General features: G+C 53.2%; 50 protein-coding genes, 2 tRNA genes and 1 riboswitch (1 of these 53 running past the window's edge). Of the genes, 17 read left to right on the plus strand and 35 right to left on the minus strand.

The genetic code is table 11. The features are described from left to right. The 4 genes in view from QWY27_RS01400 to QWY27_RS01415 are tightly spaced (at most 47 nt apart) and all read right to left on the minus strand, a layout consistent with a single transcriptional unit that may run on beyond the window. Positions 1-594, minus strand: partial view of an amino acid ABC transporter ATP-binding protein gene (locus QWY27_RS01400; RefSeq protein ID WP_290193971.1) — the 5' portion only. 147 nt of this gene lie to the left of the window's left edge; the window shows 594 of its 741 coding nt (coding positions 1-594); it begins with the start codon at positions 592-594; its stop codon lies off the left edge, out of view. 47 nt (positions 595-641) lie between these two features. Then, a complete protein-coding gene (locus QWY27_RS01405; RefSeq protein WP_290193972.1) occupies positions 642-1,739 on the minus strand; it encodes an amino acid ABC transporter permease in 1,098 nt (365 codons plus the stop codon). Between the two features lies 1 nt (position 1,740). Next, positions 1,741-2,931 carry an amino acid ABC transporter permease gene (locus QWY27_RS01410; RefSeq protein WP_290193973.1) on the minus strand — a complete coding sequence of 397 codons (1,191 nt, stop codon included), beginning with the start codon at positions 2,929-2,931 and terminating at the stop codon, positions 1,741-1,743. Positions 2,932-2,977: 46 nt separating this feature from the next. After that, positions 2,978-3,994: an amino acid ABC transporter substrate-binding protein gene (locus tag QWY27_RS01415; RefSeq protein WP_290193974.1), complete on the minus strand. Its 1,017-nt coding sequence runs from the start codon at positions 3,992-3,994 to the stop codon at positions 2,978-2,980. Between the two features lie 199 nt (positions 3,995-4,193). On the opposite strand from QWY27_RS01415, the gene QWY27_RS01420 reads away from it, so the two are divergent. The 3 genes from QWY27_RS01420 to mutY are packed head-to-tail and all read left to right on the plus strand — an operon-like array spanning position 4,194 to position 6,942. Further along, complete coding sequence (locus tag QWY27_RS01420; RefSeq protein WP_290193976.1) at positions 4,194-4,946, plus strand: cell division ATP-binding protein FtsE; 753 nt, start codon at positions 4,194-4,196, stop codon at positions 4,944-4,946. Beyond that, on the plus strand, positions 4,943-5,851 hold the full coding sequence (locus QWY27_RS01425) for a cell division protein FtsX (RefSeq protein WP_290193977.1): 909 nt from the start codon (positions 4,943-4,945) through the stop codon (positions 5,849-5,851). The genes QWY27_RS01420 and QWY27_RS01425 overlap by 4 nt, the downstream gene beginning before the upstream one ends. 17 nt (positions 5,852-5,868) lie before the next feature. Beyond that, positions 5,869-6,942, plus strand: a complete 1,074-nt coding sequence (gene mutY, locus QWY27_RS01430) for an A/G-specific adenine glycosylase (RefSeq protein WP_290194099.1) — start codon at positions 5,869-5,871, stop codon at positions 6,940-6,942. A 35-nt stretch (positions 6,943-6,977) separates the two neighbouring features. Here mutY and rodA read toward each other — a convergent pair whose 3' ends face one another. Genes rodA through QWY27_RS01455 form a run of 5 tightly spaced genes read right to left on the minus strand, consistent with a single transcriptional unit; the run spans position 6,978 to position 12,540 of the window. Beyond that, complete coding sequence (rodA, locus tag QWY27_RS01435) at positions 6,978-8,117, minus strand: rod shape-determining protein RodA (protein ID WP_290194101.1); 1,140 nt, start codon at positions 8,115-8,117, stop codon at positions 6,978-6,980. Then, entirely contained in the window at positions 8,114-9,985 is a 1,872-nt protein-coding gene (gene mrdA, locus QWY27_RS01440; RefSeq protein WP_290193979.1) for a penicillin-binding protein 2, read from the minus strand. Before mrdA ends, rodA begins: the two co-directional genes overlap by 4 nt. Positions 9,986-9,997: 12 nt before the next feature. Further along, the gene (gene mreD / locus QWY27_RS01445) at positions 9,998-10,522 is read right to left on the minus strand and encodes a rod shape-determining protein MreD (RefSeq protein ID WP_435433431.1); all 525 of its coding nucleotides are present in this window, start codon (positions 10,520-10,522) and stop codon (positions 9,998-10,000) included. A 10-nt stretch (positions 10,523-10,532) separates the two neighbouring features. Then, on the minus strand, positions 10,533-11,450 hold the full coding sequence (gene mreC / locus QWY27_RS01450; protein ID WP_290193983.1) for a rod shape-determining protein MreC: 918 nt from the start codon (positions 11,448-11,450) through the stop codon (positions 10,533-10,535). A 46-nt stretch (positions 11,451-11,496) separates the two neighbouring features. Further along, positions 11,497-12,540, minus strand: a complete 1,044-nt coding sequence (locus tag QWY27_RS01455) for a rod shape-determining protein (protein ID WP_028816863.1) — start codon at positions 12,538-12,540, stop codon at positions 11,497-11,499. Between the two features lie 151 nt (positions 12,541-12,691). Between QWY27_RS01455 and gatC the strand changes: the two genes are divergently transcribed. Genes gatC through gatB form a run of 3 tightly spaced genes read left to right on the plus strand, consistent with a single transcriptional unit; the run spans position 12,692 to position 15,991 of the window. Next, on the plus strand, positions 12,692-13,000 hold the full coding sequence (gene gatC / locus QWY27_RS01460; protein WP_290193988.1) for an Asp-tRNA(Asn)/Glu-tRNA(Gln) amidotransferase subunit GatC: 309 nt from the start codon (positions 12,692-12,694) through the stop codon (positions 12,998-13,000). Between the two features lies 1 nt (position 13,001). Continuing rightward, positions 13,002-14,534: an Asp-tRNA(Asn)/Glu-tRNA(Gln) amidotransferase subunit GatA gene (gatA, locus tag QWY27_RS01465; RefSeq protein WP_290193990.1), complete on the plus strand. Its 1,533-nt coding sequence runs from the start codon at positions 13,002-13,004 to the stop codon at positions 14,532-14,534. Further along, a complete protein-coding gene (gatB, locus tag QWY27_RS01470) occupies positions 14,534-15,991 on the plus strand; it encodes an Asp-tRNA(Asn)/Glu-tRNA(Gln) amidotransferase subunit GatB (RefSeq protein ID WP_290193992.1) in 1,458 nt (485 codons plus the stop codon). The genes gatA and gatB overlap by 1 nt, the downstream gene beginning before the upstream one ends. 1 nt (position 15,992) lies before the next feature. Here gatB and pyrE read toward each other — a convergent pair whose 3' ends face one another. After that, positions 15,993-16,664: an orotate phosphoribosyltransferase gene (pyrE, locus tag QWY27_RS01475; protein ID WP_290193994.1), complete on the minus strand. Its 672-nt coding sequence runs from the start codon at positions 16,662-16,664 to the stop codon at positions 15,993-15,995. A gap of 67 nt (positions 16,665-16,731) precedes the next feature. Between pyrE and QWY27_RS01480 the strand changes: the two genes are divergently transcribed. After that, positions 16,732-17,526, plus strand: coding sequence for an exodeoxyribonuclease III (locus tag QWY27_RS01480; RefSeq protein ID WP_290193996.1), 795 nt, complete (start codon positions 16,732-16,734; stop codon positions 17,524-17,526). A gap of 31 nt (positions 17,527-17,557) precedes the next feature. Here QWY27_RS01480 and QWY27_RS01485 read toward each other — a convergent pair whose 3' ends face one another. The 3 genes from QWY27_RS01485 to metX form a co-directional block, all read right to left on the minus strand. Beyond that, on the minus strand, positions 17,558-18,844 hold the full coding sequence (locus tag QWY27_RS01485; RefSeq protein ID WP_290193998.1) for a muropeptide transporter: 1,287 nt from the start codon (positions 18,842-18,844) through the stop codon (positions 17,558-17,560). Then, positions 18,841-19,473, minus strand: a complete 633-nt coding sequence (gene metW, locus QWY27_RS01490) for a methionine biosynthesis protein MetW (protein ID WP_290194000.1) — start codon at positions 19,471-19,473, stop codon at positions 18,841-18,843. The genes QWY27_RS01485 and metW overlap by 4 nt, the downstream gene beginning before the upstream one ends. Next, entirely contained in the window at positions 19,470-20,711 is a 1,242-nt protein-coding gene (metX, locus tag QWY27_RS01495; RefSeq protein ID WP_290194002.1) for a homoserine O-succinyltransferase MetX, read from the minus strand. Before metX ends, metW begins: the two co-directional genes overlap by 4 nt. Further along, positions 20,701-20,780, minus strand: a riboswitch (SAM riboswitch). It overlaps the preceding gene by 11 nt. 211 nt (positions 20,781-20,991) lie before the next feature. On the opposite strand from metX, the gene QWY27_RS01500 reads away from it, so the two are divergent. Next, on the plus strand, positions 20,992-21,282 hold the full coding sequence (locus QWY27_RS01500) for a helix-turn-helix domain-containing protein (protein ID WP_290194004.1): 291 nt from the start codon (positions 20,992-20,994) through the stop codon (positions 21,280-21,282). Here QWY27_RS01500 and QWY27_RS01505 read toward each other — a convergent pair. Next, a complete protein-coding gene (locus QWY27_RS01505; protein ID WP_290194006.1) occupies positions 21,201-21,707 on the minus strand; it encodes a hypothetical protein in 507 nt (168 codons plus the stop codon). The two genes, QWY27_RS01500 and QWY27_RS01505, sit on opposite strands and share 82 nt — an antisense overlap. Positions 21,708-21,839: 132 nt before the next feature. Here QWY27_RS01505 and gshA point away from each other — a divergent pair, with 132 nt between their 5' ends. Then, positions 21,840-23,405, plus strand: coding sequence for a glutamate--cysteine ligase (gshA, locus tag QWY27_RS01510; RefSeq protein ID WP_290194008.1), 1,566 nt, complete (start codon positions 21,840-21,842; stop codon positions 23,403-23,405). Between the two features lie 11 nt (positions 23,406-23,416). Here gshA and QWY27_RS01515 read toward each other — a convergent pair. After that, positions 23,417-23,491 (minus strand) — tRNA-Arg (locus QWY27_RS01515). A gap of 210 nt (positions 23,492-23,701) precedes the next feature. On the opposite strand from QWY27_RS01515, the gene QWY27_RS01520 reads away from it, so the two are divergent. Next, positions 23,702-24,592 carry a c-type cytochrome gene (locus QWY27_RS01520; RefSeq protein WP_290194010.1) on the plus strand — a complete coding sequence of 297 codons (891 nt, stop codon included), beginning with the start codon at positions 23,702-23,704 and terminating at the stop codon, positions 24,590-24,592. Positions 24,593-24,694: 102 nt separating this feature from the next. Here the strand turns inward: QWY27_RS01520 and QWY27_RS01525 are convergent, their stop codons facing one another. After that, positions 24,695-26,209, minus strand: coding sequence for a 3-hydroxyacyl-CoA dehydrogenase (locus QWY27_RS01525; RefSeq protein ID WP_290194012.1), 1,515 nt, complete (start codon positions 26,207-26,209; stop codon positions 24,695-24,697). Between the two features lie 120 nt (positions 26,210-26,329). On the opposite strand from QWY27_RS01525, the gene QWY27_RS01530 reads away from it, so the two are divergent. Further along, a complete protein-coding gene (locus QWY27_RS01530) occupies positions 26,330-27,208 on the plus strand; it encodes an NAD(P)H-hydrate dehydratase (protein WP_290194014.1) in 879 nt (292 codons plus the stop codon). A 21-nt stretch (positions 27,209-27,229) separates the two neighbouring features. Then, positions 27,230-28,393: a M20 family metallopeptidase gene (locus tag QWY27_RS01535; RefSeq protein ID WP_290194015.1), complete on the plus strand. Its 1,164-nt coding sequence runs from the start codon at positions 27,230-27,232 to the stop codon at positions 28,391-28,393. On the opposite strand, the gene QWY27_RS01540 is transcribed toward QWY27_RS01535, so the two are convergent. From QWY27_RS01540 to QWY27_RS01605, 14 genes are all read right to left on the minus strand, one after another. Continuing rightward, positions 28,390-30,444 (minus strand): UvrD-helicase domain-containing protein, encoded by a 2,055-nt coding sequence (locus QWY27_RS01540; RefSeq protein WP_290194017.1) that lies wholly within the window; start codon positions 30,442-30,444, stop codon positions 28,390-28,392. The two genes, QWY27_RS01535 and QWY27_RS01540, sit on opposite strands and share 4 nt — an antisense overlap. A gap of 9 nt (positions 30,445-30,453) precedes the next feature. Further along, the gene (locus QWY27_RS01545; RefSeq protein ID WP_290194019.1) at positions 30,454-32,547 is read right to left on the minus strand and encodes a primosomal protein N'; all 2,094 of its coding nucleotides are present in this window, start codon (positions 32,545-32,547) and stop codon (positions 30,454-30,456) included. Positions 32,548-32,882: 335 nt separating this feature from the next. After that, positions 32,883-33,953, minus strand: coding sequence for a uroporphyrinogen decarboxylase (gene hemE, locus QWY27_RS01550; protein ID WP_290194021.1), 1,071 nt, complete (start codon positions 33,951-33,953; stop codon positions 32,883-32,885). Between the two features lie 66 nt (positions 33,954-34,019). Further along, positions 34,020-35,015 carry a hypothetical protein gene (locus QWY27_RS01555; protein ID WP_290194023.1) on the minus strand — a complete coding sequence of 332 codons (996 nt, stop codon included), beginning with the start codon at positions 35,013-35,015 and terminating at the stop codon, positions 34,020-34,022. 203 nt (positions 35,016-35,218) lie between these two features. Continuing rightward, positions 35,219-35,644, minus strand: coding sequence for a F0F1 ATP synthase subunit epsilon (locus QWY27_RS01560; protein WP_290194024.1), 426 nt, complete (start codon positions 35,642-35,644; stop codon positions 35,219-35,221). A 9-nt stretch (positions 35,645-35,653) separates the two neighbouring features. Further along, entirely contained in the window at positions 35,654-37,054 is a 1,401-nt protein-coding gene (atpD, locus tag QWY27_RS01565; RefSeq protein WP_290194026.1) for a F0F1 ATP synthase subunit beta, read from the minus strand. Between the two features lie 52 nt (positions 37,055-37,106). Next, positions 37,107-38,015 carry a F0F1 ATP synthase subunit gamma gene (gene atpG / locus QWY27_RS01570; protein WP_290194028.1) on the minus strand — a complete coding sequence of 303 codons (909 nt, stop codon included), beginning with the start codon at positions 38,013-38,015 and terminating at the stop codon, positions 37,107-37,109. A gap of 94 nt (positions 38,016-38,109) precedes the next feature. Further along, complete coding sequence (gene atpA / locus QWY27_RS01575; protein ID WP_290194030.1) at positions 38,110-39,651, minus strand: F0F1 ATP synthase subunit alpha; 1,542 nt, start codon at positions 39,649-39,651, stop codon at positions 38,110-38,112. 29 nt (positions 39,652-39,680) lie between these two features. Then, on the minus strand, positions 39,681-40,220 hold the full coding sequence (locus QWY27_RS01580; protein ID WP_290194032.1) for a F0F1 ATP synthase subunit delta: 540 nt from the start codon (positions 40,218-40,220) through the stop codon (positions 39,681-39,683). Positions 40,221-40,234: 14 nt separating this feature from the next. Continuing rightward, positions 40,235-40,705 (minus strand): F0F1 ATP synthase subunit B, encoded by a 471-nt coding sequence (locus tag QWY27_RS01585; RefSeq protein ID WP_290194033.1) that lies wholly within the window; start codon positions 40,703-40,705, stop codon positions 40,235-40,237. Positions 40,706-40,836: 131 nt separating this feature from the next. Then, positions 40,837-41,076 (minus strand): F0F1 ATP synthase subunit C, encoded by a 240-nt coding sequence (gene atpE / locus QWY27_RS01590; protein WP_028816839.1) that lies wholly within the window; start codon positions 41,074-41,076, stop codon positions 40,837-40,839. Positions 41,077-41,192: 116 nt separating this feature from the next. Next, positions 41,193-42,074 (minus strand): F0F1 ATP synthase subunit A, encoded by an 882-nt coding sequence (atpB, locus tag QWY27_RS01595; RefSeq protein WP_290194037.1) that lies wholly within the window; start codon positions 42,072-42,074, stop codon positions 41,193-41,195. 26 nt (positions 42,075-42,100) lie between these two features. Continuing rightward, the gene (locus QWY27_RS01600) at positions 42,101-42,580 is read right to left on the minus strand and encodes an ATP synthase subunit I (RefSeq protein WP_290194038.1); all 480 of its coding nucleotides are present in this window, start codon (positions 42,578-42,580) and stop codon (positions 42,101-42,103) included. A 214-nt stretch (positions 42,581-42,794) separates the two neighbouring features. Continuing rightward, positions 42,795-43,571: an enoyl-CoA hydratase gene (locus tag QWY27_RS01605; protein ID WP_290194040.1), complete on the minus strand. Its 777-nt coding sequence runs from the start codon at positions 43,569-43,571 to the stop codon at positions 42,795-42,797. Between the two features lie 37 nt (positions 43,572-43,608). Here QWY27_RS01605 and QWY27_RS01610 point away from each other — a divergent pair, with 37 nt between their 5' ends. Genes QWY27_RS01610 through ttcA form a run of 3 tightly spaced genes read left to right on the plus strand, consistent with a single transcriptional unit; the run spans position 43,609 to position 47,416 of the window. Further along, the gene (locus QWY27_RS01610) at positions 43,609-45,399 is read left to right on the plus strand and encodes a M61 family metallopeptidase (protein ID WP_290194042.1); all 1,791 of its coding nucleotides are present in this window, start codon (positions 43,609-43,611) and stop codon (positions 45,397-45,399) included. A 2-nt stretch (positions 45,400-45,401) separates the two neighbouring features. After that, the gene (gene mnmH, locus QWY27_RS01615; protein WP_290194103.1) at positions 45,402-46,496 is read left to right on the plus strand and encodes a tRNA 2-selenouridine(34) synthase MnmH; all 1,095 of its coding nucleotides are present in this window, start codon (positions 45,402-45,404) and stop codon (positions 46,494-46,496) included. Between the two features lie 2 nt (positions 46,497-46,498). After that, a complete protein-coding gene (gene ttcA / locus QWY27_RS01620; RefSeq protein WP_290194044.1) occupies positions 46,499-47,416 on the plus strand; it encodes a tRNA 2-thiocytidine(32) synthetase TtcA in 918 nt (305 codons plus the stop codon). Here ttcA and QWY27_RS01625 read toward each other — a convergent pair. The 5 genes from QWY27_RS01625 to hemA all read right to left on the minus strand — a co-directional run bounded on the left by QWY27_RS01625 (position 47,366) and on the right by hemA (position 51,601). Next, positions 47,366-47,941, minus strand: coding sequence for a UbiX family flavin prenyltransferase (locus QWY27_RS01625; protein WP_290194045.1), 576 nt, complete (start codon positions 47,939-47,941; stop codon positions 47,366-47,368). The two genes, ttcA and QWY27_RS01625, sit on opposite strands and share 51 nt — an antisense overlap. Further along, positions 47,938-48,264, minus strand: coding sequence for a Grx4 family monothiol glutaredoxin (grxD, locus tag QWY27_RS01630; RefSeq protein ID WP_290194047.1), 327 nt, complete (start codon positions 48,262-48,264; stop codon positions 47,938-47,940). The genes QWY27_RS01625 and grxD overlap by 4 nt, the downstream gene beginning before the upstream one ends. Before the next feature lie 87 nt (positions 48,265-48,351). Next, positions 48,352-49,167: a peptide chain release factor N(5)-glutamine methyltransferase gene (gene prmC, locus QWY27_RS01635; protein ID WP_290194049.1), complete on the minus strand. Its 816-nt coding sequence runs from the start codon at positions 49,165-49,167 to the stop codon at positions 48,352-48,354. Next, a complete protein-coding gene (gene prfA / locus QWY27_RS01640; RefSeq protein WP_290194051.1) occupies positions 49,167-50,249 on the minus strand; it encodes a peptide chain release factor 1 in 1,083 nt (360 codons plus the stop codon). The genes prmC and prfA overlap by 1 nt, the downstream gene beginning before the upstream one ends. Positions 50,250-50,326: 77 nt before the next feature. Then, the gene (gene hemA, locus QWY27_RS01645; RefSeq protein ID WP_290194053.1) at positions 50,327-51,601 is read right to left on the minus strand and encodes a glutamyl-tRNA reductase; all 1,275 of its coding nucleotides are present in this window, start codon (positions 51,599-51,601) and stop codon (positions 50,327-50,329) included. A 133-nt stretch (positions 51,602-51,734) separates the two neighbouring features. Between hemA and QWY27_RS01650 the strand changes: the two genes are divergently transcribed. Together QWY27_RS01650 and QWY27_RS01655 are read left to right on the plus strand one after the other, a co-directional pair. Next, positions 51,735-52,715, plus strand: coding sequence for a Bug family tripartite tricarboxylate transporter substrate binding protein (locus tag QWY27_RS01650; RefSeq protein ID WP_290194054.1), 981 nt, complete (start codon positions 51,735-51,737; stop codon positions 52,713-52,715). Between the two features lie 41 nt (positions 52,716-52,756). Further along, positions 52,757-52,832: transfer RNA gene (locus QWY27_RS01655), tRNA-Phe, on the plus strand. The last annotated feature ends 196 nt before the right edge of the window (positions 52,833-53,028 follow it).

Consider the following 53,028-nt stretch of genomic DNA (forward strand, 5'->3'; position numbering starts at 1 on the left):
CGTGACGCACAACATCGTCATGCCAGACTCTTCGGCAAGACCGATCATCACATCCAGCACTTCTTTAACCATTTCGGGGTCAAGCGCCGAGGTTGGCTCATCAAAAAGCATAATTTTAGGATCCATGCAGAGCGAACGCGCGATCGCCACCCGCTGCTGCTGGCCACCAGACAACTGGCCGGGAAACTTCAATGCCTGCTCGCTGATGCGCACGCGCTCCAGATACTTCATGGCACGCGCTTCCGCTTCGGCTTTCGGGGTTTTAAGTACCCAGATCGGGCCAAGCGTCAGATTTTCCAAAACCGTCAAATGGGGAAACAAATTGAAGTGCTGAAACACCATGCCGACTTCACGACGAATCGCCTCGACATCACGCAAGTCGTTGGTGATCTCGGTGCCATCGACAACGATCTGGCCCTTCTGATGCTCTTCCAGACGGTTGATACAACGAATCAGCGTTGACTTGCCGGAGCCAGATGGTCCGCAAACCACAATGCGCTCACCTTGTGCAACGTCAAGGTTGATGTTGCGCAGCACGTGGAACTTGCCGTACCACTTATTGACATCTTTCATGCGAATGATGGCGTCAGCCATACATATTCTCCAGAGATCGGGCGCGCCCAGAAAGTGGCGCGCAGCCCCTAACGCTCGTGACCGGTGGCCAGACGCTTTTCGAGCGACTGACTGTATTTGGACATCGAGTAGCAAAATACGAAATAAATCGCGGAAATAAAGATATAGACCTCAACGCTGAAGCCACGCCACGCCTGATCCGTCAGCGCAACCTTTGCCGCCTGTGTCAAGTCGAAAATACCGATAATCACCACCAGAGAGGTATCTTTGAACAGTGCAATGAACAAGCCCACCAGAGGCGGAATCACGATCTTCAGTGCCTGGGGCAAAACAATCAGGCGCATTTGCTGCCAATAACTCAATCCGAGTGATTCGGCGCCCTCGAACTGCCCCTTGGGTATCGCCTGCAGGCCCCCGCGAATCGTCTCAGCCATGTACGCAGCGGCGAACAAAATAATCGCAAGCTGGGCGCGCAATAACTTGTCAATACTCATGCCTTCGGGCAAAAACAATGGCAACATCACAGCGGACATGAAAAGCAAGCTGATCAGTGGAACGCCCCGGATGAGCTCGATGTACACCACGCATATCGACTTGATGGCGGGCATGTTTGAGCGACGCCCCAAGGCCAGCACAATCCCCAACGGAAAGGCCAGCGCGATACCGAAGGTAGACAAAATCAAAGTCAGTGGCAGACCGCCCCACTGACTGTTTTCGACGTAGGTCAGCCCAAAAACACCGCCCCACATCAAAATTCCCACAGAGACCAGAGAAACGGTCCATATGGCGAGCAACCACATGTTCCAGAGTTTTCTCCAGCCACTCAGGATGATGGTTCCGACCAAAATACCTGTCGCGATCAACGGCCGCCACTGTTCATCGTAAGGATACAAACCAAACAAGATGATGCGATGCTTTTCGACAATCATGGCCCAGCATGCGCCTGACGATTCTCGGCACTGATCCGCCGTCGTTGCGGTGGCGTTGGCATTGATGAAAAACCAATCCACCATCGCAGGAATGGTCGCCAGCAACAGCCAGACTGAAAGAATCGTCAACAGGCTATTGATGGGGGAAGAAAATAACTGAGACCGCATCCAGGAAAATACGCTCACGCCCCCGGTGGGTGCTTTTTCTGTCGAAACAGTCGAAGTTGGTGTGCTCATCTCAACGCTCCACCAACGCAATGCGTTTGTTATACCAGTTCATGAATACCGAAATGGACAGGCTCACCGTCAAGTAGGCCGCCATGATCATCATGATGCCCTCGATCGCTTGACCCGTTTGGTTCAAGGTCGTATTGATGACCGAGACGATATCGGGATAGCCGATCGCGACAGCAAGCGAGCTATTCTTGGTGATGTTCAGATACTGGCTGGTCATGGGAGGAATGATGACCCGCAAGGCCTGAGGCAAAACTATCAAACGCAGCACCTGCCCACGCTTGAGTCCAAGCGCCTCGGCCGCCTCCCACTGACCACGTCCCACCGACTGAATGCCGGAACGAACCACCTCGGCAATAAACGCCGCGGTGTAGATCACCAACCCAATCAGCAAAGCCGCAAACTCTGGCGAGAGCGTCATGCCACCCGCAAAGTTGAAACCTTTGAGTTCGGGGACATCAAGCGTCATCGAGGTGCCGCTAAAAAGCCAGACAAGCACCGGGACGAAGATTAACAATCCGAAAGACCAGCGACCCGTCGGGAAAATCTGACCTGTTTTTTCCTGATTTTTGCGCGCCCATTTATACATCGCAAAGATCAAGACCAAGGCCAATAATAGGCCCGCGAACAACCAGAACAAACCATCGCCATGCACCGAAGGCATTTGCACGCCTCGATTGGAAACAAAAACGCCTGGCAAGGGATGGATGGCCTGACGCGGACCAGGCAGCGTTTCAGAAATAATGGCGTACCAGAAAAACAATTGCAGCAACAAAGGGACATTGCGCATGACTTCAACATAAATGCTTGAAATCTTGCGGATTAACCAATTACTGGACAAACGGGCAATCCCGATGATGGTACCCAGAATCGTGGCCAGCACAATCCCGATCAGCGCGACACGTAAGGTATTAAGCAGACCAACAGTAATGGCCCGTCCATACGTACTTGCAGGACTGTAGGCGATAGGTGTCTCGCCAATGGCAAAGCCAGCCTCTTTACTTAGAAAATCGAAGCCGGTTGAAATATTTCGTGCTGAAAGATTACTCAGCGTGTTGTGCACCAAAAACCACGCAACACCGCCCACAGCGAGCAGCGCAAGGATTTGATAAATGATTGAGCGCGTGCCAGGATCATTCCAAGACAGACGTCTTCGAGGAGGGGGCGCGACTTGTGATTCTTTAAGCTTCGTCATAACTTAGGGCGACCGCAATGCGGTCGCCCCTATGTATCAAGAAAAATTAGCGGATGGGCCAGGCGTACATCAGGCCGCCTTTGGTCCATTGTGCATTGAGGCCACGCTCAAGTTTGAGCGGTGTGTTCACACCGACGTTGCGCTCAAAACTCTCACCGTAGTTGCCCACTTGCTTGATGATGTCATAGGCCCACTTTTCAGATACACCCAGGTTCTTGCCCATTCCTGGTGTGACACCCAAAATACGCTGCACGTTAGGATTGGTGCTCTTGAGCATTTCATCGACATTCTTTTGTGTGATGCCATACTCTTCTGCTTCAATCATTGCGTAGAGTGCCCAGCGAACAACGTTCAGCCACTGCTCGTCACCTTGGCGAACCTGTGGACCGAGGGGCTCTTTCGAAAGATCCTCAGGCAAGATGATGTTGTTTGCAGGATTCTTCAGTGTGGTGCGCGAAGCAGCCAAGCCTGACTTGTCAGTCGTGTAGGCGTCGCAACGACCGGAGTCATAGGCGCGGACCACCTCGTCGACTTTCTCGATCACCACTGGCTTGAAAGTCAGCTTGTTCGCACGGAACCAGTCCGCGAGGTTGAGTTCAGTGGTCGTGCCGGGCTGAACGCAAATCGTGGCGCCGTTGAGTTCCTTGGCGCTTTTGATGTTCAAGTCTTTACGAACCATCAAACCTTGGCTGTCGTAAAAGTTGACGCCCGCACCGAGCAGACCCAACGAGGTGTCGCGAGTCATCGTCTGGGTGGTGTTACGGGTCAGCACATCGATTTCACCAGACTGCAGGGCTGTGAAGCGCTGCTGGGCAGTCAGCGGAGTGAATTTGACTTTCGAAGCGTCGCCGAACATCACCGCGGCAATGGCACGGCACATGTCGATATCCAGACCGGCCCAAACGCCTTTGCTATCTGGGGCCGAAAAGCCTGCGAGGCCTGTGTTCGTGCCGCACTGTACAAAGCCTTTCTTTTTGACGTTGTCGAACGTTGGACCTGCTTGCGCGACGGTGTTAGCCGCGAGCATCGCTGCGCCGACTACTGCTAATTTTAAGAATTTCATCACTCGATCTCCGAAATACTGAAAGGTACGGCTGCCAACCGGGCTCACCGCAGGTCTGATTGTGCAAGGCACCAATGGTAGCCCTATACACACTCGGAATGTATGGGGGAAATCCCTCGCAGTCAATGATTCTTGACTCATATGCTTATTAAATTCTCTGCGAGCAGGGTTATTATTAGGGAATAACCTATGTGATGTCATGATCGAATTCCAGCATGTTTTTAAATCTTACGGTCAAGGACGCAATATCCTTGCCGACATTACTTTTCGCGTCGCCGCTGGAGAGTTTGTCTATGTCGCCGGTCCGTCCGGGGCTGGCAAATCCACTCTCCTGAAGCTCATTGGGGGCTTGGAAGCACCGAGCCGCGGCTCCATTCAAGTCAATGGCCAGCGCCTGGAGCAACTTTCCGCGCGGGCCAGACCCTATTTAAGGCGTTCGGTAGGCGTCATTTTGCAAGACACCCATCTGCTTTATGACCGAAGCGCGATAGAAAATGTACTGCTCCCCCTCACAGTGACAGGTCTAGCAACAGAGGTGGCTAGAGCCCGCGCGCGGGCCGCGCTAGATAAAGTTGGTTTGAGCAGCAAGGAAAACACACCTCCCATCGAGCTCTCTGGCGGCGAGCAACAAAGACTCGCGATCGCGCGCGCAATCGTCAATCGGCCCGCCATTTTGATCGCTGACGAGCCAACCGCAAGTCTCGATCGTGACACCGCGCGTCGCATCATGTCTGTTTTTAAAGATTTCAATCGAGTGGGGGTCACCACGTTGATTGCCTCACATGATGACGGGTTGATGGCCGAGTACGCCACGCGCGCCTTCAAGATCGAACCCGGCAAGTTTGCAGACTCGGCCGCTTTCCGCACGGCCCAGTCCCACATGCCAGCGGCTGCCTCGGGAAATATTGAACCGCATATCGGTGACGCACATCCGGGCGGAGCGACACGATGAAAAGCCTGCTCAGACAACATCGTTACGCCCTGACTGTTACGGTCAGGAGGCTTCTTGCTCAACCGATCTCCTCGCTCACCAATCTCTTGGTCATTGCACTGGCGCTGGCCCTCCCCCTGCTTGGCGCCTCATTTCTTCTATCGATCGAGCCTGTCGCCAAACAAGTTTCCGTCACTCCTGAGCTCACCCTCTTTCTCAATACCGATGCGGCGCCTGGCCTTGCCGACAAGTTGGCAAAACGCATTCGCGATGAACACTCTGATCAAATCGTCAACGTCCGCGTCATTCCCAAACAGCGCGCCCTCGAAGACCTACGCGCCAATCCCGCTTGGGAGCAGGCGCTCAAAGTGCTCCCCGTCAACCCCCTGCCCGACGCAATTGTGGTCGAGCTTGCCTCGACCGAGGACCTTTCCAAACGCGCCGATCTCATGGCTGCAAGCTGGCGTAAATGGCAAGGGGTCGATCTTGTTCAACTTGACAGCGCCTGGGTTCAGAGACTCGAAGCGCTTTTGCGCTTCGGACGTATTGGCTTATTGCTCCTTGCACTCAGTGTGATGCTGGTTGTACTCGCTACTGTATTCAACACTGTGCGCATGCAAGCGCTGTCCCAACGCGAAGAAATCGGTGTGGCACGACTCGTTGGCGCGACCGAGTCCTTTGTCAGGCGTCCATTTTTGTATCTCGGCGCGCTCACCTGCACCTTGGCGGCACTCGTCAGCCTGGGCATCGCACGACTCACCCTCACCCTGCTCAATGATGCGCTCGCAACACTGGCCCGCACTTACGATGCAGAGTTCGCGCTGACCTTACCCTCGCCTGCGATACTGGGGCTTTGCGTATTAATCGTGGCAGCACTTGGCGCGCTATCAGCGAGATGGTCTGTCCAGCGCAACACGCGGTTCTGACACGCAACGGTCACAAGATGAGACTGGCCAACCGGATTATCGCGTGGCAACGAACCCACGGACGCCACGACTTGCCTTGGCAAAACACGCGCGATCCTTATCGCGTCTGGCTCTCTGAAATCATGTTGCAACAGACACAAGTCAGCGCCGTGATCGAGTACTACCAGCGCTTTCTGGAAAAATTCCCTGACGTGGCACACCTTGCGCGCGCCTCCTCAGAGTCAGTGATGGCGCAGTGGGCGGGACTTGGTTATTACGCGCGCGCACGCAACCTGCATGCCTGTGCCAAACGGGTCATGCAAGACTGGCATGGCGTCTTTCCAAAAGATGCCGCCGGTCTGGCCACCCTACCCGGCATTGGTCCTTCAACTGCGGCGGCGATTGCCGCATTTTGTTATGGCGAGCGCGCCGCCATATTAGATGGCAATGTAAAAAGAGTATTGACCCGGTATTTCGCTGTGGAGGGTGATCCCACTCACCGAGCCATTGAATCGCAACTATGGCAACTGGCCCGAGCAGAACTACCCTCGCTTAAAACCTGCTCCAACGACCCGGAGTCAATGGCGCGATATACACAAGGTCAAATGGATCTTGGTGCCACACTTTGCACACGCAGCCGTCCACGATGTCACGATTGTCCCTTGAAAAAGGACTGCCAAGCTCGGCTGACAGGGCGTACAGAGGAGTTGCCCTGGCCGCGTCAACGCAAGGTCTTGCCGGAACGCACCACCGGCATGTTGGTTGCGTATTGCGACCAACATATCTTGCTTGAGCAACGACCCGAGTCAGGTATTTGGGGAGGCCTCTGGAGCTTGCCGGAATTTGATGCATCTCATTCACCAGAACAAGCTTGCGGAAAACTCGGCATCATCCCTAAACATGTTCAAACACTTACACCTTTTTTACATGTTTTTACACACTATCGACTCACAATTTCGCCTTTACTTGCGCAAGCCTTAGTCGACGTGTCCGAACCCCGCCCTTTAACCCATCAACGCTGGATTGATTACAGCCGGCTCTCTTCTTTGGGACTACCCGCCCCTGTTCGCAAACTGCTCGACGGCTTGATGGCTGATCAGCTGTTGAAGTGATCGGCTATTGAAATAAAGATTGATGGTAAATCCCGTCACGTTTCGCTAGTTGGCTGATAGTGGCTGATACTCATCATAATCCCGCACGCGATCCCTATCGTCACGAGCGCAGTACCTCCGTAACTCAGTAGAGGCAAGGGTACGCCGACCACAGGCAGCATCCCTGTGACCATGCCAATATTGACAAACACATAGATGAATAACACCATCGTGAGCGCGCCCGCCAACAGCCGGCTTGCATGTGTCGGCGCTCGAATCGCGATTGATAAGCCTCTGAAAACCAAAAGCAGGTAAAGAATCAGCAAAGTAACTCCGCCGTAGAGACCGAACTCCTCGGCGAATACGGCGAAAATAAAGTCAGTCGTGCGCTCAGGGATAAAGTCCAGATGCGATTGGGTGCCGCTCATATAACCCTTGCCATACACGCCACCCGATCCCACTGCGATCGTTGACTGGATCGTGTGAAAGCCCTTACCAAGGGGATCATTATTTGGATCAAGTAAGGTGCAAACGCGATTTTTTTGATACGTATGTAAAACCACCCAGTCCGTTTCTTCTTTGCACAAATCCTCTTGATAGACGATGATGCCGCCGATTCCGATCACTGCGGCAAGCACGATAGGCACCAGTAATTTAAAAGACAATCCTGCGAAGTAAATCACACAAAAGCCGGCGCCAAACACCAGCAAGGCTGTGCCGAGATCCGGCTGCTTCACAATCAACAAAAAGGGTACAGCCAGCAACGCGCCCGCGACAAAGAAGTCATAGAATTTTAACGAGCTCTCCCGCTTGTTAAAGTACCAGGCAAGCATGAGAGGCACGGCGATTTTCAACATTTCGGAAGGTTGAATCCGTATAAAACCCAGATTGAGCCAGCGCGTCGCGCCTTTGCTCGTGTGGCCGAAAAACTCCACGCCCAACAACAGCAACACGCCAACAACATAAAAAGGCACGGCGAATTTCAATATGTATTGAAACGGCACCATGGCCACAACCCACATGACAGCGAGTCCGATCAGCAGATTGCGTAAATGGTCCGCATATCGCCAATCCGTGCCACCCACGGCTGAATGCATCACCAAAAGACCGGTCGCTCCGAGCAACAACAGAACAATCATCAGCGGCCAATCAAAGGCTGTCACGACACGCGCGAGAAACTTGAAAAACATTTTCATCGCGTCACGACCTTGCTTGGCTTGGGTTGCCGCAGCAGCCACTCATCGAAAACTTTACGTGCGATCGGCGCCGCGACACTTCCGCCCCATCCGGCATTTTCAACCAGTACCGCAATCGCGATTTTGGGGTCTTTCACAGGAGCGAACGCCATGAACAAGGCATGATCCCGCAGGCGCTCATCAATCGCACTACTTTGATATTTACCACCTTTCAAACTAAACACTTGCGCAGTGCCTGTCTTGCCTGCGGTTTGATAAGGCGCGCCTGCAAAAGCCTGACGCGCAGTGCCTGACACCGTCACATCAGCGAGCGCACGTTTAACCGCCTGAATATTTTCAGTTTTTAACGGAATACGATGAGAAGCGGAAGCGACAGTCAAGCGCTCCTCTCCAGTCGTCGGATTTTTGACCGCACGCACAAGGTGCGGCTTCATATAAGTGCCATCATTCGCTAAGACGGCCGTCGCCTGGGCAAGCTGCATGAGCGTGAAAGAGTTATAGCCTTGTCCGACAGCGACAGAAATCGTTTCGCCTGCATACCAACGCTGTTGTTCGCGTTTTTTATAAGCTTGTCTTTTCCATTCCGTCGAGGGCAGAACGCCCTTGCGCTCTCCATCAATATCCACACCCGTGATCTGTCCGAAACCAAAGGGTTTCATAAAATCATGCAGGGCGTTGACGCCTATTTCCGGCGCCAATGAGTAAAAGTACGTATCCGAGGAAACCACTAACGCCTGATGCATATCAATCGAACCAAAATACGCAGATCCGGCATTACGGAAACGCTGACCACCAAATTCGAAATAACCAGGATCGTTGATGCGATCGGCTGCACGCCGCTTATTGAGCTCCAGAGCCGCCAATGCGACAAACGGTTTGTACGTGGAACCGATCGGATACGTGCCGTAGACAGGTCGATTGATCAAGGGATGATCAGGCGACTCGTTCAGGCGACGCCAACTTTCCACATCAATTCCATCGATAAAGAGGTTGGGGTCATAAGAGGGCTGCGACACAAACGCCAACACGTCACCGGTTGCAGGCTCGATCGCAACCAGCGCTCCCCGCTGATCTTTGAACGCGGCTTCTGCAATACGCTGCAGGTCCATATCAATCGACAAGACGAGATTTGAACCTGGGGTGGGATCCACCTTGCGCAACCGTCTGACCGGTTTGCCGCGCGCTGTGACCTCAACCTCTTCGAAACCAGTTTTGCCGTGCAAAATACTCTCGTAGCTTTTTTCTATACCTTTTTTGCCAATGATGTCGGTGCCGCGATAATTGCCGAGCTCCTCTTTTTCCTCGAGCATCGCAACGTCGGCTTCAGCAATGCGACCCACGTAGCCCACTACGTGCCCAGCGGATTTGCCCTGGGGGTATTCACGGACCCAGCGCGCGCGCAACTCAACCCCTGGAAAACGCAAGGAATGCGCGGAAAACCAGGCAGCTTCCGTTTCGTTGAGGTTGTTACGCAATACGATGCTGGCATATCGACCCGACTCATTGACTCTGCGTTTAAAGCGTCGCTGATCAGCGCTGCTGACATACACGACAGGCGTCAGTCGGCTGAGCATGTCATCGATATTTCCTGCGCGACCCGGAACAACTTCGAGGGTGTAACTTAAATAATTGCGAGCAAGTACCTCGCCGTTGCGATCAAAAATATCTCCTCGCCTCGGAGGAATCGGCAAAACCGCGATACGGTTGCTGTCTGCGCGAGCAGCCAGACTTTCATGCCGTTCGACTTGCAACACCCAAAAGCGCCAGCCCAGCAAGCCGAAGCACGCGATGGCAAAAACGCCCGCCACCACCACCCTTAGCAAAAAGCGTCTTTTTTGTTGTTGATCTGTTTGCTTGAAATCAAACATGGCGTGTCAAGCTCAAGCTGAGCCACCTTCAGCATCTTCCAAACGATGCTGAGGCAACATAAGCAACCAACTCACTAAAGGCCATAGCGCAGTGGTCAGCAGTGCGCTGACTAACCACGCCCAGCCCGGCCAGGCACTCACCAAGAAGGATCCGATAAGTACGGCGATCAACTTGGCGCCTACAAATACGGGTAACAAATGAAAACTTTGCTGGAACAAATCAAAACGCAAGACCCTGCGTTGCATTGCTTGTGCACCGTACACCGTGAGGGTGAACATTAGTGCTTGCAAGCCCAACGGCCCCACATCATGCACATCAAGTGTCAAACCAAACAAAAACGCGACAACCATCCCGACACGTCGTGAGTCATGTAACGACCAGAAGGTAATCACCAGCAATAAGACCTCAGGTGCGAAATGCCAGACGCGCCAGGGCAACAAGGACAAAATCCAGACCAGCAACATGGTAGACCACACATAGCCAGCCCCCGATGTCGTTTCAACTGACTCCGGGCCGACGGCATGCGCCATCGGCATGGGCGGTCGTTTACTTGGTTTTATCTGTCGCACCTGCAAGCTCCGTGGGTGAAATGGCAGCCGCTGAAGGCATGGGGTTTAGTCCATCGCCAACCGGTACTTGTAAGACCAGAAAATGTCTGTGACGTTCCGGATGCGATGCAGGTTGTGCTTCGGCTCGCGCAAAACCGGAGGCGGGATTACGCTCGACATGATCGACCCGTCCCACCGACAGTCCCGCCGGAAACACCCCGCCCACTCCACTTGTGACCAGTTGATCACCCTCGCGGATATCAGCATCAGAGGAAAAATAACGGACCTCCACCTTACCCGGGGTACTTGAGCCAAAAGCAATCAGCCTCAGACCATTACGTAATACTTGAACAGGAATAGACACAATTTCATCGGTCAACATGGCGGCTTCGGATGACATCGGCGTGACACGCGTGATTTGACCCACCACACCACTTTCATCGATCACGGGCATACCCTGTGCGATCCCTGCGCGACTGCCTTTGTTAAACACGATACGTCTGGTAAAAGCATTGACAGGCTCGTAGAGCACCTCAACCACCACGGTCGGTCGATCAACAGCAGACTCCAGCACGCCCAACAGGCGACGCAACTGCGTATTTTCAGCAGACAATAGAGCAGCGTTGGTTGATACCTGAGCCAAAGCGATCCGCTGTCGCTGCAATGCCTCGTTTTCCGACTTAATCGTTGCAGCCGCATTGATCCACTCGTTGGCCATGGTCAGCATGTCGCGTGGGAAAAGCACCGCGCGCTGGAAGGGATAGAGTGCCGTCGCAATTGCCTGACGCACAGGATTAGTCCTGTTCCACGTCGCATCGGTAAACAGCAGAACGATCGCGAGAAGAACCAGAAATGTCAGCGTGACCTCGGCGGCGGGGCCACGCCGAAATAGACGAAGGGTGACGTGTCGTTGCATCTGAGCTCAGTACCAAGCCACCCGAACCTCAAAAAGGCCAGGCGGATCAGTCGTTAATGAAAATGGCGCCTAACTTTTCGAGATGCTCCAATGCATCGCCACAACCGCGCACCACGCAGGTCAAGGGGTCTTCTGCAACAATCACAGGCAGTCCCGTTTCCTCTTGTAGCAAACGATCGAGGTCGCGCAGCAAGGCACCACCACCCGTCAAGGCAATACCCTTGTCGGTAATGTCCGCGCCCAACTCGGGGGGCGTATTTTCCAGCGCGATTTTGACCGCAGAGACGATTTGATTCAGGGGATCCGTCAGCGACTCAAGTATCTCATTGGAAGACACTGTAAAACTGCGCGGCACGCCCTCGGCTAAATTTCGGCCTTTCACTTCGATTTCACGGACTTCGGAACCCGGGAAAGCCGAACCAATCTCTTTCTTAATGAGTTCCGCAGTGGGTTCACCAATCAGCATGCCGTAATTGCGACGAATATAGTTGACGATCGCCTCGTCAAACTTGTCACCGCCCACACGAACAGAGCCTTTATAGACCATACCGCCAAGGGAGATGACAGCAACTTCGGTTGTACCGCCACCGATATCCACCACCATCGAACCGCTTGCATCGGATACGTTCAAACCTGCACCAATCGCGGCAGCCATCGGCTCCTCGATCAGATAGACGCGACTCGCGCCCGCACCCAAGGCAGACTCGCGAATCGCACGGCGCTCAACCTGAGTGGAGCCGCAGGGTACGCAAACAATGATCCGGGGACTGGGCGCCAGCATGTTACGCGGGTGCACCATGCGAATAAATTGCTTGAGCATTTGCTCGGTGACGGTAAAGTCGGCAATCACACCGTCTTTCATCGGGCGAATCGCTTCGATGTTGCCAGGTACGCGTCCAAGCATCTGCTTGGCCTCGCGACCAACAGCCTGAATGATTTTTTTACCTCCGGGACCGCCATCGTGGCGAATCGCGACAACAGAGGGTTCGTCAAGAACGATCCCTTTGCCTCGGACGTAAATGAGTGTGTTGGCGGTACCGAGGTCGATCGCCATGTCACTGGAAAAATAACTACGCAGGAATCCGAACATGAGAGCCCAGCCAGAGGGAAAATTGACGCACGCAGTATGCGGCGATTAGCCCGTAATCATAACTTATAATTCTTCAACACAATCGCAAGATTTGCGCTCGTCAAGCCCGGAAAGTCACGGGCCGACCTCCTGAATGGATTAAATCTGTCTTATGGCCCTTACCGACCAAGAAGTCGCCCGTATCGCCCGCCTGGCAAGGCTTCACCTCAGCCCGGAACAACAGGCTCAGGCTCAGACCGATCTAAACAAAATCCTAGGCATCATCGAAACGCTCCAGTCCGTCGACACGCAAGGCGTGGAACCTTTGGCCCACCCCCTTGCCTCAGTCACGGACGTCCACTTGCGCCTGAGAGACGATGTCGTCACCGAAGTCTCATCGACCGAACGGCGGGATGCCCTGATGGCTAACGCCCCCGGGGCCTCCAAAGGCCTGTTTCTGGTTCCTAAGGTCATTGAATAAGATGTCAAACGCACTCCAGCTCTATCCAACCATCGCCGCGCTCAGCAAGGCGCTCGCGAATCGACAACTCAGCGCGACAGAGCTTGCCCAAGATTGTCTAAGAAAAATTGAGGAAACGGCAACTCTCAATGCCTTTGTTCATGTCGACGCCGAATTGACACTTGCCCAGGCACGCGCTGCCGATGCCACGTTAGCTGAAGGACGGGGCGGTATCCTGACAGGCCTGCCCATCGCACATAAGGATGTCTTTGTGACACAAGGCTGGCGCAGCACGGCTGGTAGCAATATGCTCAAGCATTACACCAGCCCGTTTGACGCCACGGTGGTTCATCAATTGCGGGCAGCTGGTTGCGTGACGCTTGGCAAACTAAACTGCGACGAATTCGCAATGGGTTCAGGCAACAAACACTCCGCCTTTGGGCCGACCCACAACCCCTGGGATCCCTCCGCGGTGCCAGGCGGATCCTCTGGCGGCTCCGCTGCGGCAGTCGCGGCCAGACTGGTCATTGCGGCAACAGGCACGGATACTGGCGGGTCTGTTCGACAACCTGCCGCGCTGTGTGGCGTGAGCGGCATCAAACCCACTTATGGCGCAGTATCCCGCTATGGAATGATTGCTTACGGCTCCAGTCTTGATCAAGCTGGTCCTCTAGCCAACAGTGCATTGGATCTCGTGGATTTACTCGACGTAATGAGCGGCTTCGACAGCAAAGACTCCACGAGTGCCGAGCACTGCAAAGGGGTTGCCAATGCACCGGGACGGATTCGCAGCGAATTCAACCATGCAGAATCCAGCTTCGCTGGCAACGCTTCCCAACCTTTAAAGGGTTTACGGATTGGCGTACCCAAGGAGTTTTTTGGTGCGGGCCTTTCAAACGATGTCGCCCAAGCCATCGAAAACGCTCTCAAACAGTTTGAAAAACTCGGCGCGCAACGCGTGGATATTTCACTGCCACGTACCGAGTTATCCATACCCGCCTACTATGTCATTGCGCCTGCCGAAGCATCGAGCAACCTCTCCCGCTACGATGGTGTGCGCTACGGTCACCGCAGCGAATCCTACAATGACCTGGCTGACATGACGGCACGGTCGCGTGCCGAAGGCTTTGGCACAGAGGTCAAACGCCGTATCCTGATCGGGACGTACGTGCTTTCTCACGGTTATTACGATGCATATTATCTCCAGGCACAGCGCTTGCGCAGAATGATCGTTGACGACTTTCAAGCAGCACTCACTCAGCATTGCGATGTCATCATGGGCCCGGTGACCCCCACTGTCGCACAACCCATCAATCAAAATCAAAACGATCCAACCGCCGACTGGCTGGCAGATATCTACACGCTTGGTCTAAACCTCGCTGGCTTGCCGGGCATGTCGATTCCTTGCGGTTTCGGTGCCGGCGTCTCGGGCAAACAATTGCCAATCGGCTTGCAGATCATCGGCAATTATTTTGACGAAGGCAGACTTCTGGCGGTCGCGCATCAATATCAGCAAGTCACTGACTGGCATCAACGCATTGCGGGGCAAGCATAATGGCATGGGAAATTGTGATCGGGCTGGAAACACACACCCAGCTCTCGACTCAAACCAAAATTTTTTCAGGAAGCTCGACGCGTTACGGCGCACTGCCCAACACGCAAGCCAATGAAGTAGACCTGGCGCTGCCCGGCTCGCTGCCCGTGATGAACAGAGCGGCTGTTGACCGGGCGATCCGCTTCGGACTGGCTGTCGGCGCAACCATCGCCCCCCGCTCCATCTTCGCCCGTAAAAATTATTTTTATCCAGACTCACCTAAAAACTACCAAATCAGCCAATTCGAAATCCCGGTCGTTCAGGGCGGCTCCATTAGCTTTTTTGTGGGTGATCAAGAAAAAACCGTCAACCTCACGCGCGCTCACCTCGAAGAAGACGCGGGCAAATCTCTGCACGACGACTTTGTGGGACCGCATGGAGAAGCTTCCTCCGGGATTGATTTAAATCGAGCCGGCACACCCTTATTGGAGATCGTCTCCGAGCCCGAAATGCGCTCTGCCGCCGAAGCGGTTGCTTATGCAAAAGCCCTGCACAGTCTCGTCATGTGGCTAGGTATCTGCGATGGCAACATGCAAGAAGGCTCTTTCCGCGTCGACGCCAACGTTTCGGTTCGTCCCGTCGGTCAAGCGGAGTTCGGTACGCGTTGCGAAATCAAAAACGTCAACTCCTTCAGATTTCTAGAGCGCGCCATTCAATACGAAGTCAGGCGCCAGATCGAACTCATCGAGGATGGCGGTCGGGTTGTGCAGGAAACCCGTCTCTATGACTCTGAACGAGATGAAACCCGCAGCATGCGCAGCAAAGAAGACGCGCATGACTATCGCTATTTCCCTGATCCTGACCTCCCTCCTCTCGTCATTGCACAAGACTGGATCGAGTCTGTACGCCAAACAATGCCGGAACTCCCTGCGGCGCTGCGCGCACGGTTTGTCGCTGAGTGTGGTCTTGCTCCTGTGGACGCTGCTCAACTCTCAAGCAGCCGTGATCTTGCCGCCTATTTCGAGAGTGTGAACGCCTCGTTGCCGACTGGGCAAGCCAAGCTTGCCGCAAACTGGATCATGGGTGAAGTGTCTGCAACTCTCAATCGCGAAGAAAAAGACATCACTGAATGCCCTGTTTCGGCAACCGCGCTTGCTGCCCTACTCTCGCGCATCATTGATGGCACCGTTTCAAACAAAATTGCAAGAGATGTTTTTGCAGCGATGTGGGCAGGCGAGCATGGTGGAAATCCGGACGCCATTATTCAAGCGAAGGGTCTGACTCAAATCAGCGATACAGGTGCGATTGCAGCCATGGTCGATACAGTCTTGGCTGACAATCCGGCCATCGTGGCTGAATACCGCTCAGGTAAACAAAAAGCCTTCAACTCCCTAGTCGGTCAGATCATGAAGGCAGCCAAGGGCAAGGCTAATCCCCAACAAGTCAATGACTTGCTGAAAGCCAAGCTCGATGGTTAATTCAAATCCCGTAACGCTTGCGATAAGCAAGCACTGACTCGCGGTAGGACGCGAACTCTGCGTTATTTTCAAGCAGCCCGAGGATATCAGTCAGGGAGGCGATACTGACGACCGGTAAACCATAGCGCTGTTGCACCTCCTGAACAGCGGAATGTTGTGACAGTGCGCCGTCAGGTCCCGCGCGCTCCATCCGATCCATTGCGATCAGGACGGCACAAGGCTCGGCTCCTGCGGCCCGGATGATCTCAACCGACTCCTTGACCGAGGTGCCAGCCGTGATCACATCATCAATGATGACAACCTTGCCCTTGAGTGGCGCACCGACCAACACGCCTCCCTCGCCATGATCTTTTGCTTCCTTGCGGTTGTAAGCAAAAGGCACATCCCGGCCCTGCATCCCTGCATGAGTGGCCAAGGCGACCGAAGTAGCCGTCGCCAGAGGAATGCCTTTGTAGGCAGGCCCAAACAACATGTCAAAGGGCAACTTTGAATCGATCAACGCCTGCGCATAAAATTGAGCGAGCTTGCCAACAGAAGCGCCCGTATTGAAGAGTCCGGCGTTAAAGAAATAAGGACTCGTACGACCGGACTTTGTCACGAAGCTGCCAAAACGCAGCACACCTTCTTTTAAGGCAAACTGTACAAATTCTCGACGATCAGCACCCTGCGACATAGTATTCCTCTCAGTTTCAACTCAGCTTTCAATACTCGACATTATCTCACCGACCAGGAGTCCCGCCTTGCTGCGCATCACCTCACTGAATTTGAATGGTATTCGCTCTGCCTACAACAAAGGTCTCCTCGAATGGCTTAAAACACATCAGGCTGACATTCTTTGTCTGCAAGAGCTCAAAGCGCATCTTACGGATATTCACAAGGACTACCAGCACCCGCTGGACTACAAGGGCCATTTCTGTCCGGCAGAAAAGAAAGGCTATAGCGGGGTCGGGATCTATCTGAAACAACAGCCTGAGCGCGTGCTAACCGGGATTAACTGTCCTGAATTTGATCAAGAAGGTCGGGTGATCCGTGCGGACTGGCCTCGTCTCACGGTTGTCAGTGCGTACCTGCCCTCCGGGTCAAGCGGTCCAGAGCGTCAAGAAGCGAAATTCCGTTTTCTGGACAAATTCGGTCCATGGCTGCAGGAGCTGATGGACGATCACAAAAAAACCAAGCGCGAATATGTGATCTGCGCAGATTGGAACATCGCCCACAAAGAAATCGATCTGAAAAACTGGAAGTCAAACCAAAAAAATTCCGGCTTTACGCCCGAAGAACGCGCCTGGATGACCCATACGATCGAGAAGATTGGTTTTATCGATGTGTTTCGGCAGCTTGATCCACGGCCAGACCAGTACACCTGGTGGAGCAACAGGGGCCAGGCCTGGGCAAAGAACGTCGGCTGGCGCCTGGACTATCAACTCGCCACACCGGGGATTGCCGCCACAGCCCGCTCAACCAGTATTTACAAAGATGAGCGCTTTTCCGATCACGCTCCGTTCACAATCGATTACGACTTCACTCTCGGTGCTTAAAAGTCAGGGCAATCATTCAGGCGCTTACGTTTCAAACACCCGCAGCATCTATGCGTTCGATATCACGACGACGCCACCACAACAGCAGCAAACCAGGCACTGCGATCGCGACAGTCATCAAAAAGAAACTGGGCCAACCCGCAAACTCCACCAGTGGTGGGGTGAGCGGTCCCGCCAGATAGGTTCGGCCGACCGCAGACAGCGCCGAGAGCAAAGCAAACTGGGTCGCTGAAAACTCTCTGTTACAGAGGCCCATCAACAAGGCGACGAAAGCTGCCGTCCCCATACCACCACACAAATTCTCAAGCCCGACGCCGGCTGCCATTAACCAGACACTATGCGGCCCCACCGAAATCACCCAGAATCCCAGATTGGAAACCGCCTGCAACAAACCAAACAGCATCAAAGAGCGATAGAGACCTAGTTTGGCCATCAACGCACCACCCGTTAGCGCCCCGACAATTGTCGCAGTCAACCCGAGCAGTTTGTTGACCGTACCCACCTCTGTCGCCGTGTATTGCGCCGCGCGCAATAAAAAGGTTGTCGAGAGCGCCCCTGCAAAGGCGTCGCCAAGTTTGTACAGCACAATCAACACCAATACAGTCAGGGCTTCGGGGCGACCAAAAAACTCTTTAAACGGTTCAAAGACAGCGCGCGAAAGTGAATGCGGGGTCTGCGCAGGCACTTCAGGCTCAGGAGCCCAGAGCGTTGCGAGGGCGACAATCAGCATCAGTGCGCCCATCAGCATGTAAGTATGTCCCCAACCCAACCACTGATCCGCCAAAATCAATGCCAACCCACCCGAAGTCAGCATCGCCAGGCGATACCCGAGAACGGATAAGGCCGCCCCCGCGCCCCGCTCTTCCTTGCGCAACACATCACTACGATAGGCATCAAAGGCAATATCTTGCGTGGCAGAACAAAATGCCACAGCGACAGCGAGCAAAGCGAGCGGCAACAGACGTTGACCGGGCGACATCAGTCCCATCAGCATGATGCCCAGCGCGAGCAACAATTGCATCACAAGCATCCAACCGCGTCGGCGACCCAAAAAAGGAGGCGCATAGCGATCAATCAGGGGCGCCCACAAAAATTTCAGCGTGTACGCAGTCCCAACGAGTGTGAGAAAACCGATTTCCTGCAAGGACACTTGTTCGAGCGTCGCCCAGGCCTGCAAGGTCCCACCTGTCAGCGCAAGAGGCAAGCCACTGGCAAAGCCCAACGCAAGCAATGGAGCGACGCGCCTGCTGGTATAAAGCTTTGAGGCAGGAATGGTCTGCGCCTCAGTTCCAGTCGGCTGAGCGCTCTGGGTGCTCATGTCACGCGACTCGCGCTAAAACGATATGCCGCCAGTGTGCTGCGCCAACCGGCCAATACTTTGACCTCGCGCTCATCGTTAAACGTTGCACGCTCCAAAATAGTAAATCGGAGTGTGGCCGCCAAACGTTCAAAGTCTTTTAACGTGCACAGATGGATATTCGGTGTGTTGTACCAGTCATAAGGCATCTGACCCGTTACAGGCATACGCCCCCGCAAAATCGACCATCCATGCGGCCAATAACCAAAATTGGGAAATGACACGATGCCCTCACGCGCCACTCGCGCCATTTCACGCAAAATATGTTCCGTATTGTGCATCGACTGCAGAGTTTGAGAAAGTACGACCGTATCGAACTGCTGATCATCAAACATCGCCAAACCGTCCTCGAGGTTTTGCTGTATCACATGCACACCCCGTTTGACACAGCTCAACACACGGTCATCACTGATCTCAACTCCGACACCCTGGACATGTTTAGACTGTTTTAAATGCGCAAGCAGCGCACCATCTCCACAGCCCAAATCCAGCACCCGACTGTTTGGACGGACCCACTGGGCGATCCGAGCCAAGTCACCGCGCAAATGACCTTCAAGTGTTTGACCGCTCAATTTGAGTTGCTCGCTCATGGACGCACCTCGTCTGAAGGATTGGCCGATGCGCCAGACGCCTGCAGAGTCGAAGCAATACGCAGGAAATACGCGCGCATCAGGCTGTGATAGCGCGCGTCATCCAGCAAAAATGCGTCATGGCCGTGCGGTGCGTCAATCTCGGCATAGGTCGCCGGCTGCCCGTTCTTGAGCAAGGCCTGTACGATCTCCCTGGAACGCTCCGGGGGAAATCGCCAATCCGTCGTAAAAGAAACCAATAGGAAATCGGCTTGTGCGGGAGCAATCGCTCGCGCAAAATCGCCCCCCGTCCGCTTGGCAGGATCGAAATAATCCAACGCCCGTGTAATGAGCAAATAAGTATTTGCGTCGAAATACTTTGAAAATTTCTCGCCCTGATAGCGTAGGTAGGACTCAACCTCGAACTCCACACCGTAGCCATAGTGATACGCACCGTTGGCGGCAGGCTCGCGCTGTGTGCGTCCAAATTTTTCAGCCATATCGTCATCGGACAAATACGTAATGTGACCGATCATTCGGGCAACAGACAAACCATGTCGAGGCACAGTGTTGTGTGCGTAATAGTCGCCTCCGTGAAAATCCGGGTCGGTGATGATGGCACGGCGAGCGACTTCGTTAAAACCAATGTTTTGCGCGGACAAACGGGGCGTACTTGCCACGACAACACAATGGGCCACACGCTCGGGCAGGGTAATGGCCCAGCTCAGCGCTTGCATCCCGCCAAGCGATCCGCCCATGACCGCGGCAAAACGTTGAATCCCTAGTCGATCGGCAACACGCGCTTGTGCGAGCACCCAATCCTCGACAGTTAATACTGGAAATGCAGCCCCCCAAGGCTTGCCCGTTTCAGGTCGAATACTGGCGGGACCTGTCGAACCAAAACAAGAACCGAGATTATTGACACCAATTACAAAAAACACATTGGTATCCACAGGCTTGCCTGGGCCCACCATGTTGTCCCACCAGCCAATGTCATCTGGATTTTCTGCCGAAATGCCCGCCACGTGATGCGAAGCATTTAGCGCGTGACAAATCAACACAGCATTGCTTGCTTCTGCGTTCAATGTGCCATACGTTTCAATCGCCAAATCATAAGACTGCAAAGTGTGACCACTTGCTAACGACAGGGGTTCATCAAAATGCAAAAACTGTGTGTGGACGACACCCACCGAGCCAACAGGCGTTGGATGGGTATTTTGTGCGGAGTTCGCGTCCTTGTGGCTGGACGAATCAGGCATACGGACCTTCTTTAGCGGGATTTATGAGGCGCCCGCAAGCGGATCGAGCAAATCGGCGCCAACTGTTTGTGAAGTTTAACATCGACAGGGCGACTTGGCAGCCCTGCGCATAGTCGACTTTGTGGCCTGATTGCTCTACTTGTTTGGTTACAACCTTGCATCAATATAAACAACTACTTACAAATGAACGCACCATCACAGGGGTTCTGCGCATTCTAATTAGAGTCATGAACGCTCAAACTAACAAATTATCATTTGCGTCCACTGGGGATCTTTACTCATGACACATCCACGTCTATCCGGACGAGAGTTGCAATGCCTGGAATGGGTCTCAGCAGGCAAGACCAGCTGGGAAATCGGGCTGATTCTTGGTCTCTCCGAGCGAACTGTCAACTTTCACCTTCTCAATGCCTGCCGCAAACTGACAGTTTTTGGCAGACAAGCGGGCGTGGCACGCGCCATGCGGCTTGGCTTGTTATCCGGCAATCCTCACCTCAACCGGAGCGAACGCACGAACTCCAGCGCATTTTCATTTGAAAGAGATTGTTTCGGACCAGAGACCACGACCTGAATCAGCATGCCACGATGCACTACCACTCTGGCCATCATGAACGAAGGCTTATTGGCAACGACTGTATCCAGCGTGAAGATCTCACCTTTCAGCGCTGCCTCAGGCGCTTGCTTGCCAGCGCGGGCTGACAATGCGGAAACGACGGTTTTGACCAACGCCTGGCTTTTTTCCTGCGTAATTGATTCCGGCAAGGCAATAAACCCCACCGAGAAGACCGACTCGCCCACTGCGGCAGAGGTCAAGGAAAAACTGGCTTTCAGCCCGTCAATTTCAATGGGGCGCTGCTCGGTTTGGGTGCGGGAAGGAAACATGATGACGCCCCGCTCTTCGGCCACCGTCGACTCACGCCAGTTGTACTCGGGTGTGCAAGCGCTCAGCCACAGCGCTGATAGGCATATAAGGGTGAGGGTCAGGAATGTACGCACAACTTGCCTTTATGAATACTGTTTGAAGACGACCAGTCAAACAAACGTAAATTGTCCTCTATTTTTGCCCCAGAGGGGTAAAGTGCGACTTCCCTTAAAATGAACTGATTCGCTTCAGCAATAGGTTTTCCCGTGTCCATACTGACTCAACGTCTTGCCACCCTCCAATCCCATCCCGAGATCCTCGGGAAGTCGCTGCGCGGCATTGAAAAAGAGGGTCTTCGCGTGGATCTGCGCGGCGCGCTTTCAATGCGTCCGCACCCCGTCGCTTTAGGCTCGGCGCTGACACACCCGCGCATCACCACGGACTACTCAGAGGCCCTGCTTGAGCTGATTACCGGTACACACACGAACGTCGACAGCCTGATGGCAGAGCTTGACGAGGTGCACCGCATCGTCGCCAACACACTGACCGACGAGATCATGTGGAACCACTCCATGCCTGCGCGCCTGCCGGCAGACAACGAAATACCGATTGGCTGGTACGGCACCTCGAACACCGGCATGATCAAACACCTCTACCGTAAAGGCTTGGCTGAGCGCTACGGGCGCACCATGCAATGCATCGCAGGACTGCATTACAACTTTTCTTTCGATGAGTCGCTCTGGGAGCTCCTCGAGCTGCCCCAACCCACTCTCCAAGACCGACGTTCTGCGGGCTATATCTCCCTGATTCGCAACTTCACGCGATACAGTTGGCTCCTAATGTATTTGTTTGGCGCCTCACCGGCTCTCTCGAAGGACTTTTTGCGCGGTCAAACGGCTAATTTGCTCTCCCTTGACGAGCAAACGATGTATTTGCCTCATGCCACGAGCTTACGCATGAGCGACTTGGGATATCAAAACAAAGCGCAATCCGGCCTCAAACTTTGCTACAACGACCTCAAGACATTCTTAGAGCGCCTATATGACGCCGTGACAACACCCTGGCCCGATTATCAGGCGATTGGCACACACCGCAACGGGGAATGGATTCAGCTCAATACGAATGTCTTGCAAATTGAAAACGAGTTTTACTCGAGCATCCGTCCCAAGCGCACGACGGGCCCCTGTGAGCGTCCGATCACCGCACTGGCTGAGCGCGGGATTCAATACATTGAAGTCCGTTGTCTTGATATCGACCCAAGCCAGCCAACAGGCATTTCGCCACTCACCGCTCGCTTTGTTGATGCATTCCTGCTGTTTTGCGCTCTTCAGGAAAGTCCGCCTTTTGCCGATAGCGGCTGGTGTTCCGAAAGTGCTGCAAACTTTTCAACAGTCGTCAAAAAGGGGCGTCAACCCAATCTCCACCTCTCCAGACTGGGTCAAGAGGTGTCTCTTGAGTCTTGGGCCAGCGAACTGCTGGACCAGATTGCACGATGCGCGGAAACACTCGACGGAGCGCTAGGCGCACAAAGTTATCAACAGGCCGTGCTTGCCCAGCGCGAAAAGGTCGCGAACCCCGCCAACACCCCATCCGCAAAGTTTTTGGAGCAGCTTGTCGCAAGCAAGACTTCTTTTCATGACTTTACCCTTGCCCAAAGCGCCGCGCATGCCCGCGCACTCAAGCAGGCGGGTCTGAGCCCAGCGGAACGCGCGGCCACACAGGCACAAGCCACCCAGTCGCTCATGGAGCAACAGGCAATTGAAGCCAGTAACACAGAGAGTTTTGATGAGTACGTGGCGCGCTTTCACGCTGCACTGAAAAAACCGGGCTGAAAGACCTGTTTTGGCGCGCCCGACAGGAATCGAACCTGTATCGAGAGCTTCGGAAACTCTTATTCTATCCATTGAACTACGGGCGCCAGAGGGCGAATTATAGCGGCAGAAGTACAACGACTCCCCCGTCAAAACGTAATTGCTTCTGTCTTTCCCACCTAGGTTGCCCGATGCCGCTATAATCCTTGGGTTTGTAAGAAAACCGCCTAACTACTATGGCTGGTTTCCTGCGCCACAAGAGTGATTCGTTACTCCGTGCGTTCAGGCTTCCGGTCGAAGACTCGCAGGATTTGGTCATGAGCAATACGCAGCCACACGAAGAGCATCAATCGCCTATCAAGACACCGAAGCAACTGATCGTCACGATCTTGTTGTCTTTTATCGTGCCAATCATCATCATCATTCTGCTGGTCAAGCTCGTCACCGCCGGTGACCAGGTAGGCGCAGGCTCTAACACACTCGGCCCGGAAGCCACCCAAAAACGCATTGCACCCATAGCCAGACTAGACCTCGTCGATGCAAGCGGTCCAAAAGTATTCAAGACTGGCGAGCAAGTCTACAAGGCGGTCTGTGCCGGCTGTCACGACTCTGGTGCCGCCGGCGCCCCCAAGTTTGCTGATGCAGCCGCTTGGGCAGGTCCGAACGCTACAGGTCTTCAGTCCATGGTTGCCAGTGTGATCAAAGGCAAAGGCGCCATGCCTGCAAAGGGCGGCAACCCGGCGCTTGATGACTTTGAAATCGCGCGTGCTGTGGTGTATATGGCAAACAGCGCAGGTGGTAAATTTGCTGAGCCTGCTGAGCCCAAGCCAGCCGATGCTGCTGCAGCGCCTGCTGCGGCACCCGCAACTGCAACTGCTGCTGCACCCGCCCCAGTAGCTGCTGTCGCCGCAGCACCTGCGATGGCAGCCGCAGCACCCGCTGCTCCTGCGGCCGCGGCAGCTACTAACGGTGTCGGTGAAAAACTCTACAAACAGGCTTGCGCAGCCTGCCATAACGCAGGTGTCGCCGGTGCCCCCAAGTTTGCTGACAAAGCCGCATGGGCTCCGCGCATTGCAACAGGCATGGATGCAATGGTTGCTTCTGTCATCGCAGGCAAAGGCATCATGCCAGCCAAGGGTGGCGCTGCTGGTGCAAGCGACGCTGATTTACGCGCGGCTACACAGTACATGGTGGATGCGGCCAAGTAAGCTTGACGCCCCACACATTAAAACGCCCTCTTTTAAGAGGGCGTTTTACTTTATAACCGCTACTTTATAACCACTACTTTCTGATCACCGTTTCACGTCTCTTCAAACTTTCAATAAAGAGATGCCAAGCTGGACGCGGCGTTGCAGCCACAAGCTTGGACGATACCGCGGGTCGCCCGTTACGTCTTGCATATTGCGCAAGATTTCCAGAATATTCTCTGCGCCCAGCGCATCTCCCAGACCCAGAGGTCCCTTTGGATAACCCAAACCAAGATTCACCGCTCGGTCAATATCTTGCGGAGTGGCGATATCTTGCTGTGCAATGTCGCAGGCAACATTGACAATCATGGCGACGATTCTCTGCGCCACAAAACCTGCTGAATCCCTTACGACACTGACTCGCACGTTGTCGCTACCGAAGATGGCATGGGCCATCTCTCGATAATTTGCATGGGTGGCGGGTGAAACCATCAGGGTGCGTCGACGCGTCTGTTCAAAATCATGCAAAGTATCCAGACCGACTGTGCGGGCGGCATCCAGTTTTTGTTTAAAAACCGAGGTGGATACGTCCTCGCCATAGGGCGTCACAACGATGAGACTATCCACGTCCGGCTGGTGCCCCCCCTGAACCTTGATACCCAGTCTTTTAAGTAATGCTTCCGCTCTCTCGTGGCCCTGAGGATGTGCCCGGCTGACCCAGACCTTGACCGGTCCCGTTATAGCCGGGGCAGCAGGCTCAATGACGGATTGCTTTTGACCATCTTCGTATGAGTAAAACCCACCCTGACTCTTGCGACCATACAAACCGCCTGCCACACGAACCGTACCGATTGGTGAAGGCTTAAAGCGTGGTTCCTCATAAAACTGACGATAAATGGACTCCATCACAGCATGTGACACATCCAGTCCAGTTAAATCCATCAACTCAAAGGGTCCCATTTTGAATCCGGCCTGCTCACGCATGATGCTATCAACCGTCACAAAATCTGTGACATTTTCCTGAACCACGCGCAAACCTTCGGTGTTCATCCCGCGACCCGCGTGATTGACAATGAATCCGGGCATGTCTTTGGCTCGAACAGGCGTATGTCCCATCCGCGTTGACAAGCTCATCAAGGCATCACCGACTGCGGGGTCGGTTCGTAAACCGTCAATCACCTCAACCACTTTCATCAGAGGAACAGGATTAAAAAAGTGATAGCCCGCTACGCGCGCGGGATGTGCGCAACCGGCCGCGATCGAAGTGATGGATAACGAGGAAGTATTTGAAACAAGAATGCAATCCGCGGAAACGACCGACTCTAATTGTTTAAAAAAGGTTTGTTTAATATCGAGCCGCTCAATAATGGCCTCGATCACCAAATCACAATCCGACAAATCTTCAAGCTCATCAATCAAATAGAGCTTTCCCAAGGCTTCATGCGCCTGCTCGAGGGTCATTTTCCCTTTATTGGCCAACATGGTCCAAGTCTGAGTCAGGGTATCGCGTGCGGAATTGAGCGCCGCAGGATTCGTATCAAACAACTTCACTCGCAGGCCTGCCTGAGCCGCGATTTGCGCGATCCCTCTTCCCATTGCACCCGCACCGGCGACACCCACTGTCTGAATCGGTTTCATATGATTTCCTGAAATCAAGTTAAGTCAAACTCTAGCTATTGCATAATAGTCATAATCAAAGCTCTCGTCATTTCGGTCTCCAGCCAAACGACGCTTAACCCTCAAACACGGCTTGCCTCTATGACACAAAGCGACTCGAGTGGAAGTCCAATCACGGAGCAACAGTTTCCGCGCATATTCGCCGCCCGCGATCCACAAGGGCACAAAGGGAGCTTTGGCTCTGTGGCCATACTCGGCGGTTCGAGCGGGATGACGGGCGCCATCATTCTAGCGGGACGGGCTGCACTCAAAAGTGGCGTTGGCAAAACCTATCTCGCCGTGACACAGACGCCGTCACCTGTTGCCTATGACCCTCTCAATCCCGAGTTGATGCTGCATGACGCGCACACACTCATCGAGCAGGCTGCAACCATGGATGCCTGGGTCGCAGGCTGCGGTCTCGGTCAGACACCTGCAGCACTTGACCTGCTCAAACAGCTACTGCGCACTCGTGCCGCGCGACCTCTGGTCCTGGATGCTGATGCGCTCAACGCTCTCGCACGGGGCGACATCACTGCTTCGTGGGGACCGGGCGTTGTCGTGCTGACCCCCCATCCCACCGAAGCGTCGAGACTACTTCAAACTGATACCCACTCAGTTCAGGCAGACCGATCCAATGCCGCGCAGACACTTGCTCGCCGCTATAACGCCTGGGTTGTTCTCAAAGGTGCGGGGACGATTGTCTGCGCGCCTGACGGACACTGGCAGGTCAACACCACTGGTAACGTCGGACTGGCAACCGGAGGGACAGGTGATGTGCTGAGTGGCTTGCTAGGCAGCCTTCTTGCGCAAGGGATCCCTGCCGAACAAGCCATTACCGGTAGCGTTTGGCTGCACGGCGCCGCGGCCGATATGCTCGTATCTGAAGGTTGTGGTCCGATTGGATTAACAGCCGGGGAGCTTCCAGACGCCATCAGAAAACTCAGAAATCGAGTATCTTTTCAACAGAATCAAAAATAACTGCCCTTGACAAGGAACATCATGAATACCGCCACAGCACCAGGTCTCGACCGTCCAGCCATCACACCTGAAGCACAAGCCCTAGCTGCAGGGACCAAGACCTGGATCGAGTGTGAGTCACCTTCAAGCGATCCTGCTGCGGTCCACAAGATGGCGAAAATTATTGTCGCACAAGCCAAAGATGCAGGCCTGACCGTCACACTCAGCGAAATCGGACCGACCAAACTGCCCCTTATTCACGCTACCAACCGCGCGAACGGAGATACACGGCCCGGCTTGCTACTACTGGCCCACATTGACACCGTGCATCCACATGGCACGCTTCAGACGAACCCATGTCGCATCGAGGATGACAAGCTTTACGGGCCAGGCAGCTTTGACATGAAGGGTGGGACGTTTTTAGCGCTGACCGCTCTTGGCGAGTTTTCCAAACCAGGCTCAACGCCCATGCCAGTCGACTTTCTACTCGTCCCCGACGAAGAAGTCGGAAGTCATGCTTCACGCGAACACATTGAAGCCTTTGCCAAGCGCGCGGTCTACACATTAGTGCCGGAACCTGCTCGTCCGAATGGCGGTCGCTGCGTGACGGGCCGCAAAGGTACGGGCATGCTCAAACTCTCCATCACAGGCAGACCCTCTCATGCGGGGATGGCCCATGAAAAAGGCCGCAGTGCGATTCGCGAAATGGCGCATCAAATACTCGCTCTTGAATCCATGACCGATTACAGCCGTGGCATCACCGTCAGTGTTGGAACGATCCGTGGCGGCAGCGTCACGAACACCGTCCCTGCCCATTGCGAAATCATGGTGGACTTCCGCATCCCTGACGAAGCAACGGGACTAGAGGTCTTGGCCCGGATGCAAGCGCTCAAACCCGTCGATCCGGATGTCACCCTCCAAATAGAGGTCGAGCTCAATCGACCTGCAATGGTCAAATCACCCGCCGCTGAACAACTCCTGGAGAAGCTCAAGCCCTTCGCTGACGCAGCGGGCTTTACGCTCGAAGAGGCCCCTGTATCGGGAGGGGGAAGCGATGCGAACTTTACTGCGGCGATCGGCTGTCCCTCCATTGACGGCCTGGGCGCTGAAGGGGACGGCGCACATACTCTGCGCGAACATATCTTTGTATCCACGCTTCCCAGAAGGCTGCAATTCTGGCGCAATACACTCGCCAGCCTCTCTTAATTTTTTTTGTTCAGCATCGCCTTGAGCATATCGAGGCGATTTTTGGGGCTCATCGTATCCGGTTGAAGCTGGAGCGATGCATTGGACAATCCCATCTCTTCAATAAAGCGCGAAGGCTCGCGCACAAGATCTTCGCGCGCACGCCTGCGCTTTTGGCACCAGCTCAAATGCAGGCTACGCTGCGCACGCGTAATACCCACGTACATCAAACGCCGCTCCTCCTGAATGCGTGAAGCCAATGCATCGGCGGCCTTGGCAGGATCGACATCCTCATCATCTCGCCCCATATGCGGTAACAAACCTTCCTCGACACCAAGCAAATACACATGCGGATATTCCAGGCCCTTGGAAGCGTGTAACGTGGAGAGCTTGACCGCATCAGGTTCCTCCTCTTCACTGCGCTCGAGCATTGTGACTAGCGCCACATGCTGAACGAGATCAAGCAGGCCCATGCTATCGGCCTCAGCTTTACGTTTGAGCCAACCAACAAGCTCAAGCACATTTTGCCAACGAGACTGCGCAGGCTTTTCATCCAGAATGTCATAGAGATAACGCTCATACTGAATGGCACTGAGCAGATCATCCAGGATCACACCTGCGGGCTCTGCCGGATGCACTGTCTGACCTGATTCGACTCGACCGGCGCGATATTGAATCCGGCTAATGAACTCTCCAAACGTTCGGAGCGGCTCAAGCTGCCGTGCGTTCAGACGCGGCTCAATGCCTTGTTCAAACAAAGCCTCAAAAAGGGAAATATGCCTTTCCCCTGCGTATTGTCCGAGCGTCTGAAGTGTCGCCTGCCCAATCCCCCGCTTAGGGGTAGTTGCGGCACGAATAAAGGCAGGATCATCATCTTCATTAGCGATCAGTCGAAGATAGGCCAGCACATCGCGCACTTCCGCTTTATCAAAAAAACTCTGGCCACCCGAAATCGTATAGGGAATGTGAAGGTTTCTCATCGCCTGTTCGACAATACGTGACTGATGATTACTGCGATACAAAATCGCAAAATCCTTCCACGCAGCCTGTTTTTCAAAACGCGCGGCTGAAATTTTCATGGCGACGTTCTCAGCCTCCACCTCTTCACTCGTCATTGCCGTCACACTAATCGCATCACCCATCCCATGCTCAGACCATAGCTTCTTTTCAAACAGTTTGGGGTTTTTAGTGATCACATGGTTGGCTGCCGCAAGAATACTTTGACTCGAACGATAGTTTTGCTCGAGCTTGATCAGTTTGATCTGCGGATAGTCAGTCGTGAGCTTGGCAAGATTTTCAATCGTCGCGCCACGCCAGGCATAGATCGCCTGATCATCGTCCCCAACCGCGGTAAACATCGCACGCGCACCTGTTAGCCATTGCACGAGGCGATACTGGCAAACATTTGTATCCTGGTATTCGTCCACCAAAAGGTAGCGTACCTTTTTTTGCCATTTCTCACGGGCCTCGGCACTGCGCTCAAAGATTTGAGCGGGTATGGCAATCAAGTCATCGAAATCCACAGCCTGATAGGCAGCCAAGGTTGCTTGATAGCTTCGATAAATCCGCGCGGCTTCGATCTCGCTGGGCGACGAGGCAATATTTGCCGCCGTATCAGGATCCAGCATGGCGTTTTTCCAGAGTGAAATAGTTTGCTGCACAGCACGCAAACGGCCTCGGTCAGTCGTCGCCAACAGGTCCTGAATAATGGCCAAGGCATCATCCGAATCAAAGATCGAAAACTGGGGCTTGAGGCCTGCGTGCCGGGCCTCTTCGCGCAAAATTTTCACGCCAAGAGAGTGAAACGTGCTGATTGTCAGACCTTTCGCAATAGATGGATCCACGAGTCGTTTCACGCGATCCTCCATCTCACGCGCAGCTTTATTCGTGAAGGTCAGTGCCAGTACGTTTCGGGCAGGGTAACCGCAGTCACACAATAGATAAGCGATTTTTTGAGTGATCACACGCGTCTTGCCCGAACCTGCTCCTGCAAGCACAAGACATGGTCCATCCAGATACAGCACCGCTTCGCGCTGCACTTGGTTCAGACCATGAGTAAAAGACGTCGACATAAAGACCAATCAAATTTCTAGCGGATCAACTTCAAGCTGCCATCGTACTCGACGCAGATCAGGATGATGTTCAAGCTGTGTGAGCCAGTTTCTCAACAGTGCCTGTAGCGCAGGACGGTGCGTTGCCTCGACTAATAACTGCGCACGACACATATTGTCGACCCGGACAATGCGAAGCGGAACAGGGTCATACAAACTCACGACCGCTTCTGTTTGCTGCGTTTCCAACAAACTTTGCGCGGCATCCCGTGCCGCTTGTAAAAATCCGAGCGCAACATTCAAGTCACGCGCCTCGGCGCTCAGCAAAGCCTGATAAGAAAATGGCGGCAGCATCGCCGCCTCTCGCTCACGCATCGTATGTCGCGCAAAACCCGAGTAATCATGTTTAAGCAAAGCCTGATACACCGACTGTTCAGGATATCCGGTCTGTACGATGACCTCACCATGCCCAGTGTGCCGACCCGCACGCCCAGCGACCTGCATCAATTGGGCAAACAACCTTTCCGGCGCACGAAAATCTTGCGAGAACAGCATCGCATCGGCATTGAGGACGCCAACCAAGCCAAGATTTGCAAAATCGTGGCCTTTGGCCACCATCTGCGTACCCACTAAAATATCAACTTCACCGGCATGCACGCTTGCAAAGAGCGCCTGGGCGCTACCCTTTTTGCGCGTGCTGTCCGCATCGATACGCGCCACACGCGCCTCTGGAAACAACAAACCTAAATGTTCTTCTATGCGTTGTGTACCACGACCGATCGGCTGCATATCCTGATCGCCACAATCCGGGCACGACTGCGGAACGCGTTGCTGAAAACCACAGTGATGACAATGCAGTTGATGACGCACTGCTGTCGTTCGATGCAAGACGGTAAAGGTCGTACAGCGCGGACACTGACTCACCCATCCACAAGAGGTACAGTGCAAAGCCGGTGCATAGCCCCGACGATTTAAAAAAATCAGTACCTGTTCACCCTTTGCGAGTCGCGCACGCATGGCATCCAAAAGCTGAACAGACAGACCATGCTCCATCTTCAGGCGTCGCGTGTCGACCAGCCGAACACTAGGCAAGGTCACCTCGCGTGCGCGCCCAGGTAAATCCAGCCTTTTGTAGTTTCCTTTCTCAGCGTGCACCCAGCTTTCAAGTGAAGGTGTGGCGGAGCCCAGTACAACCGGTATTTTCAGGTCATGCCCCCTCCAGACAGCCAGATCCCGCGCGGAATAACGCAAACCATCCTGTTGCTTGTAGGAAGGATCGTGCTCTTCATCGACCACAATCAAGCCAATGTCGTCCATCGGTGCAAAGATCGACAGGCGCGTGCCTAAAACGACTTTCGCCTCACCACGCTGGACGCGCAACCACGCCCTTAAACGCTCGCCATCGGACAGCGCGCTGTGCAAGACGGCAACACCCCCAACGCCCGCCACAGGTTCAAGACGCGCCCTCAATGACTGCTCAAACTGAGGGGTCAAGTTGATCTCCGGGACCAATAACAAGACCCGTTTACCTTGGGCTAATGTTTGAGCAGCAGCATGAAGATAAACCTCTGTCTTGCCACTACCCGTCACGCCATATAAAAGAAATGTCTGAAATTGTTGGGCGGCTGCAATCGCCTCGACCGCAGATTGCTGTGCATCATTGAGCTGTGGCGCTTGTGTGGACTCCGTCGGCTTGGATTTTGGTGCGCGTTTTTGATCCAGACGCACGACCGGACCTCCTGCAGAGCGCTTGCCCTGATAGGCGCTCAGGCTACGCAGTGCGACCGGCAGGGCAGGCATCACCACTTCACCCAAAGGACGCTGATAATAGTCTGCGGCAAACTTGGCAAACTTCAGCCAACTTGCCGATAAAGGCGCAATATCTCTAAGAACTGCTTCCGCGGCTTTCACAACACTCGGATCACAGCCAGGTTCTTGTGGAAGATCCACGACCAAACCGATCATCTTTCTACGCCCAAAAGAAACGATGACCCGGTCACCGATCATCACCTCCGCCGTGCAGCGATAGTCAAAGGGACCTTCTAGCGGAACATCCAACGCCACGCGGATCCAGACCTCAAAAGAGGCCTCTTCGTCCGACGATGAATGACACGAATCTGACATGTACTTAATGTTGTTTCTTGATTTTGAAGCTAAAAGACTGACACATCATGTCTTCGAAAAAATGATGACACAGCTTGTGGATAACTTTGGGGAAAACCGTAGCACTTCAGTACATCGTTTAGGCTAGTTATCACAATCTCTATGCCTAACAAAGCCTAATCAACAATATTTTTATATATATATCAATTAGTTACATATCTATCATAGAATTGACTTTCTAATTCTAGGGCTTTCCCGCAGATTTTTACCGCTGTGCACAACTGACTCAGTATGGTGCAGGATTGCAGCGGTTTTTCCTTGAAAAGGCGCATGATTGTTCACTTTTAGGTCGCGAATCAGTGCATCTTCTTGCTATATCCACGAACCTCGTCGAGCAGAACGCCAACAGCCTCTGGAGGAGTGAACTGGGAGATACCGTGGCCCAGATTAAACACATGCCCACCCTTGCCTACAGGGCCGAAATTATCAAGTACCCGCCTGACCTCCTGGCGGATAGCAGGCTCACCACCAAACAAGGCGATTGGATCAAGGTTTCCTTGAAAGGCGACCGAATCTGAAACACGTCGTCTTGCGGCCGCCAGATCGACTGTCCAATCCAGACCCACCGCATCCGCACCACACGCGGCGATCGATTCAAGCCACTGACCGCCACCTTTGGTGAAAACAATCACAGGTACCTGACGACCCTCATTTTGACGCTTGAGGGCTTTCACGACCTGTGTGGTGTAGTGCAAGGAGAATTGTTGAAACAATCCATCAGCCAAGACACCACCCCAACTATCAAAAATCATCACCGCCTGCGCACCGGCATCAATCTGAGCATTGAGATACTGGGCGGTTGTCTCGGCGTTAATTTGAAGAATACGATGAAGCAGATCCGGTCTTGCGTACAACATGCTCTTGATCAAGCGATAGTCGTCACTCCCCTTGCCTTCGACCATGTAGCATGCCACGGTAAATGGGCTGCCGGCAAAACCAATCAAAGGCACACGTCCATCCAACTGTCGCCGTATGACTCGTACCGCATCAAATACATATTGCAGTTTCGACATGTCCGGAACGGCTAATTTCGCGACGTCCTCCTCGTGACGGATCGGATGTGCAAATCTCGGGCCTTCACCTTGCGCAAAGGATAAGCCTAAACCCATCGCATCCGGCACAGTCAAAATGTCGGAGAATAAAATTGCCGCGTCCAAAGGAAAACGCTCTAGCGGCTGCAGCGTGACCTCTGCTGCATAATCAGGATTTTGAGCCAAACCCATAAAGGATCCCGCACGGGCGCGTGTCGCGTTGTACTCAGGCAAATAACGGCCCGCCTGTCTCATGAGCCAAGTTGGCGTGTAGGGCACAGACTCGCGCATGAGCGCACGCAACAGCAAATCGTTTTTTAACGGGGATACAGACACGTTATTCCTTTGTTCGGGCAATTGGCAACCCATGACAGGCGCACACCTTGGATCAATGGGTGCATTTTACCCTTCCCTTCTTGCCGTTCCACCTGAGGCGCGTTTCTTTTGACGGAAATCAGCGGCATCAATTTCATATTTGATCATGAGTGCCCAAAATGCGCGTCTATGTTTACCCGCATGCGTAGCCGCCAGACCAATGTTCCCTTTATTTTGAATGAGCGCTTCAATGATGTACTCACGTTCAAACTCTTCGATAATTTTGGCCTTCATCACCTTCATTGAGCCGCGATGCGTAATCGGTATCGATTCAGAGTTTCGATTGTGCTCAACTTGTTCAGTTTGACCGGGTCCTTCCTGTGACCCTCTTTCATCTTGGATGTTGATGACATACTCTGGCCTATCCTCTTGGTCTGCAGGATCTGGTGGAAGAATACCTGCCAAAGCATTTTTGACATGTTTTTCAGGGTAAGTTTGACGCTGAGATCTTTTAAACTGAGTTTTCTTGAGCCACTCGAGTAATGAATGTTCATTCATTACTGGCAAAACGCCACGCGCAAGTGCAATGGACTGCCGATAATTCAAACTGGGTTCACGCAAACCGCCTGGTCTGGGATCGAAAGATACCGCGTTCAACAATCTCGCTCTGAACTCATCCGGGCACACTGGTAACCGGATGAAATCCGACATTCCAATCTCCATCAAATCTTGAATTGCAGGCGAGCGCATATCTCGTAACACTCCAATAAGAGGAATGAAAGGCCCTCTAGGAATGGCTGCAAACGCTTGCCTCGTCCAGCTCAAGGTTTCCATTGTGACCGGGATCAACAAAGCGTCGTAGCGTCTAAGACCGATTCTCGCTTGTGCAAGAGTTTCAATAGGCAGACTGACGCTCGAATCGAGCCCGGGGTCTTGTTCAAGATCAAGATCGTGCCCTGCTTCCCACTCAAGCAAGTGAAGTTTGACTCTGCCAAGTGCTGGCTCAAGGTCTTTTAAGACCTGTGACATCCAGGACTGATGTGCTGCAAGTACCAAAGCAGCGCAATCGATTTGCTGTCGCATTGATTTTCACTCCGACAAAACTCTTTAGAGTAAATATGGCCGAAGTTTTGCAATAGTCGGAATCAACGCATTGGGATAAATACGCATGAACAAGGCGTCAAAGAGACAAAAAAATACACGCCCGAGAGCGTGTATTTTTTTGATTCTCTAGCTGCTTTGCACTAGCTGATTTGCAAAGCATCAAGATCGAAGTCACATAGCGATTACTGCTTGTTGATCAACTCGCGTATGCGACGTGCAGCATTTGCCTGCGCAGCCAACATGTCGAGTTCGGCTTGCATGACATCCATGCTTGCTTTGTCTTTTGCATTGGCAAGCGCTTCCTGGGCAGCGATGCGAGCGGCTTCGGCCTTTTCAGCATCCAGATCTCCGCCACGAATGGCGGTATCCGATAACACAGTCACATGACCGGGTTGAATTTCAAGCAGGCCACCCGCCACGAAAATCGTCTCTTCAGAGTCGTCTTCGAGGACAATGCGAACCAGTCCGGGACGGATGCGTGAAATCAGTGGGGTGTGACCGGGCAGAATACCCAGTTCACCCGACTCACCAGGCAGAACTACAAATTTTGCGACACCAGAGTAGAGAGATTTCTCTGCACTGACGACGTCAACTTTGACGGTAGCCATGACGGATCCTTATTGGAGTTTCTTGGCTTTTTCGAATGCTTCGTCGATGCCGCCAACCATGTAAAACGCCTGCTCAGGCAAAGCGTCACACTCGCCGTTCACAATCATCTTGAAGCCACGGAGTGTTTCTGACAAAGGAACGTACTTACCAGGCGATCCGGTAAAGACCTCAGCAACGTGGAAAGGCTGCGACAGGAAACGCTGAATCTTACGTGCGCGGGCAACGGCTTGCTTGTCCTCGGGTGACAATTCGTCCATACCCAAAATAGCGATAATGTCACGCAACTCTTTGTAACGCTGGAGCGTCTGCTGAACGCCGCGGGCAACGTTGTAATGCTCTTCGCCAACCACGTTTGGATCAAGCTGACGGCTGGTGGAGTCCAGAGGATCAACAGCTGGATAAATACCAAGTGAAGCAATGTCACGCGACAACACAACCGTTGAATCCAAGTGCTGGAAAGTTGTAGCGGGCGATGGGTCAGTCAAGTCATCAGCTGGCACGTAAACGGCTTGAATCGAAGTAATCGAACCAGTCTTCGTTGAAGTAATGCGCTCTTGGAGCACGCCCATTTCCTCGGCGAGGGTTGGCTGATAACCCACAGCCGAAGGCATACGGCCCAACAGAGCGGACACTTCAGTTCCGGCCAGTGTGTAGCGGTAGATGTTATCAACGAAGAACAGAATGTCACGGCCTTCGTCACGGAATTTCTCAGCCATTGTCAGGCCGGTCAATGCCACGCGCAGACGGTTGCCTGGAGGCTCGTTCATCTGACCGAACACCATCGCAACCTTGTCCAGCACCTTGGACTCTTCCATCTCGTGATAGAAGTCGTTACCTTCACGGGTACGCTCACCCACTCCGGCGAATACGGACAAACCGCTGTGCTGCTTAGCGATGTTGTTGATGAGTTCCATCATGTTCACGGTCTTACCGACACCAGCACCGCCGAACAGACCAACCTTACCGCCTTTAGCAAAAGGACACACCAGGTCAATCACCTTGATGCCAGTCTCGAGCAGCTCAACCGATGGCGAAAGTTCGTCGAACTTTGGCGCTGGCTGGTGAATCGCGCGCAATTCGTTGCTGGCGATTGGGCCTGCATCGTCAATTGGGCGACCCAGCACATCCATAATGCGGCCGAGAGTACCAGTACCAACTGGCACCGAAATTGGGGCGCCTGTTTTAGCAACAGCCATGCCACGACGCAAACCGTCGCTTGAACCCAGCGCAATGGTGCGAACCACACCGTCGCCAAGCTGCTGCTGCACTTCAAAGGTCAAGCCTTTTTCAGCGAATGCCGAAGAGTCGTCCGCAAGGCGGAGTGCCTCATAAATATGGGGCATGTTATCGCGGGGAAACTGAATATCCACCACGGCGCCGATGCACTGAACGATGGTTCCGTTGCTCATGTCTGATCCTTACTTGATAAAGTCTGATGGGATACCGATTGCAGTCTAAGAATTAGACGGCCGCGGCGCCCCCCACGATTTCCGAAATTTCCTTAGTGATAGCGGCTTGACGCGTCTTGTTATAAACAAGTTGCAAGTCACCAATCACCTTCTTAGCGTTGTCCGAGGCCGCCTTCATGGCAACCATACGGGCAGACTGCTCTGACGCCATACTTTCTGCTACGCACTGGTACACAAGACCTTCGACATAACGCTGCAACAGCTCGTCTATCACAGTCTGAGCATCAGGCTCATACAAGTAATCCCAACCGTGGTCAGCCGTAACAGCTTCGCCGTCTTGCGCGGAAGCTGATGCGGCGTGGTAAGGATCCACCAATTTTCCAGGCAGAGGCAAGAGACGCGTAAAAGTCGGCTCTTGCTTCATGGTATTCACAAACCGGTTGGTCGCGATGTAGATGGCATCAATGCGACCAGCCAAGAAATCATCCAGCTGTACCTTGATTGCACCAATCAGACGATCGAGCTCGGGCTTGTCACCCAAACCGATTTCCTGAGAAACAACATCTGCGCCAATACGGGTCAACACACCTAAGCCCTTGTTACCAAAAGCGGTGAATTGTGTGCGTACGTTTTTGCCATTGAACTCGCGCATGCGGTTCAACACCAAACGCATGATGTTGGTGTTCAATCCACCGCACAAGCCTTTGTCCGTTGAAACCACGACAATGCCGACAGCCTTGAGTTCGCCGCGTTCAACCAAGTACGGGTGGGTGTACTCAGGGTTCGCTTCCATCAAATGGCTAGCAATGTCATACACTTTTGTGGCGTATGGACGACCCGCACGCATCCTCTCCTGCGCTTTGCGCATTTTGGAGGCGGCTACCATTTCCATCGCCTTGGTGATCTTGCGCGTGTTTTGCACGCTCTTGATCTTTGTTCGAATTTCCTTGATTCCTGCCATTTCGCTTCCTGTGTCAGACCTGTTCTCAGGTTTCAGACCATCTGCTTTGCGCACAATCCATTTTTAATCATGGATCGGCGCTATAGCGGGTTACTTAGTAGGTACCGTTCTTTTTGAAGTCGGTCAACGCGGCAACCAGTTCAGCCTCGTCATCCTTCGACAATTCTTTGGTCGCTTCAATGCGCTCGATCATCGCAACGTTTTTCGCCTTGAGATAGTCTTTTAGACCCTTCTCAAAAGGCAACACGCTGGAAACCTCGACATCATCCAAATAACCGTTGTTGACGGCGAAAAGAATCACACCCAGCTCCCAAACCTGAAGCGGCTGGTACTGAGGCTGCTTGAGCAGCTCAACCACGCGCTTGCCTCGCTCGAGCTGACGGCGTGTGGCATCGTCAAGATCAGACGCAAACTGCGCAAACGCAGCCAATTCGCGGTACTGTGCCAAGTCGGTACGAATACCACCTGAAAGCTTCTTGATGATCTTTGTCTGAGCAGCACCACCAACTCGCGACACCGAAATACCAGCGTTAATCGCAGGACGAACACCGGCATTGAACAAGTCAGTCTCAAGGAAGATCTGACCGTCGGTAATCGAAATCACGTTTGTAGGAACGAAAGCGGACACGTCGCCAGCTTGCGTCTCGATAATTGGCAAGGCTGTGAGCGAACCGGTTTTACCTTTGACCGCGCCGTTGGTGAACTTTTCAACGTAGGCTTCGTTGACTCGTGCTGCACGCTCGAGCAAACGTGAGTGGAGATAAAACACGTCACCTGGATAGGCTTCACGGCCTGGTGGACGACGCAATAGCAAAGAAACCTGACGGTAGGCAATCGCCTGTTTGGTCAGATCGTCATACACAATCAGCGCATCTTCACCGCGATCGCGGAAGTATTCGCCCATCGTGCAACCAGCATAAGCCGAAAGGTACTGCATCGCAGCGGAGTCAGAAGCAGCAGCTGCGACGATGATGGTGTAATCGAGCGCTCCAAACTCTTCGAGTTTGCGCAGAACGTTGTTGATCGTTGAAGCTTTCTGACCAATCGCAACATAGACGCACTTTACGCCTTTGCCTTTCTGGTTGATGATGGCGTCTACGGCTACAGCTGTTTTACCTGTTTGACGGTCACCAATGATCAGCTCTCGCTGGCCACGGCCAATTGGCACCATGGAGTCAATAGACTTCAAACCTGTCTGCATAGGCTGTGACACGGATTGACGTGCGATCACACCTGGTGCGACTTTTTCGATAATGTCTGTTTCTTTGGCGTTGATCGGGCCTTTGCCGTCAATTGGCACACCGAGTGCGTTCACTACACGGCCAAGCAGCTCAGGGCCCACGGGCACTTCGAGAATACGACCGGTTGCCTTGACAGCGTCACCCTCGGAAACGCCTGTGTAATCGCCCAAAATAACGGCGCCTACCGAGTCACGCTCAAGGTTCAGCGCAAGGCCGAAAATATTATTGGGAAACTCAAGCATTTCACCTTGCATCACGTCTGACAGACCGTGGATGCGGGTAATGCCGTCGGTCACGGAAACAACCGTGCCTTGCGTACGAATATCGGACGATGTGCCCAGACCCTCGATACGGCTCTTGAGTAGTTCGCTAATCTCTGAAGGATTGAGTTGCATGTTCAGACTCCTGGAATCTTTAGGGCGGATTAAACCGCCATCGTGTCGCGCATGCGTACTAACTGAGCTTGCACGGATGTATCGAGTACGTGGTCACCCACCTGAACACGCACGCCACCAATCAGGGAGGCATCAACGTTCACGTGGGGCTTGAGCTTGAGGCCAAACTTCGGCTCAAGCAGCTTAATAAGATCAGAGACTTGCTGCTCGGTCATAGGAAAAGCGCTGGTGATGTCAGCTTGTGCAACACCCTCGGCTTCGTCACGCAAAGCATGGAACTGCTCAGCGATGTGACCCAACAGGGAAAGACGGTCATTTGCGACCAACAGCGTGACAAAATTCTGTAACGTGGTGGTGGGCGCTGGCTTGACCAAGCTTAAAAATACGCTCGCGCGCTGTGCGTCTTCGAGGCGCGGATCGGCCATAGCGACACGCACGTCTTCGACCGCTGCGATATCAGCAAGCTGCTGGACCTGCTCGGCCCATGCAGCCAAACCGGCAGCGTCTTGACGCGCTACGGCGAAGAGCGCCTCAGCGTAAGGACGAGCAACGGTGGAAAGTTCTGCCATGTCGACCCCGAGTATTAAAGCTGTGTCTTAAGTTGCGCAAGCAACTCAGCATGAGCATTGGCATCCACTTCGCGCTTAAGAATCTGCTCGGCACCTTTCACCGCGAGATTCGCAACATCGTTACGCAAAGCGTCGCGTGCACGCTGGACTTCTTGAGCGGCGTCTTGTTTCGCCTGCGCAAGAATTCGGGCGCGTTCACTTTCAGCTTCAGCACGGGCTTGCTCGATAATTTGAGCGCCCTGCTTTTCGGCTTCAATCATACGGGTGTGCAGCTCAGCTTTCGCAGATGCCTCGATCGAACCAATACGCGCCTTAGCTTCTGCGAGGTCTGTTTTGCCTTTTTCGGCAGCAGCCAAGCCTTCAGCGATTTTTTGGCGTCGCTCGTCGATAGCCTTTGTCAAAGGAGGCCACACGAATTTCATCGTGACCCAACCCAGGACAAAGAACACGATCATCTGGAAAAAGATCGTCGCGTTCAGATTCACGGTCGTTTCCCTATTACATCTTGTGCCCTTCAGGCAACATTACCTGAACGGGCTGAATCAATAAGCCGGGAGCAGAAATCCACCCTCGGCACGTGCCGCTCACTCCCAAAGGGCGTGAGCATCCAATCGATTTAGACGAAAGGATTTGCGAAGGCGAACAACATGGCGATACCCACACCGATCAGGAACGCGGCGTCGATCAGACCAGCCAGCAAGAACATCTTGGTTTGCAGGGCGTTCATCAGCTCAGGCTGACGTGCCGAAGCTTCGAGGTACTTGCCACCCATCATGCCGATACCGATGCAGGCACCAAAAGCACCCAAACCGATAATGAAAGCGCAAGCGAGAGCAACGAAAGCGACGTTAGTCATGAAAACTCCTTGATTAGTATCTAAGTATCAAAAATTAAAGTATCGAAAATTCAAACTACAAAACCGCCAAGTAAAACTTTTTAGTGTTCTGCTTGACGCAAAACACTCACTACTCTTTAGTGGCCTTCGTGTGCTTGTCCGATGTAAACCAAAGTCAACATCATGAAGATGAAAGCCTGCAACAGAACGATCAGGATGTGAAAGATCGCCCAGATTGAACCTGCCAGAATGTGACCGACACCCAATCCAATGCTCATGGCATTGAAACCTGACCAGGCGCCACCGAGCAAAGCAATCAACATGAATACGAGCTCACCGGCAAACATGTTGCCGAACAGTCGCATGCCGAGAGAAACGGATTTAGCGGCGTATTCAACCAGATTCAGGAGGAAGTTGGCAGGCGCCAACAGCACAGCCGAAAAGCCATGGCCATGAAACGGCGCAGTAAACAACTCTTTGACAAAACCACCGGGGCTCTTAATTTTCAGACCGTAGTAAAGCATCAATAACAACACGCCCATCGACATACCCATTGGGACATTCAGATCAGCGGTAGGAAGAATACGGTGATAGTGCAATGGGTCTGTGACTTCGATACCAATACCCATCAAACGGAAAACGTAATGGGCAAGATCGACAGGAATCAAGTCCAGCGCGTTCATCAGCACGATCCACATAAACACAGTCATCGCCAATGGGGCAACGAACTTGCGTGTTTCCTCGCTAGGAACAATGCTGCGAGCCTGCTGGTCAACCATGTCAACCAACATTTCAACAAAACCCTGGAATCGTCCAGGAACGCCTGCTGTCGCACGTCGTGCTGCCAACAGCATGACACCAACAACAATCAGACCCATCAACGAGGACCAGAACATCGAGTCAAAGTTGACGACGCTAAAGTCAGCAATAGCGGTTTGCTTTTCACCGATATTGTTGAAGTGCACCAAGTGGTGCTGAATATATGCGGCTTGGGGCGATACGTCAGCTGCAGCAGCCATGAGAGATCTCTAAAAAATTCGTCAAACTAACTGTTTGTTGGGCGTGACACAGCACGCTTTCCGAACATCAGCACCAGCATGTAGCCTTTGAGCGCGGCAATCAGACCGGCAATTACCGCCAGCCACACCACACGCTCACCGCCCACATGAGCCAACAACCACAACAATCCGACTGCAGCGCCAACCTTAAGGAACTCGCCCACTAAAAATACCAGTGCGCTCGAACCGCCAGGACGAAAAGTCGCCAAAAACAGTCGCAATGCAAATAAAACATTCGGTACAAAGTACGCAGCAGAGCCAGCCAATGCAGACCAACCTGCATCAAAACCACCTACCAGCCACGCAATCAAGGCAACCACTAGCGCCGCCAGAGCCTGAGCAAAAACAACTTGAATCAGCTCTGATCGCGCACGAGCATTGATTTGGGCCAGATCCGCCTCAGTTAACACATACTGCGCCGCGAGATCCGCAGGCGCCGCATCAACAGACGCTTTATCTACCGACACCGAAAACCGCCCCTGTACTCGTTCCGCCGAGGGAATTCCTGACAAAGGGTTTGGTACGCTCGTCACAATTTCCCCTTTTCGGCAAACCCAATGAGTATAACTGTTTTTTGGACCCTGATGCAAACCCTAATCGGGCTTTTACTGAGTCGGCTTTAAGAGCTTTACCGACTCATAGCTTTAGAGAATGAGGGCAAATCCCCCCTCCAATAAAAAATCACTTGTTTTTGAAAACCGGCTTACGTTTTTCAACAAAAGCAGCCATTCCTTCTTTCTGGTCCTCTGTCGCAAAACAAGCATGAAACACGCGTCGCTCGAACAAAATCCCTTCATGCAACGAAGACTCAAAAGCACGATTGACAGACTCTTTCGCCATGATCGCTGTTGGAATGGACATCCCGGCAATCACCGCTCCTGTTTCAATCGCATCCTCTAGCAATCGCTCTGCCGGCACGATACGAGACACCAAACCGGCACGCTCTGCCTCGGCGGCATCCATCATCCGACCTGTTAAAACCATCTCCATGGCCTTGGCTTTACCAACAGCCCTAGGCAAACGCTGCGTACCGCCCGCACCAGGAATTACGCCCAACTTAATCTCCGGCTGTCCAAACTTGGCGGTGTCAGCGGCGAGAATAAAGTCACACATCATTGCGAGCTCGCAACCACCCCCAAGCGCGTAACCCGCTACCGCGGCGATGACTGGCTTTCGAATCGAGCGCAGCGTTTCCCAGTTGCGGCCGATATATTCCGTTCGGTAGACATCCATGTAGGACCAGTCTTTCATGGCGCCGATGTCGGCTCCGGCAGCAAAAGCTTTCTCACTCCCAGTGATCACGATGCAGCCAATCTCATCATTTGCATCGAAAGACAGCAGCGCGGCACCAAGCTCATCCATGAGCTGATCGTTGAGCGCGTTCAGCGCTTTAGGGCGATTCAAGGTCAACAGGCCAACCCGGCCACGCGTCTCGATCAACACAAAATTTTCGCTCATGGGTGTCTCCCTGAAAATGTGAAATAAGATATAGGCTATGAACCGCAAAAATAACCGCAAACCTCTACTTTACAGCCTCGAACCCTTGGATTTGTCGGGTCATCGACTACGCGCGACGCTTCGCATCGCCGAACCGGATCCAAAAGGACAAATCGTCTCGCTCCCGGCCTGGATTCCTGGCAGTTATTTGATACGCGATTTTTCCCGACATATTGAACAGCTTGAAGCGCGTGCTGGCAAAAAACCTGTCAAACTGACCAAGCTGGACAACCACCGGTGGCGCCTCGCCCCCTGCAATGGCCCGGTGACCCTCACTGCGGTCATTTACGCCTGGGATCTTTCTGTTCGCGGCGCCCATGTAGACGAAACACATTGTTTTTTCAACGGTACCAGCGTTTTTCTTCAGGCGCATGGACAAGAAAACCACCCCTGCCGACTCACCCTGCTACCGCCCCCAAACCCGGCTCGCTGGAGTGTTTTTACCAGCATGCCGCAGGATACCCGCAGCAATGCGAAGATCTCGCGCAAGGGTTTCGGCACATATGTGGTGGAGAACTACGACGCGCTGATCGATCACCCAGTGGAAATGGGCAATCCATGCGTCATCACGTTCGAGGCGTGCGGTGCGAAACACGAAATGGTGTTTACCGGGATCATCCCTAATCTTGATCTCAAACGTATTGCTCAAGACGTCAAAAAAATCTGTGAAGAACAAATTCGCTTCTTTGAACCCGAAACTGCACGCGCGCCTTTTTTAGACTCCGCAAAAAAATACGTATTCATGACAATGGTGACAGGCGATGCGTACGGTGGTCTAGAGCACCGGGCATCGACTGCGCTGATGGCTTCGCGCAAAGATCTGCCCACTATCGGTCACGATAAAGCGCCTGATGGTTATCAAACCTTTTTAGGCCTGGTCAGTCACGAATACTTTCACACCTGGCATGTTAAACGCATTAAACCCGATGTATTTGCCCCCTACACGCTTTCCAAAGAATCCCACACGCGTCTGCTCTGGATTTTTGAAGGCTTCACTTCGTATTACGACGATTTGTTTTTGCTGCGAAGCGGTGTCATTGATCGTGAAACCTATTTTCGCACACTGGGTAAAAATATCGCATCGGTATGGGGCATGCCTGGTCGCCGCAAACAATCTGTTGCAGAGAGCTCTTTCGATGCATGGACACGTTATTACAAGCAAGATGAAAACGCGGCCAACGCCATCATCAGTTACTACACAAAGGGCTCACTCGTCGCGCTTGCCTTGGACCTGACAATTCGCCACAGGACGAACAATCAACGTAGTCTTGATGATGTGATGCGTTTGATGTGGGAACGCTACGGTCGTGAGTTTTACCAGGGCAAACCAATCGGATTGCCTGAAAAAGGATTCCCTTCTTTGGTTCGCGAGGCAACGGGGATCGACTTGACTCAGGAGATCAACCATTGGGCCTACGGACGTGAAGACCTGCCTCTGAAACAACTCCTGGCGACTCAAGGTATCCGTCTGAGTTGGAAATCTCCCCATGTGAAACCTTCCTTAGACGTTCGAACGCGCAAACAAGGCGAACATCTTGTGATCACGACAGTTCTTGAGGGCGGAGCCGCTCATCAAGCCGGCATTTCGGCGCATGACGTTCTAGTGGCAATAGATGGCATACGCGTAGACAACGGGACTCACTCACTGGACACCATTCTGGCTCGATATAAAGCCGGACAGAAGATTCACGTGCATGTCTTTAGGCGTGACGAACTGCGCGCCTTTGACCTCGTACTCTCCGCCCCCCCACTTTCAGAATGTCAGTTGCAAGAGACCACTCAGCCATGAGTATCCGGCCAGATACTGAAGACTTTGCCTCAGTCCTCTTAAGCGGTGCGCCCTTGCTCGATGTTCGTGCGCCAGTGGAGTTTTCTCAAGGAGCCTTTCCGACTTCTGTCAATCTACCTTTGATGAACGACGAAGAACGTCACCGCGTTGGACTGCAATACAAACTTGCAGGACAAGACGAGGCAATTATTTTGGGACACGAGTTGGTTTCAGGCGATGTCAAAGCGCAGCGTGTCGCACAGTGGGTCAAGTTCGCCCAAGCGCATCCCGAAGGCTATTTGTATTGTTTCAGGGGCGGCCTGCGCTCTCGCATCTCGCAGCAATGGCTCGCTGAGGCTGGGCACCCCTACCCTCGTATCCTTGGTGGCTACAAGGCGATGCGTAGCTTTTTGATTGAACAACTCAACGAGGCCATCGCCACATCAAAATTTATACTGGTCGCAGGATTTACCGGATGTGGAAAAACAGAAGTGATACAAAGTCTGCAGGCCGCGATCGATCTGGAAAAACTTGCCCACCATCGCGGATCAAGCTTTGGCAAACATGCCACCGATCAACCGGTACAAATTGACTTTGATAACAGTTTGGCCATTGCGTTCATGCGCTTGCATGCCGGGGGCAAGCGCAACATCGCGCTTGAAGACGAGTCCCGACTCATTGGGAAATGTGCCTTACCCATTGCCCTGCGTGACATCATGCAAAGCAGTCCCGTCATATGGGTAGAAGAACCCATCGAATCGCGGGTAGATCGTATCCTGCATGACTATGTCGAAGATCTCGGTGGACAGTTCGCACGCAAATTTGGCCCTGAAGTCGGCTTTGACGCCTTTTCACAAAGACTGCTGGAAAGTCTTCAAAATCTTTACAAACGGCTAGGGGGAGAGCGACACGCTCGGCTCAATCAACTGATGCTTGACGCACTGCGTGCTCAACAAGCAACCGGCGCTCTTGACAGCCATCGTCTCTGGATTAGACCGCTGCTAACTGAATACTACGACCCAATGTATGCGCACCAGCGAGCTGGCAAAGCCTCTCGCATTATTTTCTCGGGTGACCGTGAGGCTGTAACCAGTCACCTCATCCAACAGGGTTATTGAACATGCAGGCAGACCTTGAACGACAGCGTCTCGAACAAAACAAACTGTCTAAACGCCTCATGCGTGAGACCGGTCGGGCCATCTCAGACTTTAATATGATCGAAACCGGCGATCGGGTGATGGTATGTGTCTCAGGTGGCAAAGACTCCTATAGCATGCTGGATATTCTCATGACGCTGCGCAATCGTGCGCCGATCGACTTTGAAATTGTCGCGGTGAATCTCGATCAGAAACAGCCAGGTTTTCCCGCCGAAATCTTGCCTGAATACCTCTCGAAAGTTGGTGTGCCTTTTCATATTGAAACGCGCGACACTTATTCGATCGTGAAGCGCCTGATTCCTGAAGGGAAAACAACGTGCTCATTATGCTCTCGGCTGCGACGCGGCATTTTGTATCGCGTCGCAAATGAACTCAAAGCGACCAAGATTGCATTGGGTCATCATCGGGATGACATTCTTGGCACATTTTTTTTGAATATGTTTTATGGTGCAAAGCTCAAAGCCATGCCACCTAAACTCGTCTCCGACGACGGACGACACACAGTCATTCGACCTCTCGCCTATGTGCCCGAAGCAGACCTCATCGACTATGCCAACTGGAAACAGTTTCCAATCATTCCGTGCGACTTATGCGGCTCTCAGGAAAATCTTAAACGCAAAGAAGTTTCGAGAATGCTGCAGGAATGGGATAAAAAATATCCAGGACGTGCCTGGAATGTTTTTAAAGCGTTAGCCAATGTGACGCCTTCACACCTCATGGACAACCGACTGTTTGATTTTGTCGGCCTCAGACCTGATGGCCGGGACAATCCTCAGGGGGATACTGCCTTTGATCCTGTCTCGATTGAATCGAATTCTGATACGGAACAATCAAGCGCCCGTACCTTCCCATCTTGGCCCCTTCACATCGATACCCACTAATTCGAGGATTCGAGATACGGTGTGATCAATCATTTCTTCAATAGATTTAGGGCGGTGATAAAAAGCCGGTAGCGGTGGAAAAATAATCCCGCCCATTTCCGTCACAGACGTCATATTGCGTAAATGCGCCAAGTTAAATGGCGTTTCACGCACAACCATGACCAGACGTCTACGCTCCTTGAGCGTCACATCCGCGGCACGCGTAATAAGATTGTCGGACAAGCCCATCGCAACAGCAGCCAGTGTGCGCATCGAGCAAGGCACGACAACCATCCCCGCTGTTTCAAAAGCTCCGCTAGCAAGGGTCGCCCCCACGTCACGGATGCTATGCACCTTATCAGCGAGGGCATACACCTCCTGCCGCCCGATATCGAGCTCGTGCTTGATATTTAATACGCCCGATGCGGAGACCACCAGGTGGGTTTCCACATCAGGAGCATTTTCACGCAGCGTTTGAAGCATACGCACGGCATAAAGGGAGCCTGTTGCTCCCGTGATACCAATCACTAAGCGCCGCTTGCTCACGCGGTCGCGCCAGCCTGAGTCAACACGGTCTTGAGCTCACCACTGGCGTTCATTTCACCCATGATGTCAGAACCACCAATAAACTCGCCGCCCACATACAGCTGGGGGATAGTGGGCCACTGAGAATATGTTTTGATTCCGCTGCGGACTTCCTCGTCCTCGAGCACATTGACCGTGACAAGTTTAGTCACGCCATTGCTTTTGAGGATCTCAATCGCTCGGCCTGAAAAACCGCACTGGGGAAACTGGGCTGTGCCTTTCATAAACAACACAACGGGATTGTTTGTGACCGTGTCACGAATAAATTGCTGAACGTCGCTCATGATGTTCCTGATCGATTAGAAGGATATAGTTAACACGCATCGTTAACACTCAAACACCATTATAAGTGGCAGAAGAGTGATAAAAGCTTATGCCCACACGCCACCCGTCACGCGCGGCAAACCTGCTAAATCCTTATGGGTTTGTATGGACTCAAAGCCAGCCAGTGCCAACAACTCGCTCACGGCCTCTGCCTGATCATATCCATGCTCAAGCCATAAACTGCCGGATGGCAATAATCTGTCACCCGCCCCTTGGATAATTTGAGCGAGTGCAGTCAAACCATCCGAGCCATCCGTCAGAGCCTGTATCGGCTCAAACCTGAGATCGCCGCGTGACAAATGCTCGTCTTTTGAGGAAATATAAGGGGGATTGGAGACAATCAGATCAAACATCCCTTCTGACGGGAGGGCTAAAAACCAGCTGCCTTGCCACCATTGCACTCTGGCACCCAAGGCCTGGGCATTTCGCTGAGCGACCACGAGCGCCTCCGCACTCATGTCAGTGGCGGTGACGCGCGCATCGACCCGGGCAAGCGCCAAACTAATTGCGACCACGCCACTGCCGGTTCCCATGTCCAACACTGCAGGATCTTGACGATCCGCAATCGCTGCCAAACCGACCTCCACCAACATTTCAGTTTCTGGTCGCGGGATCAACACCGAGGGAGTCACCTCAAAACGGTGCCCCATAAATTCACGCCAGCCGAGAAGATGCGCCATGGGAGACCCTTGGCGGCGTTGCGCCGCTAGCGTTAAAAATTTCGCTGCATCTTCTGGAGACAGAGGGTCTGTATCGTGCGCAAGCAACCACTCACGTGGCTTTTGCAACACATGCTCCAGCAACATCCGCCCCTCCAGACGTGGCAAACCGCACAACTGCAACAAGGATTGCCCGGTTTGCATCAGACGTCGTCACCCAGCGCAGCAAGCAACTCAGCTTGATGTTCGGCAATCAAAGCACCGGTAACCTCACTGAGATCCCCTTCCATGATGGCGCCAAGCTTGTATAAGGTCAGGTTGATCCGATGATCCGTCAAGCGACCCTGTGGGAAGTTATATGTCCGAATACGTTCAGAGCGATCGCCTGACCCCACGAGGCTTTTACGCTGCGCGGCCTCCTTGTCGTGCTGCTCGCGCTGCACTTTATCCTTCAAGCGCGCGGCCAGTACCTGCATGGCTTTATCTTTATTTCTGTGCTGTGACCGATCGTCCTGACACTCCACGACCAAGCCAGTAGGCAAGTGGGTAATACGGACAGCCGAATCTGTTTTATTAATATGCTGGCCTCCAGCGCCGCTCGCACGAAACGTATCGATGCGCAGATCACTTGGATTGATGACAATATCGGTCGCGGCATCTGCCTCCGGCATGACGGCGACCGTACAAGCCGAAGTATGAATCCGACCTTGTGCCTCGGTCGCGGGCACCCGCTGGACGCGATGCGCACCGGATTCGAATTTCAGACGTCCATACGCACCGTCCCCATCGATTCGAACAATGACTTCCTTATAGCCACCCAACTCGGAAGGACTTTCAGACATGAGTTCAACTCGCCAACCTTGCTGCTCAGCATAACGGGTATACATTCTTAGCAAGTCGCCTGAAAATAACGCGCTCTCGTCACCACCTGTACCCGCACGGATTTCAAGAAAAACACTCCGTCCGTCATCCGGATCTTTTGGCAATAGCTGAAGTTGAAGTTCAGCGCCCAATGTCTCAATCCGCTCTTTACAGGCTTCGATTTCCTCAAGCGCCATGGACTTCATCTCAGGATCGTCAAGCATTTCCTTGGCACCGGCCAAATCTGCCTGGGCACCTTCAAACGCCTCAAACGCTTTGACCACTGGTTCGAGTTCAGCGCGCTCTCGCGAAAGCTTGCGAAACTGATTCATATCATTGGCGGCATCAGGTTCAGCGAGCAAAGCATCAACCTCAACTAAGCGTCGGGATAAGTGCTCAAGGCGAGCGCGCATTGAAGGTTTCATGGGAGACTGACTTGAAATTAAAATTGATGGGAGCAACGGCTAAACACTCGCCAAGGCGAGCCTCGCAAGCAAGGTCGCTAACGCCGTTCGGATCCGGAGGGAAATATACGCGGCAGCCAGCCGAGCAGCTGCTGACGTTCTGCTTCTTCGCTGTGATTCAGCGCTGACAAAGTGCCATGCAAATACTTTTGTGTCAGGCCATGCGCGAGCTGCTCTAAAACAGCCTCAGGCGATTCACCTTTAGCCAGCATCCGGCGCGCACGCTCAAGCTCTTGTGCCTGTACGGCCTGAGCAGTTGTCTGCAAGTCCCGGATGACAGGTACATTGGCCCTGACTTGCATCCAATGCATAAAGTTTCTGACGCGGGCATCGATAATCGCCTCGGCCTGTACGACGGCTGAACGTCTGGCTTCAGTGCCACTTTGCACCACCGCGCCCAAATCATCGACGGAATAAAGATAAACGTCATCTAGCTGGGCGACTTCTGGCTCTATATCTCGCGGCACTGCCAGATCCACCATCACGATCGGCTTGCGCTTGCGCTGCTTGGTTGCGCGCTCGACCATGCCAAGGCCCAATAGGGGCAAAGTACTAGCAGTACAGGACACAACCACATCAAACTCAGCCAAGCGATCCGGCAAATCAGCCAAGCGCATCGTCGTGGCAGAGAAGCGATTTGCAAGAGACTCCGCGCGCTCAAGTGTGCGATTCGCTACGACGATAGCGCCCGGTTGACGGGCCGCGAAATGCGTGGCGCATAACTCGATCATCTCGCCAGCACCAATGAAAAGCACTTTGGATGTAGAGAGCTCACCAAACACACGCTCTGCAAGGCGAACCGCTGCAGCAGCCATGGAAACCGACTGGGCGCCGATCGCAGTCGTTGAGCGCACTTCTTTTGCGACCGAAAAAGTTCTTTGAAAGAGCTGATGCAATAGAGTACCCAACGCACCTGCGTCACTGGCCGCTCTGACAGCGTCTTTCATCTGTCCCAATATCTGGGGCTCTCCCAGCACCATCGAGTCCAGACCGCTGGCTACACGAAAAGCATGGCGCACGGCATCATCTCGTCCATGCAAATACACATGCGGCGCAAGCTCGCCTGCCTCAATCCGATTAAAGTCAGCAAGCCAGGCGGGCAACTGCTGCGCCACCTGCGGCTCAGCCGCACAGTAAAGCTCGGTGCGATTACAGGTCGAGAGGATCGCGGCTTCTTTTACAGCCCCCCCAAAGGCCTGACGCAAGGCATTCAACGCCGGCTGAACCAAATCCTCAGGCATGGAGACGCGCTCGCGCACTGAAACAGGCGCAGAGACGTGGTTCAACCCAAGAGCGAGGACGCTAACCGACATAGATTAAGGAATTTTTTGTTGGATCTACGTAACAACCCTTATTATAAGGGCGCAAAATGAGTTGTAGACGCAATGCCCTTATCTCGACTGGAAGTCTCCACTTTCCGTACAATTCCCCGCACAGGAGACTCATATGAACATTCAAAAAATAATCACCCGTGCAGCCTTGGCATTTTTGCCTCTTTGGGCCACCCAGCCAGCATCCGCAAGCTCCGACTATCCCAACAAACCCATTCGCATTGTCGTGGCCTACGCACCCGGAGGCTCTACAGATATCGTTGCCCGGCTGTTCGCACAGGAGCTTGGGACAAAACTTGGCCAGCCCGTTTTGGTCGAAAACCGCGCAGGTGCAGGCACATTAATAGGTACGGATTCGGTCATTAAAGCAGCACCCGATGGATACACACTCTTTTGGGGGACTCCAGCCACGGTCATCACCCCACTTCTCCACAAAAAACCGACGTACGACGTGCTTAAAGATCTCCAGCCCGTCACCCTCGCAACCACACAATCGATGGGCGTGCTGGTGTCTGCAAATATTGGCGTCAATTCCATCGCCGACCTCGTCAAATATGCCAAAGCCAACCCCGGCAAAGTGAATTTTGCCTCCTCAGGAAACGGTTCAGCCCAGCATTTGGCTGCCGAGGCACTCAATAATGCCGCGAACATCAATATGCTTCATATCCCATACAAGGGTGCCGGCGTCGCGCTCAATGATCTGGTTGCAGGCCGAGTCGACGTCATGATCACTTCGCTCGTGGGAAACATGATGGAGCAAGTCAAAGAGGGGCGCATCAAGCTCATTGCCACAACGGGGCCTGAGCGCAGCAGTACCATGTCCGACATCCCCACCGTGGCAGAAGGTGGCGTGCCTAATTTTGGAATCCGCACCTGGACTGCAATGTTTGCCCCGGCCAATACTTCGCCTGATGTCATCGCAAAACTCAATCGCGCCATGGCGGACATCCAAAAGGATGGCACTATCCAAAAGAAGATTGAAAATCAGGCGATGGACGTCACGGTCGTTTCTCCCAAAGAGCTTAGCAACATGCTCGCCAAAGAAAGTGCGTTTTATTCCGCCATCCTGCAAAGAACCAGCACAAAGCTCGATTAAGCATGCTTGCCTGAATTGGTGTAATATTTCGACCTTCAGTTGGCCCGGTAGCTCAGTCGGTAGAGCAGAGGATTGAAAATCCTTGTGTCGGTGGTTCGATTCCGCCCCGGGCCACCACTGAAACTATAGAAACCCCTGCGTTCGCGCTGGGGTTTTTGCTTTTCTGGGGGTGTAACTAGATGTTTCGGCTCTACTCCATTATCGGGGGATGAGCAGTATTCATTAAATATCAGTACTCATTAAACACGGCTAAATACGCCGTTCCAACCGCAGTGGGCCAAGACCCTGAGCCGGTAATTCTCAAAGTTCCTAA

The organism is Zwartia vadi (genome assembly GCF_030410375.1).
In the GTDB taxonomy this organism is placed as follows: Bacteria; Pseudomonadota; Gammaproteobacteria; order Burkholderiales; family Burkholderiaceae_B; genus Zwartia; species Zwartia vadi.

Excerpts from the sequence above, each read along its gene's own strand:
- mutY (WP_290194099.1), top strand. The coding sequence starts at position 5,869 with ATGAGACTGGCCAACCGGATTATCGCGTGGCAACGAACCCACGGACGC.
- QWY27_RS01560 (WP_290194024.1), bottom strand. The coding sequence starts at position 35,644 with ATGGCTACCGTCAAAGTTGACGTCGTCAGTGCAGAGAAATCTCTCTAC.
- QWY27_RS01650 (WP_290194054.1), top strand. The coding sequence starts at position 51,735 with ATGAACATTCAAAAAATAATCACCCGTGCAGCCTTGGCATTTTTGCCT.
- QWY27_RS01605 (WP_290194040.1), bottom strand. The coding sequence starts at position 43,571 with ATGAGCGAAAATTTTGTGTTGATCGAGACGCGTGGCCGGGTTGGCCTG.
- hemA (WP_290194053.1), bottom strand. The coding sequence starts at position 51,601 with ATGTCGGTTAGCGTCCTCGCTCTTGGGTTGAACCACGTCTCTGCGCCT.
- metX (WP_290194002.1), bottom strand. The coding sequence starts at position 20,711 with ATGCCTGATTCGTCCAGCCACAAGGACGCGAACTCCGCACAAAATACC.
- atpA (WP_290194030.1), bottom strand. The coding sequence starts at position 39,651 with ATGCAACTCAATCCTTCAGAGATTAGCGAACTACTCAAGAGCCGTATC.
- QWY27_RS01525 (WP_290194012.1), bottom strand. The coding sequence starts at position 26,209 with ATGAAACCGATTCAGACAGTGGGTGTCGCCGGTGCGGGTGCAATGGGA.
- QWY27_RS01520 (WP_290194010.1), top strand. The coding sequence starts at position 23,702 with ATGAGCAATACGCAGCCACACGAAGAGCATCAATCGCCTATCAAGACA.
- ttcA (WP_290194044.1), top strand. The coding sequence starts at position 46,499 with ATGCAGGCAGACCTTGAACGACAGCGTCTCGAACAAAACAAACTGTCT.
- gatC (WP_290193988.1), top strand. The coding sequence starts at position 12,692 with ATGGCCCTTACCGACCAAGAAGTCGCCCGTATCGCCCGCCTGGCAAGG.
- metW (WP_290194000.1), bottom strand. The coding sequence starts at position 19,473 with ATGAGCGAGCAACTCAAATTGAGCGGTCAAACACTTGAAGGTCATTTG.
- prfA (WP_290194051.1), bottom strand. The coding sequence starts at position 50,249 with ATGAAACCTTCAATGCGCGCTCGCCTTGAGCACTTATCCCGACGCTTA.
- QWY27_RS01485 (WP_290193998.1), bottom strand. The coding sequence starts at position 18,844 with ATGAGCACCCAGAGCGCTCAGCCGACTGGAACTGAGGCGCAGACCATT.
- atpG (WP_290194028.1), bottom strand. The coding sequence starts at position 38,015 with ATGGCAGGAATCAAGGAAATTCGAACAAAGATCAAGAGCGTGCAAAAC.
- mreC (WP_290193983.1), bottom strand. The coding sequence starts at position 11,450 with ATGCAACGACACGTCACCCTTCGTCTATTTCGGCGTGGCCCCGCCGCC.
- QWY27_RS01420 (WP_290193976.1), top strand. The coding sequence starts at position 4,194 with ATGATCGAATTCCAGCATGTTTTTAAATCTTACGGTCAAGGACGCAAT.
- QWY27_RS01410 (WP_290193973.1), bottom strand. The coding sequence starts at position 2,931 with ATGACGAAGCTTAAAGAATCACAAGTCGCGCCCCCTCCTCGAAGACGT.
- atpD (WP_290194026.1), bottom strand. The coding sequence starts at position 37,054 with ATGAGCAACGGAACCATCGTTCAGTGCATCGGCGCCGTGGTGGATATT.
- gatB (WP_290193992.1), top strand. The coding sequence starts at position 14,534 with ATGGCATGGGAAATTGTGATCGGGCTGGAAACACACACCCAGCTCTCG.
- QWY27_RS01535 (WP_290194015.1), top strand. The coding sequence starts at position 27,230 with ATGAATACCGCCACAGCACCAGGTCTCGACCGTCCAGCCATCACACCT.
- QWY27_RS01455 (WP_028816863.1), bottom strand. The coding sequence starts at position 12,540 with ATGTTCGGATTCCTGCGTAGTTATTTTTCCAGTGACATGGCGATCGAC.
- QWY27_RS01555 (WP_290194023.1), bottom strand. The coding sequence starts at position 35,015 with ATGCGACAGCAAATCGATTGCGCTGCTTTGGTACTTGCAGCACATCAG.
- mrdA (WP_290193979.1), bottom strand. The coding sequence starts at position 9,985 with ATGTTTGATTTCAAGCAAACAGATCAACAACAAAAAAGACGCTTTTTG.
- QWY27_RS01610 (WP_290194042.1), top strand. The coding sequence starts at position 43,609 with ATGAACCGCAAAAATAACCGCAAACCTCTACTTTACAGCCTCGAACCC.
- grxD (WP_290194047.1), bottom strand. The coding sequence starts at position 48,264 with ATGAGCGACGTTCAGCAATTTATTCGTGACACGGTCACAAACAATCCC.
- QWY27_RS01540 (WP_290194017.1), bottom strand. The coding sequence starts at position 30,444 with ATGTCGACGTCTTTTACTCATGGTCTGAACCAAGTGCAGCGCGAAGCG.
- QWY27_RS01415 (WP_290193974.1), bottom strand. The coding sequence starts at position 3,994 with ATGAAATTCTTAAAATTAGCAGTAGTCGGCGCAGCGATGCTCGCGGCT.
- QWY27_RS01530 (WP_290194014.1), top strand. The coding sequence starts at position 26,330 with ATGACACAAAGCGACTCGAGTGGAAGTCCAATCACGGAGCAACAGTTT.
- atpE (WP_028816839.1), bottom strand. The coding sequence starts at position 41,076 with ATGACTAACGTCGCTTTCGTTGCTCTCGCTTGCGCTTTCATTATCGGT.
- QWY27_RS01405 (WP_290193972.1), bottom strand. The coding sequence starts at position 1,739 with ATGAGCACACCAACTTCGACTGTTTCGACAGAAAAAGCACCCACCGGG.
- QWY27_RS01500 (WP_290194004.1), top strand. The coding sequence starts at position 20,992 with ATGACACATCCACGTCTATCCGGACGAGAGTTGCAATGCCTGGAATGG.
- QWY27_RS01425 (WP_290193977.1), top strand. The coding sequence starts at position 4,943 with ATGAAAAGCCTGCTCAGACAACATCGTTACGCCCTGACTGTTACGGTC.
- QWY27_RS01580 (WP_290194032.1), bottom strand. The coding sequence starts at position 40,220 with ATGGCAGAACTTTCCACCGTTGCTCGTCCTTACGCTGAGGCGCTCTTC.
- atpB (WP_290194037.1), bottom strand. The coding sequence starts at position 42,074 with ATGGCTGCTGCAGCTGACGTATCGCCCCAAGCCGCATATATTCAGCAC.
- rodA (WP_290194101.1), bottom strand. The coding sequence starts at position 8,117 with ATGAAAATGTTTTTCAAGTTTCTCGCGCGTGTCGTGACAGCCTTTGAT.
- prmC (WP_290194049.1), bottom strand. The coding sequence starts at position 49,167 with ATGCAAACCGGGCAATCCTTGTTGCAGTTGTGCGGTTTGCCACGTCTG.
- gatA (WP_290193990.1), top strand. The coding sequence starts at position 13,002 with ATGTCAAACGCACTCCAGCTCTATCCAACCATCGCCGCGCTCAGCAAG.
- QWY27_RS01545 (WP_290194019.1), bottom strand. The coding sequence starts at position 32,547 with ATGTCAGATTCGTGTCATTCATCGTCGGACGAAGAGGCCTCTTTTGAG.
- pyrE (WP_290193994.1), bottom strand. The coding sequence starts at position 16,664 with ATGTCGCAGGGTGCTGATCGTCGAGAATTTGTACAGTTTGCCTTAAAA.
- mreD (WP_435433431.1), bottom strand. The coding sequence starts at position 10,522 with ATGCCGATGGCGCATGCCGTCGGCCCGGAGTCAGTTGAAACGACATCG.